Source organism: Mesorhizobium sp. B2-5-3 (assembly GCF_006441005.1).
Taxonomy (GTDB): domain Bacteria; phylum Pseudomonadota; class Alphaproteobacteria; order Rhizobiales; family Rhizobiaceae; genus Mesorhizobium.
The window spans coordinates 169871-224173 of the sequence record NZ_VFUS01000007.1 but is presented as its reverse complement, the minus strand read 5'-3'; the positions used below and the strand labels follow the sequence as shown (position 1 = coordinate 224173).

Here is a 54303-nt window from a genome sequence, read left to right as displayed (position 1 = left end):
CGCTTTAAGTTTTCATTATGATGCATGTCGTTGACCCGACACCGGATCCACTTTGGGGCGACAGCATTTTTGCTGCGCTGCGACATGAAAAAGGCGCGACGAAAATCGCCGCGCCTTCAAAATTCGTTTGCCTCTTCCGAAGTCATTCAAGCTTCGGAGCCTCAGTCGCACGGCCAGGAAGGGCGTGCTGCTGGCCGATGGCTCAGGCGGCGCGGAGGTTGACGGCCTTGGGGCCTTTGCCCATGCGATCCGGCTCGACGTCGAAGGTGACCTTCTGGCCGTCGACGAGCGTGCGCAGGCCCGAGGCCTCGATCGCGGAAATGTGGACGAATACGTCCTTGGCGCCACCGTCGGGCGTGATGAAACCGAAGCCTTTGGTCGCGTTGAAGAATTTAACGGTGCCGGTCTGGGCCATTGGGGAAACTCCTTCACCCGTTCAGTCTTGATGGTCCTGCCCGCCACCTCGCGTCGAGGGCAGTTCCCGGTGGTAGCTTTCGGCAGTCATGCATTGGCGCATGGTCAAACCCCCCGCCGAAAAACGGGGCCGTCAGAGATTCACAGTATCGGGGAAAGGTCGTCCAAAACGTTCCGCTCTCCGGGTCGCAAATGCCCGAACACGGAATTTATCGCACGGAAAAGTGAAGGTTGCAAGATAGCGCCGCGGGCCGCCCCCGATGGGCGCGTCCCGACGCATGAATCGACCAATCCGAGCATCGACGCGCCGCAAATAGGCCTCGTTGCCTGAGGGGTCATCGGCCACAGCCCCGTCACGCATGGGCCAGCGGCGGCGACGGCTGGCGGTGCGAGGCGCCGGGATAATCCAGGCGACGTTCTTTTTAGCAGCCGGCTGCAAACGAGGGTTGCAATCGGCGATGGAATGCGGAGGATCGCAACAGCGCGACTGGTTTGAGCCTTTGCTTCGTGAATATCATTGTCCCGAACAGCTGCGTACTTGGAGCGGCACGCAGCGAGGCGAGGATCGAGGGAGAGACGATCATGAGGTTTCTTGCGGCAATCTTCTCGCGACAGGGTTTTGTCGTCCTGTTCCTGTCGGCTGTTCTTGCCGCCTGTACAGTGGTCGTCGACGACGGCCCGGGACCGCGGCCACGGCCGCCGCGGCCGGGACCGCAATTCTGCACCAAGCAGTACGAGCCCGTCTGCGCCAGGCGCGGTGACGACCGCCAGACCTTCGCCAATGCCTGTCTTGCCGACCGGGCGGGTTATGGCATCGTGCGCGACGGTCCCTGCCGTGACGGCGGCGAGGGTGGCGGCGAGCAGACTTTCTGCACCCGCGAATACGCGCCGGTCTGCGCCCGGCGCGGCGGAGAGTTGCGAACCTTCCCCAACGCCTGCGAGGCACGCGCCGCCGACTACCGCATCGTTGGCGGGGGCCGCTGCTGAAAGGCCGGGTGTTCGTCTTTTCCGCACCTTGGGAAAACGCGGATGCCGTCTAAAACAAATTTCGGGGACGTGTGACGGTCACAACGCGGATGGATAGGCGCCGTCGGCCGGCCCGGCGTAAAGCTCGCTGCCGTGCTCATCGCAGATGCGCACGCGGTCGGGGATTTGCGGCATTGCGAGCGTATGGAAGAGCGCGGTGGCGCCCTGCCAGGCTGCGCGCAGGGTAGGGGCTTCCAGCGACACCTTGTCGAGCGTCGCTTCCTCGGCTTCGCGCGATCGGTAAAACTCGATGACGAAATTCAAGGACGCCTCCATGGTGCGTTGTTCCGCCAGGGAGATTCTCCGGCAGGAGATTCTGCGGCAGGGATGGGCGCGGAAGAAGTCGTCCGCGATCAGCTCTTCGATTTCGGCTTCAGGCCGCTCTCGGCCTGCTTGACCGACGAGCCGAACGGGGAGGCGGGCTTGGCCACCACCTTATCCTTCTTGGGCTTGCGTGTTTCGCGGTTGCTGCGCTGTTGACCCTTGGCCATCTTGTCTGCTCCTCGTGCTGGTGGTCTGGCGTCGCCGGGGTCTCAGACCGCCGGATCGTTGCCAACGATCGGATTGTCGGTACCAATCGGATTGTCGGCTGGTTCGAGATTGTCTTCCGTGGTGACCCGCTCGTGGGTCTCCTGCTCGCTGCGGATGCGGTACTGCGGGGAGCCGTCCTTGACCGGCAGCCTGCTCTTGATCTCGAACAGCTCCGCAGTCTTGTTGAGGAGCCCTGTGCGGCTCTTCATGCGCACGGTCTGGCCGACGGCGAAGAGATGCGAGGGCGTGTCGGTGCGCGGACGCGCATTCTGCTGGAAACGGATCATGCTGCATTCTCCCTGTCGCGCTTCAGCGCTGTTTCGAGGTCCAGGTAATCGATGGCGACGAGTTGACTGGTGGTCGGGTTTTTCACCGCCCTTGCCGGCAAATGGATGAAGGTGGCGACGCGGCGCCAGGCAAGCCGCGACATGCCCTCGATCAGCTCTTCGTCGTGATCGATGTCGTAGTCGCCCGCCGGCAGTTGCCCTTCCAGCCCGCCGAGTACGAAAGGAGCCATGAAATGTGCGACGGAATGGGTCGTGCGGTCCGGCATTGTCCTGCCTTGATGTTTTAAGCCCTGTGGCGACATGCGAGGCGGAGAGCCTCAAAGCAAAAAAGCGGGGACGAGCCCCGCTTTCCTATTTCCGGCAATCGCTGGAAATAAGCCATTTTCGAGAGCTGCCAGTACATCCGTGGTCAGCGGTCATCGAATTCGGCCGGATCAGATCAGTTGCAAATTGGCGGCCGACTCGCGGCCCTTGGCATCACGCTCCAACTCGAATTGCAGCTTCTGGCCTTCGGCGAGGCCAGGAAAGCCCGCGCGTTCCAATGCGCTGACATGGACGAAAACGTCCTTGCCGCCGTCGGTTGGTTGAATGAAGCCAAAACCCTTCTGGCCATTGTAGAATTTCACGGTTCCGGTGTTCATGGGTGTCTTTCGAAGAATGAGAACGGTCGCGGAGCAAATGCGCCGCGCTGCCGATATCGATGATTTGGAGTGAGATTGGCGGGTCGAGAACCTCTGACGCCGCGAAATGCCAATTCTGGCCCAAACGCTCATATATATGTAGCTCGACTTTGCATGGTTTTCAAGAAGATTTGGAAAAATAAGTAAGCCAACGGAAAAAGATTGCTGCGTTCATTTGAAAAACTCTGCTATGGTTTGATGATATTTTCCAAAAATTCTCAAAAAATCATTTTGGGGTCCACTCCCGAAATTTGCGTTTTATTTCTCCAAAAAGGACAAAAACCATGGTTTCTGCGAGAAGCTCAAGAGGTAATACCACAGCGATCAACCCGCCCATCAGGCCGGCCACCGCATATGCCGTCGCCATCGGGCGTACCGGCAAACCTATGATCGTCAAGTCGGCGCGGCTGACCGTCAGGAGCGACGAGGCTGAAAGGCGGACGATCGCCGATACTGACGGAACGGTTCGGCGCGCCAGGCAGACGGCCGAGACCAACCGGCTGATTTGATCTTGTCCGCGCCGATGGCAAGCGCAAGAAACCAAGCAAAGCCTTGAACCCGCCGCGCCAATGGCCTAGATCGCGGCAGGCGGACAAACACGGCAGGTTTCCCATTAACAGAGATCAGAGACGAGCGGCGGGTGCTGGCGCCAACTCCGGCTCGGGCGGACAGCCGCCGTCGAGTCTCGACCAGCATGTGCAGAGGGCGCTGCAACTGCATCAGGCGGGGCGGCGGCAAGAGGCCGAGGCGCTCTATCGGCAAGTGCTGACGCACAAGGTCAACCATGCGGCGGCTGCGCATTTTCTCGGTCTTTTGCTGCACCAGACCGGGCGCAGCGCCGAGGGGCTCGGTCTCCTCGAGCAATCGGTGCGCTTGCGGCCGAAGAATCCGGATTTCCTCAACAACCTCGGCACGGTGATGCGCGATCTCGGCCGTGTCGCGGCGGCCGCCGACTTCTTCCGTGGCGCGGTGGCGCTGCGGCCGGACCAACTCGCGGCGCGCGACAATCTCGGCTCGTCACTGAAACAGCTTGGGCAGTTCGAGGGCGCCGAGGAGATCTATCGCGGCACGGTCGCGCGCAATCCCTTCCATTTCCGCGCCCGCATCGGGCTTGCCGAAACCTTGCAGGAAGCGGGGCGCCTGGACGAGGCGCTGGCCGTCTTCCGCGAGGCGCTGTCGATCCGTCCGAAGGACGCCGAACTGCTGCACGGGCTGGGCGTCGGGTTGATGGAAAAAGGCGAGCTCGACGAGGCGGCCGACCTGTTCCGGCAGGCGCTGGCGGCCGATCCCGGCATGGCGCGCGCCTGGCTGATGCTGACGCAGGTCAAGCGCCAGAAGGAGCGCGATGCCGAATTGACCGGGATGGAGGCCCAGCACGCCAAGGCGCTGCCGGACAGCCTGGCGCGCATGCAGCTTGCCTTCGGCCTCGGCAAGGTCAACGACGATCTGAAGGATTATAACAGAGCCTTCGACTATTTCGCCGAAGGCAATGCCATCCGCCGCAAAGGCATCGACTACGACGCGGAAAAGACACGCGCCGAATTCGAGGCTATGAAAACGGTGTTCGACAGGGATTTCTTCCAGAAGCACAGGCCGAGCGCGATCTCCGACGATACGCCGATCTTCGTCGTCGGCATGCCTCGTTCGGGCACGACCCTGGTCGAGCAGATCATCGCCAGCCATCCGCAGGTCTACGGCGCCGGCGAGCTCGGCATCCTGAAGACGGCGGTCGGCAGGCAGTTCCCGGCGACCATGCCCGGCGGCTTCCCCTGGGGCGTTTCGGATGCGCCCGATACGGATTTTGCCGAGGCGGGACGCGCCTATCTCGACATGCTGCATGCCCGCTATCCGCACATGCGCCACGTCACCGACAAGATGCCGGGCAACTTCCTGCTTGTCGGCTTCATCCACATGATGATGCCAAAGGCCAGGATCATCCATTGCGCCCGCGATGCGGCGGCAACCTGCCTTTCGATCTACAAGGTGCATTTCCGCGGCGACAGCCACCGCTACGGCTATGATCTGGGCGAACTCGCCGATTTCCACAATCTCTACACGGACATCATGGCGCATTGGCACAAGGTGCTGCCTGGCGTCGTGCACGATGTGCGCTACGAGGATTTCGTCGCCGACCAGGAAGGCCAGAGCCGGGCGCTGATCGACTATCTCGGGCTGCCATGGGACGATGCCGTGCTGTCGTTCCACCAGACCGACCGGCCGGTGCGCACGGCTTCCGCCGCGCAGGTGCGCCAGCCGATGTATCAAGGCTCGGTCGACCTGTGGAAGCGCTACGGCGACAGGCTGAAGCCCCTGCTGGACAGACTGGCTTAATGCGGCGCGGCATTTCCGGCGGAGCGCTCCCGCTCCGCCCAAGTGCGTTGCCTACAATTCCATGAACGTCTGGAACCCGCCGAAGATCATGCGCTTGCCGTCGAACGGCATTTTCGACATATCCGGCTGCAATCGTGGATCGGCCATCACCTTGGCCATGACCGCGTCGCGGTCCTGCCTGGATTTGTAGACGACCCAGGAAAAGATGACGACTTCGTCGTCCTTGGCCTGCACGGCGCGTGGAAACGACGTGACCTCGCCATAAGGCACATCGTCGCCGACGCACTCGACATAGGCGAGCGCGCCGTGTTCCTTCCAGACGGCGCCGGCGGTGTTGGCCAGCTTCTTGTAATCGTCGAGTTTTGCCTTTGGCACGGCAAGCACGAAACCGTCGACATAGGACATGGCAATCTCCTTGTTTGCTGCATCCGGCGCCGGGCCGGCAGGGATGCGACCCGGGGCAGGTGGGCGCGCACTTCTCGCCGAGAGTGCTGACGCCCGCTATCGAATTGCGACGGTTATTGCTCCACTGGAGCGTTCATCGCCCATGCGACTCCGAAAGGGTCCTTCACCTGGCCCCAGCGGTCGCCCCAGAACATCACCTGCAGCGGCGTCACGATCTCGCAGCCGGCGTCGACCGCGCGCTGCCACCAGCCGTCGATCTCGTCGCTGCCGAGATGAAGCTGGAGCGTATAGCCCTGCGGCGCCTGGTGCGGGTGGCCGTGCTCGGGATAGGCGTCGCCCAACATCAGCGTCGAGCCGTTGATGTGGAGGTGGACATGCATCGTGCGGCCTTTTTCGTCCGCGGGGTAGGCAAAGACCTGTTCGGCGCCGAACGCCTTCTGGTAGAATTCGGCAGCCTTGAAGGCGCCGTCCACCTGCAGATAGGGGGTCAATCCGCCGAGCACTTTCGCCTTGGGCTGCACAGGGGTCTGGTCGGTCATTGCGTGTTCCTCTTCACGTTTGATTTGGCCTTGCGGACCATAGGACGCGCGAGGTGACGGCGGTCCTACATGGGCTTGAAATTTTTCTCGAGGGCCGGGCCCGGACTGGCCGGGCGACCGGAGAACTCAAGCGATAGACGCATGGCTCGGCCGCTCATATGACCTTGGCCGAGACGGCGGCTGAGCGGCGGCTGTTCTGCGCGTCGAAGAGTTCTGGAAAGCCAACGTCCTTGCGCAGTTCGGCGGGGAGCGAAAGCAGGATGCGCTCGCTACGATGGCGGGCACGCGCCGCCGCATATCGGGTTGCGATGCGGCCGATGGAGGAAAGGACGGACATGATGCATTCTCCCTGGGTTGGCGCCGGCATCATCGTGTCGGCATCCCAAGGACGAGGCAGGTTCAGGCGATCCGACAGGTCGTCGTTTTTTTCTCGCAGCGTTTAATTTCTCATTCGAGCGCCACGGCCTACGCGACCTTGAGCGTCGGAATAGCCGAAACATCCACCTCACGTTCGGCATGCCAGGCATCGAAAGCTGCCTGCATGCGAAGCCAGATCGCGGCTCCATCGCCGAACAGCTTCCCAAGGCGGGCGGCCACAGCCGGTGAAACCGGCTTCTTTTCGCGGATGATGTCATAGAGCTGCTGCCGGGAGATGCCGAGCAGCTTTGCAATTTCCACCTTGGTCTTTCCAGTTGCCGGGATAATGTCCTCAAGCAGCGCTCCCGGGTGGGAGGGACAGCGCTCGATAGGACGCGTCGGCTCGTGCACGCTCATAGATCGAACTTCTCCAATCTGGCCGCCTCAGCGGTATTGCTCGAAGTCGACGCGGGCGTCCTTGCCGTCGAATTCAAACGTGATGCACCACGGGCCGTTGACGTGGACCGTGTAACGGATGGGATCGAAGCCTCTCAGCGCATGGAAGGCAAAGCCAGGAAGGTTCATCTCCTCGGGCTTTTCTGAAGCTTCCAGGCGGTCAAGCCGGACAAGAACGCGCTTGTGCATCTTGGCGTCGATCTTGCCGGTTTTCCCGGTTTGAAAGAGCTCTGACAGGGCCTTGTTCCTGAAAGACTTGATCATGAGGTATGTAAACAGATCGCTTACAAGATTCAAGGACCTGTAAGCGGATAATTTACAATCCGATCTATCCCGCCCCTTCAGCCACTGAGCGGAAGAACTCCTCGGGATCGTCGACTTCGGTCAGCCGCCGCCTCTCGATCAGCCAGAAGCGGTTGCCGATGGCACGGATGAAGGAGCGATCGTGCGAGGCGAGCACGCAGCTTGCCTGGTGCTTGAGCAATTCCTCCTCCAGCGCTTCCTGGCCGTCGATGTCGAGATGGTTGGTCGGCTCGTCGAGCAGATAAAAATTCGGATTGGCGAGCCTCAGCGCCAGCATCATCAGCCGCGCCTTCTGGCCGCCGGACAGCACACTGATCCTGCGCTCCTGCATCTCGATGCCGACGCCGGCGCCGGCAAGCAGAGAGCGGGCGCGCTGTTCGCCGACATCGTAACGGCGCGACACCATCGCCAGTGGCGTATCGTCGCCGCCGATGCCGGACAGGGCCTGGTCGCTGTAGCCGAGCACCGTCGACGGCGTCACCTTCACGTTCTGAACCGTGTCGGGTTCGATAATGGCGTTGCGGATCAGCGTGACGAAGCGCGACTTGCCAACGCCGTTGCGGCCAAGCAGCACGATGCGGTCGCCCTGGCAGATGTGGCGCTTGCCGGTCCTGAACAAGAGCGTGCCGTCGGGCGTTTCCACCGCCGCGTCGTCGAGCGTGATCAGCACCTTGGCGTGCGTGCCGCGATTGGCCAGCCGGATCGCCCCCGCCGATTTCTCGTGATGCGCCGGGGCCGCCGCGTCCTCAAGTCGCTCCGCGCGCTGCTTGAGCTGCTTGGTCTTGACCGTGAGAAGGTCGCTGCCCGAATTGATGCCGATATTGTTGAGCTTGGCAGCCTGGCGTCGCAATTGCTGCGCCACCTTCATGTCGCGCTGGAATTTTCGCTCGGTCGAGGCATCGACCTCATCGAGGGCCTGCCGGGCGCGGGAGTAGGGAAGGGAAAACACCGGCGACTGGTCCGGGCGCAGGAACAACGTGCGGTTGGTGGCGGCGTCGAGAAAGGCGCGGTCGTGGCTGGCGATCACCACCGGCACCTCTCGCGGTAGCGCGTTCAGCCAAGTTTCGAGCTGGCTGATGCGGGCAAGGTCGAGATGGTTAGTCGGTTCGTCGAGCAGCAGCATGTCGGGATCGGTGACCCAGACACGCGCGATCAGTGCCAGCCTCTGCCAGCCGCCGCTCAGCGCCTGCATCTCTCGCTCGCGCATCGCCTCAGGAACGTCGAGCGAATCCAGCACCACATTGACACGCCATAGTTCGCTTTCGGCTTGCTCGGGCGGCAAAGCGTCAGCCACCACCTGATGAAAGCTGCGGCCAAGCAGGGCAGCAGGAACGGACTGCTCGACATGGCCGACGCGCAAGCCGCGCGTGCGGGTAATGTCGCCGGAGGTCGGCTCCATCTCGCCGGCCAGGCATTTGAGCAAGGTCGACTTGCCGCGACCATTGGCGGCAACGATGCCGAGCCGGTCGCCGCTGCCGATGGTGAGGTCGAGATTGGAAAAGAGCGGCGCACTCATCGTGACGCCGAGGGATTTGAGGCTGATCAGGGCCATGTCGATTTCTCTGGTCTATCCGGAAAGTCCGGCTCAATGCACTTTGTCAGTGCGCAAGCGGCCATCAGGCTCGGCAATGCGCACCACGAAGGGCAGACCAAAAAATCGAAGCGGGAAAAACCCGGACCGTCCCTGGTCAGCCCTGCAAGCAAGCTCGCAGGGCGGAAATCGGGCCACGCTGACGATGGTGATCGATAAACACGCAGCCCTCCTTTCAAGACGTTTGGGTGTGGGGACTGAGTACACCAAAGGTCATGCGCTGGGCAAGAGGAGGGTAGCGTCGAGCGGGGCGCTGAAGCTGCCAATCTCCCCACTCGCGGGGGAGATGTCCGGTCCACCCTCCGCAGCTGCAGCGCAGCTGCTGTGGAGGACGGGCAGGACAGAGGGGGCGCCGTCCCGCCGGCCTTTCGAACGAACTACTTTCCGGGCCGTCCTGTCTTCGCGGGCCGGCGCTTTTCGCGGCGGGCGTCGCCGGGGTCTTCATAAGAACCAATGCCGGCGCGTTGGCGCACGACGGGTTTGTCCTCGCGTTCCTTCGCGCCCCCGTCTGTCCTGCCGGCCCCAACAACGGGAGAGATCGGCTGAGGCTTCGCCGGCACTTTTCCCTCGACCGGTTTCTCGGTGCGGCGCACGGTCATCTCGTCGAGAGAGTTTTTCTTGAACAGCGGTTTGGTCGGCTCGCCGGGAATGCCGAAATCCGAGCCGTGTGCTTCGGACGCCGATTGTTTCTTGAACAGCGAGCGCGACACGGCACCGGCCGGCGTCGGCATGTCGGTGCCTGGGCCCATGTCGTCGATCGACGGTTTGGCGAACAGGGGCTTCTTCACCGGCACCGCGCCATCGGCGCCCATCTCGTCGAGATCGGGCTTGCGGAAGAGATTGGGCCGGGCAGCCTTGGCTGCCTCTTCGGCGGCGCGTGCTTCGTCGAGCTTGCGGAACCGCTCCTGTTCCTCCGATGTACGATGCCTGGCCACGCCCTTGTTGTGCTTGCCTTTTTCGCGGCCCGAGACCGGGCTTTCCATATCGGCGTATTTGGCCAGCGGATCATCGGAGATCGACATCTCCATCTCACGCAGCCGCTTGATCTCGTCGCGAATGCGGGCCGCCTTCTCGAAATCGAGGTTGGCGGCGGCGTCGCGCATCTGCTTCTCCAGCGCGTCCAGATGGGCCTTGAGGTTGTTGCCCATCATGGCGCCGGCGCTGTCGGTGAACTGCGAGATATCGGCGCGGACATGGTCCTTCTCGTAGACCGAATCCAGAATGTCCGAGATGCGCGACTTGACCGATTCCGGCGTGATGCCGTTGGCGGCGTTCCACTCCATCTGCTTTTCGCGACGGCGATTGGTCTCGGCCATGGCGCGTTCCATCGAGCCGGTGACCTGGTCGGCATAGAGGATGACCTTGCCGTCGACATTGCGGGCGGCGCGGCCGATGGTCTGGATCAGCGACGTCTCCGAGCGCAAAAAACCTTCCTTGTCGGCGTCGAGTATGGCGACGAAGCCGCATTCGGGGATGTCGAGGCCTTCGCGCAAAAGGTTGATGCCGACCAGCACGTCGAAGGCGCCGAGGCGCAAATCGCGCAGGATTTCGATACGCTCCAGCGTGTCGATGTCGGAGTGCATGTAGCGCACGCGCACGCCTTGCTCGTGCAGATATTCGGTGAGGTCCTCGGCCATGCGCTTGGTCAGCACGGTGACCAGCGTGCGGTAGCCGGCCTTGGTCGTCTCGCGGATCTCCCCGACGACGTCGTCGACCTGGGTCTTGGCCGGGCGCACCTCGACCGGCGGGTCGATCAGGCCGGTCGGTCGGATGACCTGCTCGGCGAACACGCCGCCGGACTGCTCCATCTCCCAGCCGCCGGGGGTTGCCGAGACAGCGACCGAGAGCGGGCGCATGGCGTCCCATTCCTCGAAGCGCAGCGGCCGGTTGTCCATGCAGGAAGGCAGGCGGAAGCCGTATTCGGCAAGCGTCGCCTTGCGCCTGAAGTCGCCGCGATACATGCCGCCGATCTGCGGCACGGTGACGTGGCTTTCGTCGATGAAGACCAGCGCGTTGTCGGGAATATATTCGAACAGGGTCGGCGGCGGATCGCCCGGCTGGCGGCCGGTGAGATAGCGCGAATAGTTCTCGATACCGGCGCAGGAGCCGGTGGCTTCCAGCATTTCCAGGTCGAAGCGGGTGCGCTGTTCCAGACGCTGCGCCTCCAGCAGGCGGCCGGCGCGCTCGAGCTCGACCAGACGGTGCTTGAGCTCTTCCTTGATCGACTTGATGGCCTGGTTCAGCGTCGGGCGCGGCGTCACATAATGCGAATTGGCGTAGATCTTGACGCTTTTCAGCTCGCCCGTCTTCTGGCCGGTCAGCGGGTCGAATTCGGTGATCGCCTCGATCTCGTCGCCGAACATGGAGATGCGCCAGGCGCGATCCTCAAGGTGGGCTGGGAAGATTTCGATCGTGTCGCCGCGCACGCGGAACGAGCCGCGCACGAAATTGATGTCCTGGCGCTTGTATTGCTGGGCGACGAGGTCGGCGAGCAGAGCGCGCTGGTCGAGCCGGTCGCCGATCTGCATCTGGAAGGTCATAGCCGTATAGGTTTCGACCGAGCCGATACCGTAGATGCAGGAGACCGAAGCGACGATGATGACGTCGTCGCGTTCGAGCAGCGAGCGCGTCGCCGAGTGGCGCATGCGGTCGATCTGCTCGTTGATGGAGGATTCCTTCTCGATGAAGGTGTCGGTGCGCGGAACGTAGGCTTCCGGCTGGTAATAGTCGTAGTAGGAGACGAAATACTCCACCGCATTGTCGGGGAAGAATTTCTTGAACTCGGAATAAAGCTGCGCCGCCAGCGTCTTGTTCGGCGCCAGGATCAAGGCGGGACGCTGCGTCTCCTCGATCACCTTGGCCATGGTGAAGGTCTTGCCCGAGCCGGTGACGCCGAGCAGCACCTGCGTGCGATCGTTGTTTTGGACGCCCTCGACCAAGTCCTTGATGGCGGTTGGCTGGTCGCCGGCCGGCTCGAAATCCGACACCATCTTGATGGTGATCCCGCCCTCGGACTTTTCCGGCCGGGCCGGGCGGTGCGGCGTCCACAGCACGCCGTCCTTGTGCAGCGGATTGCCGGATTCAATCAATGCCGAGAGAGCCGCCACCGTCGCGGTGACGCCGCTCGATGTCATCGTCTCGGCTTCCTCGAGCGAGACGTCGAGGCCGGCGACGGGATTGAGGCCGGCCGCAGCGCGCTCGCGGGCTGTCGCCGCGCCGCCCATCGAGGTGCCACGCGCCGTGCGCCCGGGCGCCGCGGAGCGCTCGGGGATCTTCTTCGATGGCTTCGGCGACTTGCCGCCGTCCTTGCCGGCCTGGCGCCCTTCGCGTTCGGCTTCCTGCTCGATCTGCTCGGCCCAGTCCGCGACCGAACCGGTGAGCGGCGTGCCGGACAGTTCGGGCTGGGGCATCTCGGCGAAGCCGCCTTCGTGCAGCGGCTCCGAGGCGTCGAGGAAATCGGTCAGCGGGCTGCGCCGCTTGGGCGCGGCGCGGTCGTCATTCGCCGTCGACGGCGTTCTCTTTTCGGTGGATTTGGCCATGGCCGGAATATGGGAGGTCTTGGCGAAAATGGAAAGAGCGCGATCAGCCGAGGCGCATCACCAGATGCAGCTCCTGACAGAAGGCTGTCAGGAGGAGGCAAGTGCCGGTGATGCCTGCCTATTGCGGTCAGGCGCCGCGTGCGTTGTCCGCCACGCGTGTCGGCGATCCGTTCAGGCGCGGCACCACGACGAGGCGCTTGATTTTGCCCTTCTTGAAGGCGGCGAGGAAGCGCGCATAGTCCTTGAAGGCGACGCATCCACTGGACTGTGCGTAGCGGCCCCGAAGCAGGTAGGTGTGGGCCAGCAGCCCGTCGCGGTTGTATTTATTGCGGCCATCGACGGGTGTCAGACGCAAAGCCTCGACACCATGAAAGCGCGACTCGCGCAAGGACAGATTGTAGGTGTTGGGCGGTGTCGGTCCGCGGTTCTTCTGATCGGCATAGCGCGGCTGGTCCGCCATGGCGCCGATGCCCGAATGCGCTTCGAGCCTCGAACCGTCGGGCATGTAGACGGTCTTGGCGCTGATGTCATAGATGGCGACACCGCTGCCGGCTCCGCTCCTGGAGCCGCCCGGCGCGTTGAACAGGTTCCTGAACGCCTGGCCGAGGCCGCCCGAAGGCGTGTCTGGCTTTGCATAGGCCAACGCGTCGCCGCCATCCGCCGGCCGGCCCTGCCGGGCCGGCTTTGCCGGCTGGGCTTGCTGGATCGGCCTTGCCGGCTGGGCTTGCTGGACCGGCTTTGTCTGAGGTGCCGGCTTCTGCTGCACGACCTTGGGCTGTTGAGTCGGCTTTTCCTGCTCCACGGACTTCAACGGCTCCGGCGCGTCGAATTGCGGCCGACGGGTCGGCAGCGGCACGTCATCGGTGAGCGCGTCGGGCAAGGCCGCGGCATCGCCCGGCTGTTCCTGCTGGGTTTCGACAGGCGAAACCGCGACATCGGCCGAAGAGTCCGTCATCGGCAATGGCGAGGCGAATGCCTCGTCCTCGACAGGCAGCGAGCGGGCAAGCGCGAGGGCCAGTTGCGAATTGTCCGGCGTGCCGGCATCCGGCTGGGCAAAATGCATCGGCTGCGGCGCTGTCTGGACAACCACCGAGCCGGTGTCGATCCGGGCGAAGCGCTCCGCCGCGGGTGCCGGCAAGTCTTCAGACAGGCTGGCGACGAGCTTGGCGCCCGGCACCAGCGATGCCTCGGCGACCTGTGGAGCGGAGGTCGAGATGATAGGACGGGCGGGTGCGCCGGCCGTGGCCACGGGCTTGGCCGCGTTGGCGAAGGCGGCGGCGAGCTTGCTTGGCGAGAGAGATGCTTCCATGCGCTCGAAGCGCTCCTGCGAGGTCGTCTTGGCGACCGGGACCGGGTGTGCCGTGGACGCGGCCACGAGGCGCGCCGACTTTTCCGCTCGAGGAGCGAGCGCGGCCAGCCTGAAGCATCCGGAGCCGCATTGCACGGCGTGGTTCTGCAGCGCCTGCGTGCCGCCATCGGCGTTGGCCAGTGCGAATGGCGCAGCGGGCATCAGGAAATGCTGTTTCAGCGGATCGGCAAGAGCGAGCGAGCCCGGCATGGCCAGCCTCTGCGGCAGGACGCTCGACGTCGACGACAGCGAAGCGCCGACGGAGCTCAGACCAGCCATTGTCCCGACCAGCCACAGGCCAACGGCAGCGCTGACGCCGGGCACCGCGACCCAGCGGACGATCCGCTTAGAGTTGAAGGATGAGGCACGTGACGCGTTGTCGGCAGCTTCGCCGTCCCAACGCCTGTCCCCGACAATTTTCTTACTCAAGAACGCCATTCAACCAATCTTGCTCCAATCGGCTCCCACGTCCGCGGCTGTGATAGCCGCGACGACCATTCTGTGAGTGATCCCAGGTGGTCCCCGACGCGTTTGCCGCGCCTGTCTTTGGTTGCCGATTGCTTCAAAATATGGACAAAGTTGGTTAACCAATCCCTCTCAAAACCAACCGAGAGACGTGGACTTTGTGCCAAAAAAGGCTCGTCCACGACCATGAACGCGGTATTGCAGCCCTTCCAAGAGTATTTTGCTGCCTGCTTTTAACGGCCGAGTCAAGCAAAACAGCTCTTGCTAATTGAAGCGAATGGCCGTTTCAGCGGGGCCGCGACGGTGGCGCGTGTCATTCCGTACTCCCGAGAAGGCCCAGTGCGTCGCCCCAAAACTGCTATCCGCCCGCAGCAGATAACCGGCCCGTACCGCGGTTTCGCGGCGACCATTGATCGGCCACCGTGTTGGCGCGGCGGTTCGCGCCGGAGGAGGCGGAAGCGGTGCTGTACCAAGGCGCGATTTTCTAGGGTTTGCAATGGAGCTTCTACCTCCCCCTTGTGGGGAGGTTGGACCGCAGGTCCGGGTGGGGGGCTGGCGCTGACCGCCCAGGAACGCAGCCCTCTTGGGCCCTCAGTTGAACCACAGCGCAAACGTCAGGAAGCCACCGCCGCCGAACTCGCTCTGGATCTGGTCGAAATCGTCGCTGGTCAGGATCCTGCCGCTTTCGAGATAGGGCGCGATGGCCGGGCCGGTGATCGACAGCACCAGGTCGAAGGGTTTCGGCTCGTCGAAGAAGCGCTTCATGTTGATGCCCTTGCCGGTGATGCGGAAATGCGGCAGCAGCACGCGGCCTTCGAGCAGGTCCTCGGCCATGGTCAAGGTGGCGAGCCAGGCCGCGACCTGCTGCTCTCCGACTTCGAGGCCGGTGAGCGGGTTTTCGCCCTTCTGTTGCGGTCCCGGCAGCCATTCGCGGTCATTGTCGGTCTCGGCGCGGATCGCCTTCCAGTCCTCGCGCGACAGCCGGATCATCTCCAGCAGGTGACGGCGCGCCGCCTGCCGCCGCTCGGGCTCGACCACCGGCCAGTTGACAAGATGCACCAGCGAGATGAAATCGGCGATGCGCCATTCCGAGGAGAAGATGCTGCTGCCCATGTCGCCAGCCGGCGGAACGAGGATGTCCTGCAACGGCAGTTTTGCGCGCGGGAAGAGCATGTGGAAGGAACCGTCGAACGTGCTCCTGAAATCATGCGCCAGCCAGAAATCGGCCTGCGCCATCAGGAACTCGGCATAGCCCTGCAGCCAATAACCGTCGGCGCGGTCGAAGCGGAAGGTGAGCGCAGGCGCGGCATCGTCGGGCGCCACGCCGCGCGACAGCGAGGCCATTATGGCGGCAATGCTTTCGTCCGGCGCGATCGTGCCGTCCTCGTTAAGGTCGATGCCGACTTGGGTGAGGTCAATGACAATGCCGATATCGGCATCGGCAGGCACCGAGCCCAGCGTGGCTGCGGATTTCTCGAGCCGGTTGCGGAAGGCGACCAATATGGCGCGGAACTGTTCGTAGGTCAGCGGTTCGGGGTTCGGGTTTTCCGGCACAGGCAGCCGCATCAGCGGCAGCATGAAGGATCGCGGGCTCTCGAAGCCGTGGCGGTGCAGGCCGCTGGCCAGCAATTCCAGCGCGGTGAAGAATTCGCCGGCGCCGGCGGCATAGGCGGATGCCGGGTCGGTGGATGCGGCTGCCTCCAGCGTCGAGAGCGCCGTGTCGCGCGCGACCACGGTTTTGGCCTCGAACAGAGCGGCCGCGGTTTCGGGCATGGCGGCCTGCGCCGAAGACATCGGCAGAACCAGAGCAAGTGCCAATGCCAGCAGACTTGCCAGTGGTGTCATTTTCCCCCTCCCATGCGCGTCGTGCCGGCAATCATACACGCATTTGCAATGCCGCGTCTGCCGGGCGCTGATGCATGATTGCCATTGGCTGGCTTCAACGCGCCCGGCAGACGGTCTACACAGGGCAAACGATTGGACGTCGCGTGTCGAACTATCCGCTCTCCTACAAACTGTCGTGGCTGCCGCGATTCCTGAAACCGTCGCTGTCCGGTGGTGTGCAAGGCTTCGCGCCCGTGGCCGGAACGATGGTGGATCGGGCGCCGAAACGGACGGTGCGGCTCGCCTTCGTCGGCGACATTTCGGCGGTGGCCAACCGCAGCGCGCCCGACTGTGATCCGGTGATCAAAACGCTGCTTGGCGCGGCCGACCTGGTGATCGGCAATTGCGAAAGCCCGATCGTGGACAAGCCAAGCGCCGTGCTCGGCACCAGGCTCGGCACCCATCACGCGATGAGCGAGCGCTTTCTCGGCGACGCGTTGGCGGCAGTCGGCATCTCGCGTGAAAGACTGGTGCTGTCGCTGGCCAACAACCATGTGCTCGACCAGGGCGTCGCCGGTTTCGATGAGACCGTGGCGGCGCTGAAGCGGCTCGGTATCGGCACTATTGGCCTCGCCGGCAACAGCCCGGTGCAGCCTGTCGAAGTCGGGCCGCTGACTGTCGGGTTCGCCGCCTTCACGCTGTGGCGCAATGCGGGCGAGGACCTGTTCGCCGGCCGCGTTTCGATGGCCGGCGATATTGCCCACCTGCGAGGTGACGGGTTCGATCTCCTCTGCGCCGTGCCGCATTGGGATTGGGAGTTCCGCCACTTTCCGCGCGCCGAAACGCGGAGACTGGCGAGGCGCCTGGCAGGGCAGGGCGTCGGGCTGATCGCCGGCCACCACGCCCATGTCGTGCAGCCGGTGGAGTGGATCGGCGATACGATTGTCGCCTATGGACTTGGCGATTTCCTCGGAACCGCCCTTATCCGCCAGCCTTGGCCGGGACGCATTGGCGGGATTCTTGTCGCCGACGTCAGCGCCGATGCGGGAACGCGGGGGTCAGTCATTTCCTACCGGATGCATCCCTTTGTGCGGCTGCGCGCCGGGGATCATGAGCGGCTGGCGCCGGTGGAAGGATTGGAGGGCCGCATGCGTGACAAGGTGGAGAGGCGGTTGAGCGCGGTCTTTCCGTAACTACAGGTGGTGGACATTGGCCAAGATCGCCATGTCGGCGCTTTTCCAAGCGCTGATGATTGGCGAATGAAGAGGCGGCGCAAGCATCTGTTGAAGAGGCGCTACAGTCGATACTTCAGACAAAACCGGCTATCATGAACCGGTCCAGGCAAGCGGGGGTGGCGGTGGAAACAGCGGATTTCATACCTGGCGACGCCGTGGTTGCCGGCATCCGGAAAAACATCGAGGCTTATGAAGCGGCGCGGGCCTCCGTGGTGCGGCAGGTACGCTGGCGGGTGCCGCTGTTCGTCGGTTTGGTGCTGGCGACGGTGGTGCTGATCGCCTGGCTGTTCAACAAGGTCGCCGATCCCAACGAGCAATGGTTCTCGACGCCGCATGTGTTCCTCTATGTCGTCGGTTTCGCGGTTTCGATCCTGCTTTATTTCCAGGCGATGAAGCCGGCGACGCGGCTGCAGCAATCATTTCGCCAAACACTGCTGCCCATCATCTTCGGCTTCATCCGCGACGTGCGCTACGCGCATGGCGGGCGGCCAAATTCCTTCGACCGGCTGCCGCGCGAGGCGGTCGGGCCGTTCAACCGGCAGTCGTTCGACGATGTCGTTTCCGGCCGCTACGAAGAGTTTCCGTTCGAGCTCTACGAAGCGGAACTGCGGGAAGGGACAGGCAAGGGCTCATCGACGGCCTTCAAAGGCGTGATCGTCGCCTTCGAAGCCATCGAACCGTTTCCGGGAATATTGGTGGCGACGCGGCGGACCAATGCCGTCGTCGGCTTCTTCCGTGGCATGTTCGCCAGCAAGATGCAGGAACTGTCATCCGGCGTGCCGGAACTGGATGCCGCCTATGAGTTCCGCACCGACAATGCCGAGGCGGCGCAGCCATTGGTGACCGGCCGGTTGGCGCAAGCGCTGAAATGGCTGGGCGAAACCTGGCCGGAGGAACCCGCGCGCGTGGCCCTCAACGGCAGCGACGGTTTTCTGCTCCTGCCGCAGGCGAAGAATTTCTTCGAATTGCCCGCCATTTCGGTGCCACTGGACTACCAGACCCATGTCGCGCCGATGATATCGGATATGGGCGCGATGCTGGCGACGGCAGCGCTGGTGCGCAAGATCGGCGCCAGGGACGAAGCGGCTTGATCAGCCGGCGTTCCCGTCAGCAATCGAAGCCGTACTTTTCGCGCATGTTGTCCGCCTCTTCTTTCGACATTCGCTTGAACATCACGCAGATCGTGAAGCTGCCGACCTGATGGCCGTCCCGCGTATATCCCCAGTCGGAAATGTCGTCCCTGGTGAATTCTATGTTCTGACCGAGCACGACGTTGTGCACCGCCTCCGGCTCATTGGCTAATATGCCCACAAACCCTGTCCCGGCACGGCGGAACGGTATGACCCAGAAGTGCTCGGTGACTTGCCCATCCCGCACCCTGACCTTCAACTTGAACCTGCCTGTGCCGGAGGGAGGCATTTCGGACAGTGCCAGGAATTCATCGAGGCCGGCGAGCGCCTGCGCGGTCGCCGCCGCCATGTCGGGATCGCCCGGAGCGAAGATGATCCCCTTGTCGTCACCTGGATCCACGCCTTGCGCGCCGACCGATCCCGGAGCAAGCGCCAGCATCAAGGCTGCCGCAGTTCGAACCGCTGGTTTCATGGAAGGCCCCCCTTCATAGTTGCGGTCGACACAATGCTGCATCCCCATCCGATTTGCAACCTTTGCGCGAGTTTGCCTCTTCAGGTCCAAGGTGGCGGCGACCGTTGATGACAGACCGGGATGGTGACGCCGGTGAAGAAAGTTTCGTCCCTACAGCTTGCTCGGCACCAGGCCAGCCAGCCAGTTGGCTGACCGCTTGGCCATGTCGGCGGTCGCCGATACAGCGCGGCCAAGATCGGTCTTGACGACGGCATAGCCGTTTTTCGTACGATAGAGCACGCCGGTGCCGCCATCGACCACCTGTTCATAGGCGACCGGCCGCGCGGCGGCCGCTTCCATCGCCGTCGTCGGCGAGCCGACCGGGACCGTCGGCCTGTGGCTCAGCTCGGGCGGCAGCGTCGGTTCAACGGCGCGGCTGGCGGGCCTCAGCTCCGGGCGCGAAGCGGTCGCGGCCAGTTGCGAGGAGGACGCGGAACCTTTCGCGCGGCAGATGCCAGAGACGAGCGGATAGTTGAAATTGCGCTCGTGCAGCATCTGGCTCTTCATCGCCGCTTCGCACTCGGCGATGGTCGACCACTTGGCCGGCGTCTCGCCGATATATTCGCAAAGCTTGGCGTCGCAGTCGCAGCCGACGATGGTCATGGCGACAAGGGCGGTCTTGATCACGGTCTCGTCCCCTCGATGTGCCCCTCGGCAGCCCATTCAGGTGCATGTCGCTGTCCAAACCGGTCCCTGAGCGGAGCCCGCGGGCACGCTTTGGGCGACATGCGACAGTCCATCGCGCGCGAACAAGGCGGGATTTGGCCGCGATTGTGAAATGAGCGTGGCGTGGCGCTCGACACGGCCGTTCTCCGCGCAGCGTGGCCGAAAGGCCTCAGTAGTCGTAGACGTGCTCCAGCCTGGCGCCTGACTTGATCAGCGCCGGCAATACCAGATGCAGCCTGGGTACGGCTACGACCATGCCGGTGCGGCGTGTCGATGGATCGGCCGGCAGCGGATAGCTGAACAGGATGCGCATGCCTTCGGGGACGGCGATCGAATCCGTGGAGAGCACGGTGATCATGATCTCGTCGTTGCCGCCGATCTCGACGAATGAGACGCCCTTGTCGATCAGGCGCGGAATCATGTCGGTGAACATCTGGTAGCGCTTGGTGACGAAAACGGTGCCGTCGGGGCCGTAGTCGCGTTCGAGCAAGGTGTCGGCTTCGTTGCGCGTCGCTTCGCCGACCGGTCCCTTGGCCCAGACGTGGATGTCGAGCAAGGCCGGATCGGACGTTGCCGCGAGTGCCTGCCTGATCAGGCTGGCATAGAACTGCTTGATCGTGTCGGCGAGGCCGAAGGCAAGCTTTCGTTCGCTGGAGCGCACGGCGCTGTCGCCCGGCGCCGGCTGGACCGCGAAAAGCCCGGCGCGCTTCTCGGCATAGGGAAACTGGTACCACGGCCCCTGGTCGAGGAAGGCGGCGTATTCGGCCGCCACCTTGCCCTGGTAGATGTCAGTCGCCGTGCGCCTGCCCGCAATCGCCTCGGTGATGCGGCCGACCGTGTTTTCATAAGCCCATTGCACGGCATGCTCGATCGTGTGGCTGGTGCCGATGACGACCGGCATCTGGTGGTTGGCGTAGTTGAACTTGTAGGCGGAGCTGGCGCGGATCACCATGGCGTAGTCCTGCCAGAAGCGGCCGACATAGGCGAAATAGGGAAAGCCGCTCGGCTGGTCCTTGGCGACGAAGCCGGCATATTCGCGCGCGGCATAGACGATGGCCCATTCCGGGTAGGTGAGGAAGGTCGATTCCTCAGGTCGCTGGTAGCCGGGGATTTCGGCGCGCACCCTGGCGGCGAGCGCCGGCTGCGGTGCACCTTCGGCGATACCCGGCAACGGTGTCTTGTCCAGCGACGGCGTCGTCAGGAAACCGTAGGCCAGCCCGGCGATCGGGATCAGGACAATGATGACGATCAGCCAGAGGATCGTCCTGATGATACGCTTCATGAAGCGAAACAGGACCATGGCCGGTCAGGCCGTGGCGGCGGCAAGCTTCTGGATCAATGTCATGAAGTATCCCCCTTCAGCGAATCCGCCAGCAAACGCAAACGGACTCTGACAGGGCAATACTAACCGATTTTGGCGCGCGGTGAAGCGGCGCCCGCAACTTCGCCGGGAAGGCGCTTGAGCGGCAGGGAAAAAGACAGTCGGCGCCGGGATTTCTCCCAGCGCCTCCCTGTCAGACCAGGACACGGTCACGGCAGCAACTCCCCTAAAGTCGTCGCACCAAGCCGGCCTTGATTTTGACGGTCCTGCCAGTCGCCGCCCGAAGGCCGCGCCCGTTCCAGACCACGCCGGTCTCCACCCTTGCGGGCTTTGCCCTGCGGCCATCGAAGGTTTTTGCCGTCCTTCATGGCAGCATCGGTCCGCCGTCGGCGTTGGCACGCTTTCCGCGGCCCCGTAGGTCTCGGCTTCCGTCCCTCGAAGCAGGCGAGCCTGCTCTCGCTTCGGGCCGTACGGGCCTCAGGAAATCCGCCTTTCACTTTCGCCTTTCGGCTGGGCGATTGGTAGCCGCCTGAGATGGGTTGAACTTACGCCGGCCAAGGGTGTTGGGGAATGCCCGCGGGCCTGTGGATAGCGGGATTATCGGGGACCATTGCCAGAAGCCTCGGAATTTCAGGCACCAAGGCCTTAGACAGCCTGCCCTGCTTTTTCGGCACGCGAACCGAGAGCGCCTATTGCTCCGCCCACGGGCGCGGGCTTCAATGCCGGCAAAGGATCGGGCAGTGCGTGCCCGGCGCCTTGCGGGGAGGGATGCGCATTGAAGGTCGGGGTGGTGCTCAATCCGATTGCCGGCGGCGGCTGGCTGAAACGGCACTGGTCCGAGGTCGCCGCCTCGTTGAAAAATCACTTCGGCGATTTCGAACTGCGCGAAACGCAGGCCGAAGGCGATGCCGAAAGGCTGGCGCTCGACCTCGCGGCAAACGGGTTCGACCTGGTGATCGCGGCCGGTGGCGACGGCACGGCCAGCGAGGTGGCCGACGGCCTGTTGCAGGCGTCCAAGGAAAACGGCCGCGCGTCCGAACTCGGTCTGCTGCCGTGCGGCACGGGTATCGATTTCGCGCGCGGGCTCGGCCTGCCGAAGGAGGTGGACGCGACGCTGAAGCGGATCGCCGAGGCGAAGGGCAGGGCGGTCGATGCAGGGCGCATCTGCTATATCGACGACCATGGCGCGCTGGCCAGCCGGCACTTCGTCAACATTGCGAGCCTGGGGCTCTCGGGCGCTACCGATCGCGCCGTCAACGCCGACAAGCGCAAGGGCAACGTTGCGGCCAAGACGCTGTTCCTGTGCCGCACCGTGGTCGAATTCGCCCGCTACCGGTTCCAGGATGTAACGATTTCAGTCGATGACGGCGCGCCGGTCGAGGCGCGCATGGCGCTGGTCGCGGTGGCCAATGGCAAATTCTTCGGCGGCGGCATGATGATCGCGCCGGACGCCGAACTGACCGACGGCCAATTCGACATCGTCATCCTGCGGGCTGCCAGCAAGCTGAAGCTGATCTGGGATATCCGCCTGCTCTATGGCGGCAGGCATCGCAACCATCCGGCCATCACCATCCTGCGCGGCAAGAAAGTGGTTGTCGAACCGCTCGGCGACGTGGAAAGGAACGGCGCGCTGGTCGACATCGACGGCGAGTCGCCCGGGCGCATACCAGCGACCTTCGAGATCCTGCCCGGCGCTCTGACGCTCAGATATTGAATCAAGACGTTGCGGCTTTGATTCAGGTCGCTCCGGTCCTGATTCCAGATGAGCGCTCAACCTTTTGAAACCGCTTCAAGTTTCCCGGATTCAGATTTCCAGTTTGGACGGAAAACCGGGCGCGCGCAGGTCGGCGCCGACAGCGTCCTCGAGCAATTTGACGATCTGGGTCGACCAGGCGCCGCCGCCGTAAGCCGCCTTGCCCTGCTCGAAAATCGCATTGACGCGCGATGCCAGTTCCACCGGCACACCGAAATCCCGACCCATGCCCAGCGCGAAGCCGAGGTCCTTCAGCGCCAGGTCCATGGTGAAGCCGATGTCGTAGGAGCCGTTCAGGATGAGTTGGCTTTCGGTTTCGTGGACGAAGCTGTTGCCGGAGGAGGCAACGATGGCGTGATAGGCTTGGGCGAGGTCGAGCCCGCCTTGCCTGGCCAGCATCAGCGCCTCACCGGCGGCGACGAGATGGATGAAGGCCAGCATGTTGGTGATGACCTTGATCACCGCCGCCGAGCCGATCGGGCCCATCAGGAACGACTTCGCGCACATCGCATCGATGGCAGGGCGATGACGCCCGTAAAGATCGGCATCGCCACCGACCAGCGCGGTGATTTTCCCGGCCGCCGCCAGATGCACGCCACCGGTGACCGGGCATTCCAAGGTCTCGATTCCCCTGGCCGAGGCAAGGCCCGCGAGGCGCACGATCTCGTCGCGGCCATTGGTCGACATCTCAATCCAGGTGCCGCCGGCGGGGAGGCCGTTGAGCAGTCCATCAGGACCGGCGAGTACCGCCTCACTGACCCTCGGCGATGGCAGGCAGGTGAGGGCATTGCCCGCCCGCTCAGCCGCCTCGGCGGGGCTGCCGGCAGCGATAGCGCCGAGCGCCACGAGGCGCTCGATAGCGGCCGGGTCGCGGTCGAACACGGTGACAGCAAAACCATTTCGGACCAGGCTGGCGGCTAGCTTGCCGCCGAGATGACCAAGGCCGATGAAGGCGTAGCCTTCGCTCACGGCATCAACGGCGTTTGCATCATCTGCAAATGCAGGTCCTTGCCGGTGTACGGATGGGCGTCGCAGACGTCTTCGTTGAGTTCGACGCCGAGGCCAGGTTCCTTCGACGGGATGACGTTGCCGTCCTGCCACTCGATCTTCTTCTTGAGCAACGTGGCGTGGAAACCGTCCCACTGCTTCAGCGATTCCAGGATCAGGAAGTTGGGCAGCGTCACCGCCAGCTGGATGTTGGCGGCGCCGACGATCGGTCCGCAATAGCAATGCGGCGCGATCTGGATGTGGTAGGCCTCGGCCATGGCGGCAATCTTCTTGGTTTCCAGAATCCCGCCGGAGCGGCCAAGATCCGGCTGCAATATGGTCGCGGCACGGTTCTCGATGACGCGGGCGAATTCGAACTTGGTCGTCAGGCGCTCGCCGGTGGCGATCGGGATCGAGGTCGCGCGGGCAACTTGTGCCATCACTTCGGGCATGTCGGGTGGCACCGGCTCCTCGAACCACAAGGGGTCATAGGGCTCGATGGCGCGCGCCAGGCGCAGGGCGCCGGAGGCGGTGAACTGACCGTGCGTGCCGAACAATATGTCGGCACGCGTGCCGACCGCCTCGCGGATCGCCTTGATCATGCGGGTCGAGACGTCGATGTCGAGCAGGCGCGGCTGGTGGCCGTCAAAGGCGGTGTAGGGACCGGCCGGGTCGAGCTTGACGGCATTGAAACCCTGCTCGACATATTCGAGCGCGCAGGCCGCCGCCATTTCGGGGTCGTTGTAGACATTCCTGCCGTCCGGGGCGTCCTCGGAATGGACGCTGCCGGTATGCGGATAGAGGTAAGTGTAGGAGCGCAGCGTCTCGTGCACCTGGCCGCCGAGCAGCTTGTAGACGGGTTTGTCCGCTTCCTTGCCAATAATGTCCCAGCAGGCCATTTCCAGCGCCGAGAAGCAGCCCATGCCGGACACGTCTGGCCGCTGCGTGAAGCCGGAGGAATAGGCGCGGCGAAAGAAATTCTCGATGTCGTGCGGATCGCGGCCGACGAGATAGCGCTCGGCCATGTCCTCGACCATCCTGGCCGTGACATGGGCGGAGAAGGTGGCGTTGTAGGCCTCGCCGTAACCCACCACACCGCCATCGGTGGTAAGCTTGACGAAGATGAAATACTTGCCGCCGATGCCGGGCGGCGGATTGCCGACAACCCAGGTCTTGACGTCGGTGATCTTCATTCTTGGTCCTCCAGAACCAGTTCGGCGCCTTTCCATCCGGTCAGGATCGAGGCGGCGTTGGTGTTGCCGGTTATGTTGTCGGGAAAGATCGAGGCGTCGATCACGCGCAAGCCTTCTAGCCCATGTACCTTGAGCCGCGGATCGACCACGGCGCGCGCGGGATCGGGTCCCATGCGGCAGGTCGAAACCGGATGATAGACGGTGCCGGAGCGTTTCCTGAAATCCGTGATCAGGTCGGCGTCCGAAGTGATTGATGGGCCTGGCAAAACCTCCTCCGCGATGATCTCGGCCATAGCCGGCATCGAGGCGATCTTGCGCACGAATTTCACCGCCGCCAGCATCTCCTCGACATCGGCATTGGTCGAATAGGCGTTGGCGACGATCTTGGGATGGTCCAACGGATTGCTGGAGCGGATCATGATCTCGCCGCGGCTCGACGGGCGGCAGTTGGACAAGCCGATGGAGAAGCCAGGCCAAGGGTCCGGCGTCAGGATCGGGCGCTCGCCACTCTTCGGGATGACGGTCGAAAACGCCTGGAAATAGAGCTGCATGTTGGGGCGCGAAAAGGCCGGGTCGGTGCGGAAGAAGCCACCGCCGTGGTTCATCGACAGCGACAGCGGGCCGGAACGCGTCAGGATGTACTGCATGCCGACCATGAGCTTGCCCCACCAGGGACGCAGGATCTGGTTCAGCGTCGGCAATTTGCCCTTGAAGGTGTAGTTGATGCCGACATGGTCCTGCAGATTGGCGCCGACATTCTCGTTGGCGTGAATGACCGGGATGCCGAATCCCTTGAGCAGCGCCGCCGGGCCAATGCCGGAGAGATGCAGAAGCTGCGGCGAGTTGATCGAGCCGGCCGACAGGATAATTTCGCGGCCGGCGCGGGCCGTCTTCGTCTGGCCCTTCTGCAGATATTCGATGCCGACCGCACGCTTGCCTTCGAAAAGGATGCGGCTTGCCAGCGCGTTCGTCTCGACACGGACGTTTGCGCGCTTCATCGCCGGGCGCAGGAAGGCGCGCGCGGCCGACATGCGGCGGCCGTTGCGGGTCGAGATCTGGTAGACGCCGACGCCTTCCTGGGCAGCGCCATTGAAATCGGAGTTGAACGGCAGTCCGGCCTGCTGGCCGGCGGCGAGGTAGCGCTTCGTCAGCGGGTGGACGGCATCAGACGTATCGCTGATGTGCAGCGGGCCACCTCTGCCACGCCATCTATCGGCCCCGGCTTCATTGTCCTCCAGCGCCTTGAAGGCCGGCAGTAGGTCGTCATAGCCCCAGCCGGGATTGCCCGCGTCGCGCCAGTCGTCGAAATCCTCGCGCGCGCCGCGGATCCACACCATGGCGTTGATCGAGCTGGACCCGCCAAGCAGCTTGCCGCGCGGCCAGTGGTCGACATTGCCGCCAAGGCCGGGATCCGGCTCGGTCTTGTAGTTCCAGTTGACCGTGGGGTCGAAGAAGGTCTTGCCGTAGCCGAGGGGCATCTGCACGTAGAAGCGGCGGTCGCTGCCGCCGGCCTCGAGCACCAGCACCGAAAAGCGGCCCGAGGCCGACAATTTATCGGCGAGCACCGAACCGGCCGAGCCGGAGCCGACGATGATGAAGTCGTAGGTCTGCATGATGGGTATGGCCGGCTCCGGAAATCCGGCCGCAGCCTAGACGGGGCGGGCTTGCCGCGTCGCTGGGCCTTCCGGCATGCGTTGTGAAAAAAGCGACCGCGATGCCGGATCCAGTTGCGGGGAACCCTTAACAATCCCGCTTGATACGCATGGGGTCGACAGCTTATGCGAGGACATCGGCCAATCTGCGCAAGGCAGGAGATCCCATGCGTGTCCTGTCGGATGCTTTCATTCCCGAACTGCCGGGTCACTACAAGGGCAAGGTCCGCGAGAATTACGACCTCCCGGACGGGAGGCGCATCATCATCGCCACAGACCGCCTCAGCGCCTTCGACACCATCCTGACCTCGATCCCGTTCAAGGGCGAGGTCCTGACGCAGACGGCGCGCTACTGGTTCGAGGAAACCGCCGATATCTGCCCGAACCATGTTCTCGAATATCCCGACCCGAATGTCGTCGTCGGCACCAGGCTCGACATCCTGCCGGTCGAGATCGTCGTGCGCGGCTATCTGGCGGGCACCACCAGCACCTCGATCCTGACCCGCTATCGTCGCGGCGAACGGGACATGTATGGCATGCGGCTGCCGGACGGCCTGCGCGACAATGAGAAGCTGGCCGAACCGATCATCACGCCGACCAGCAAGGCCGCGCATGGCGGCCATGACGAGCCGCTGTCCAGGACCGAGATCATCGAACAGGGCCTGCTCACCCAGGCGCAGTGGGACACCGTCTCGGATTACGCCTTGAACCTGTTCGCCCGCGGCCAGGCGCGTGCCGCCGAACGCGGCCTGATCCTCGCCGACACGAAATACGAATTCGGCATCGACCAAAACAGGACGATCATCCTGGCCGACGAAATCCACACGCCCGACAGCAGCCGGTACTGGATCGCCGGGAGTTACGAACAGGCCCTGGCGAACGGCACTCGGCCGGAAAGTTTCGACAAGGATTTCATCCGATCGTGGGTGACGGCGCGCTGCGATCCCTACAGGGAGCCTATTCCGGAAATCCCGGATGAGATCGTCGAACAGGCCTCCAAAGTCTATGCGCAGGCTTACGAGGCCATCACCGGCAAGACGTTCGTCCCCGACGTTTCCGGGCATACTGTTCTGGATCGCATTCGAGCGAACCTCGAGCGCTATTTCTAGAAGGCCGCGAGCCCTTGCGGGGGGACTCGAAATGAAGGTCCGAGCCGTGGATCGCGATCGTCTCGCGTTGACGCGTTGGCGCCTTGACGATACGGGATCAGGGCAGTCAATCTCTGGGGATAACTCGCATGGTGCATTACGCGGACGGGCGGCCGATCGGCGATCTGACGCTGCGCACGCTGGCCATGCCTTCGGACGCCAATGCCGCCGGCGACATTTTCGGCGGCTGGGTGATGGCGCAGATGGACCTGGCCTGCGGCATCCGCGCCGCCGAGCGCGCCAAGGGCCGCGTGGTGACGGCGGCGGTCAAGGAGATGTCCTTCGCCAAGCCGATGAAGATCGGCGATACGCTGTGCATCTACACCCATGTCGAGCGCGTCGGCCGCACCTCGATGACGCTCAAGGTCGAGGCCTGGGCGCAGCGCTATCTCTCCGACCTGATGGAAAAGGTCACGCACGCCGATTTCGTCATGGTGGCGCTGGACGGCGAGGGCAAGCCGAAGGCCGTTCCGGCCGAAAGCTAAAGCCTGGGACCGCTGTGAAACTGTCTTTCAGCCCTGCGGCGGCGGTGCGGACACGAAGACAATCAGTCAATGATTGCTGAACGACTGTAGAATTTCAGCCATGCAGGCCATCGAATTTCGCACGTGCGGCCCGCACGCGCGTGGTGTTCCTGCGCGCCCATTCGCCGAGCGCGCTGACGGGGACCAGCAGTTCATGGCCGAGTTCGGTCAGCTCGTAGTCGACGCGCGGCGGAATGGTCGGGAACACGGTGCGGGTGACGAAACCGTCGCGTTCCAGCCCTCGCAAGGTGGTGGTCAGCATCTTCTGCGAGATGCCGCCGACAGCCGCGCGCAGCTCATTGAAGCGCAGCGGTCCGTCGCCGAGCTTGCCGACGACGAGCACGGTCCACTTGTCGCCGACGCGCTGCAGGATTTCCGAAACGGCACGGCAGTCTTCGGTGTTGTGCGGGTTCCTCAGTAACAAAAAGGTGCCTCCTTGCGCATGAAGTTGACAGGAACTCATATAGCCCCGGTATCCAAACGATACCAGTCTTACCTGCCCAGGAATTGCTTACCAGGAGAGCCCCTATGTCCAAACCCAAGATCGCCATCATCGTCGGTTCGACACGCGCCGCGCGCTTCGCCGACGTGCCCACCCAATGGATCGCCAAGATCGCCAAATCGCATGCCGATATCGAGGTCGATGTCGTTGACCTGCGCGATTTCCCGATGCCCTTCTTCGATGAGGTCGCATCCTCCGCCTGGGTGCCATCGACCAACGAGGTGGCGCAGCGCTGGCAGAAGAAGGTCGCCGAATATGACGGCTTCATCTTCACCGCCGCCGAGTACAATCACGGCCCGACGGCCGTGCTGAAGAACGCCATCGACTACGCCGCCAATGAATGGAACAAGAAGCCGGCCGGCTTCGTCGGCTATGGCAGCGTCGGCGGTGCCCGCGCTGTCGAGCAGCTGCGCCTCCACGCGGTCGAATTGCAGATGGCGCCGGTCAAGTCGGCCGTCCATATCGCCTGGGGCGATTTCCTCGCGGTGCGCCAGGGCGAGAAGAAGCTCGAGGAGATCGAGCACCTGAACCAGGCCGCGACCGCGCTCGTCAACGACGTCGCCTGGTGGGCCAAGGCGCTCAAGACCGCGCGCCAGGCCGACGCCATAGACGAGGAAATCAAGGCGGCCTGACCGCCTCGAAATCATCCTCCCAAGGATGTGGGGCGGCGCTTGCGCCGCCCTTTTTAATTGCGAAAGGCTGCTTGCTCGTCCCGCCCTGGTCGTGGCCGGATGACGCAGTCGGCGAGGCGATGCTTTTCGTTCAGTTCGTCGGCGTGGTGCTGGCCCCATTGGCACAGCGCCAGCAGGATGGGCTCGAGGCTGAGGCCGAGCGGCGTGGCGGAATATTCGACGCGCGACGGCACTTCGGCGAAGATTTCGCGGCTGACGAGACCGTGCTCCTCCATTTCGCGGAGCTGCTGGATCAGCACTTTCTGGGTGATGCCCGGCATCAGCGCCTTGAGTGCGGTCAGCCGCCTTGGGCCGTCGAAGAGATGGTAGAGGATGACCGCCTTCCAGCGCCCTGCGATCACTTTCAGGGCACGCTCCGCCGGCAGCAACGGCAGTCTCTTGGTTATTCCGGCCATGGTCACCACCTGGTCAGCAGGGGACAAATGAGTGTGTAGTCGAGGCCCCGCAGATAGTGGCAAACCGCGGCCGATGCCATAGCGATCGGAGTTTGCCATGAAAGCCGTACAATTCAGCCGTTTCGGCGGCCCCCAGGTGCTGGAGATTGTCGACCTGCCGACACCGGAGCCGCAGGCCGGCGAGGTGCTGATCCGCGTTCATGCCGCCGGCATCAACTTCTTCGAGGTGCTGATGCGCGCGGATCGTTATGCGGTCACGCCACAATTGCCGATGGTTCCCGGCGTCGAGGCGGCGGGGGTCGTGGAGGCCGTCGGGCAAGGGGCGGACGATACGCTGATCGGGACCCGGATCGCGGCGCCTTTGTTTGCCTCGACACGCTCTTTTGGCGGCTATGTCGAGCATGTGACGATCGACGCACGCTTGGCCGTTCCCTTGCCGGATCCGCTTTCGTTCGAGGAGGCGACGGCGTTGATGGTGCAGGGGCTGACCGCCTTTCATCTGTTGCGGCAAAGTCCGCCGGCGAACAGGACGGTTTTGGTTCCCGCCGCCGCGGGCGGGGTCGGTTCGCTGCTCGTCCAGTTGGCGAAGCGCCAAGGCGCGCGCCGGGTCATTGGGCTCGCCGGCGGCAAGGCCAAGCTCGACGTCGCCATGTCGCACGGTGCCGACATCGCCATCGATCGTCATTCCGGAGACTGGGTGGCCGAAACCAGAGACGCCGCGCAGGGTGGTCTCGATACGATCTATGACACCGTCGGCGGAGCGATGACCGGGGACTTCCTCGATATCCTGGCGCCCGGTGGCGAGCTCGTGTTTGCAGCACTTGGCCGCTATGCGCTTGGCGTTGCCCGGCTTGAGGCGATGATCGGCAGGAATCAGTCGTTGAAGGGCTTCGCGCTGCTCCCGCTGCTGTCCCCTGGAGTGCTGAGAGCGAGCCTTTCGGAGCTTTTCGATCTGGCTGCCAGCGGCGACATTGTCGTCACGACTGGCGGGCGCTTTCCGCTCGACCAAGCCGGCGAGGCGCATCGCCTGCTCGAAGAGCACCGCTCGATCGGCAAGGTCGTGCTGATACCCTAGCGTCGGGCTGCCGCGCAATCCGCTGGGGATGGAAATAGCCTTCGGCCCAAAATCGTGCGTGTCAAACGCCCGCGATCGCGAACAGCCAGGCGAGGATATCGAACAACAAAAGAACCAGCGCGATCTGCAATGCTACCCGAAGCCGCTGGATGATGCGCCAGTTGCTGGCCATGTCCGCCTTGATGCGAAGGGCAAGCGCGCGCTGCATGGCCGATATCTTCAGCGGCCTGTCGCCATCGACATAGTGATGGAGCAGCTCTTCCGGATCGAAGCGGAACGTGTATTTGTGATAGGGCCAAAGCAGGAAGACGATCAGTCCGCCGATGCCGAACAGCAGGGCCACTGCGATCCAATCCCAAGCCCGAGCCCGTCGGAAAGCGCCCTTGCGCCAAGCAACGAGTTTACAAACGCGGTGGCGAAGATGAGGCTGCCCGCGCGCGTGTTCATGTTCTCGACGAGATTCTGCTGATGATTGAGGCCTCGCACCGCCTCCTGATAGATAAATGCCAGGCGAGGATCGTCGTCGGCAGGATCGCTTGCGACTGCCGTGTTGCTGTCTCCGGCGCCGGTACGTTCAGTCATGAGAATGCTCTATGCCGTATCGGTGATGCGTCACCTTAGCTCAAAATCCCTTGGCGCTAAAACGTGCTGGAGCATCAGTGGCGAGGTGAAACCACTTGGCGTCGCAGAAAAGCCGAACCGGGCGGGAAACGCCATACACGTTTCCTGGAGTTGTTCTAGCCACCCCATGAAAGCGCGAAGCGCCGATCATTGTAGTCTTTGAGATATCGGGAGTGGATCGGCGCGGCGAGATGCCGGGATTTCATGTAGACGTATGCCGAGACAGGCGGCCCGCCATCGACAGGCTCTGCTTCGATCAGCACGCGCAAATTTCCGGGCTTGCCAACGGATTCGATCCTGTCGAGGTTTGCCAAGGCGCGATCGTCCACGGCGTAGAGTTCGCCGCCGACCTGGAAGCCGACGCCTGGTTCATTGAACATCATCGGAGCGAAGCGAGGTCCAGCGATCAGCATCGGGAAGCGCTCTCGCGTCCTGTAGGCGCCCAGAAATGCGGCTTCGGACAAACCCTCGCCGTGAAGGGGAAAGCCTTTCTTCAAGGTACCAAACACGAAGAGTTTCCGCATCATGCGCGGGGAACGCCGGCCAAGCTTGGAAGTTCATCTGTTTTCATCGGCGTTCGGGCAGCGGAAGTGAGCAAGACAGCGGATTCAGCATCGTATCCGGGCTGAGGCGTGGAGCTGTGAAGGTTGCTTTCGCGCGATGCCGGACTGATACGGGTTGGCCCTCCATATGGGCGGAGCTGCCATCTGGCTCGGCCGTTCTGCCCTGATATATCCGGCCGCGATCCATCACATGAGCAAAGCCCGTGAAGTCATCCAGCCTGGCAGGCGTCGTTTCCCCCATGATCCCGGTGCTGGTGTGCGCGCTCGGCATCTTCCTTCTGTCGGGGATGGATGCGGCGATGAAGGTTCTGGTCATTGCCGTGGGCGTCTACAACACGGTGCTATGGCGCAGCATGCTGGCGACCGTGGTCGCGGGCGCCGGCTGGTCGGCAGGGTCGCGTTCATTTCCCGCCCTTTCCGTGTTGAGGCTGCATGCGCTGCGTGCCGTTGTTGTCGGCATTGTCTTGCTGTCGTTCTTCTGGGGGCTTGCCAGGCTGCCGCTGGCGGAGGCGATCGGCCTCAGTTTCGTGGCGCCGCTGTTTGCGCTCCTGCTGGCCGCACTGTTGCTGGGCGAACGGATACAGCGACAGGCGATCTGGGCATCGCTGGCCGGCATTGCCGGCGTCGCAATCATAATAGCCGGACAGTTCGGGCATGCGACCTATGCCGAGGATGCCCTGCTCGGCACGGCCGCCGTGCTGGTATCGACGGTGTTCTACGCCTACAATCTGATCCTCGCGCGGCAACAGGCGCTGCTGGCCAAGCCGATCGAAATCATGCTGTTCCAGAACCTTTGCGTTGCCGTCATCCTCGGTCTCGCGGCACCCTGGCTTGCCATTGCGCTGCCAAGCGAGCTCTGGCTTCCTCTCGCCGGGGTGACGGCGCTTTCGCTCGCCGGCCAATTCCTGATGAGCTGGGCCTACGCGCGCGCCGAAGCGCAATATCTGATCCCGACCGAATACTCCGCCTTCATCTGGGCGATTGCGCTTGGGTGGTTCTTCTTCGACGAGGCGGTGACCTGGACCACGCTGGCGGGAGCGGGCCTCATCGTGGCCAGTTGCCTGATCGCCTCGCGCTCGAACCCGAAGTTTTCCGAACCGATCGAAGCCGCGGTTTGACGGTGTTCCCCTGCGACAAATAGCAGGCACTGCGCCGCCGGCCCGAGGCCTGTTCCCTCGCTCGATGCGCCAGCCCTCGAATTCGCCCCTCGCTCCAGAGCGGCAATGTTACGGCCCGCCAGAAAGCCGGAATCGCTTTTTTGTGACCTACGCCAGGCGTGGCAGCAAGTATATCGCCGTTTTCTCGGTATAAGCGAAAATTTTATTAAAAGTTTTACTGACTTCATTACGATTTATAGACCATTTCTTGGCCTCTAGTGCTTTCATTTCGAAAAATGTCACCCAACAGTCGATGTAATGCTGAACTGTGTGGCAAGCTCCTGGAACGACATCGTGCATGGCAACGTTGCTCCGTAAGCGGTTGCCGTTTCGAATGACCTGAACAGGCGCGAGGAAAGGATTTCCTGATGAGCACCGTCGTGAATGCCAAAGGCATCCCTCTCCCCTACACGGGCACGTCCACCCATTGGTTCTCGGCGACCGGATCCGGGCCGGAATTGCACGGCACCTCCGGCAACGACTCCTTCTGGGGGGACGCCAGCGTCAACGTCACCATCTATGGCGGCGCGGGCGACGACTACTATCACCTCTATTCCACCAACAACAAGGTGGTTGAGGATCCCGGGGCTGGCATCGACACGATCGACACATGGATGAGCTACAAGCTCCCCGACAATTTCGAGAATCTCGTCGTCACCGGCAACAATCGCTATGCGTTCGGAAATGCGTTGGACAACATCATCAAGGGTGGCTCGGGCCATCAGACGCTGGATGGCGGTCAGGGCAACGACGTGCTGATCGGCGGCAGCGGCGCCGACACTTTCATCATCACCAAGGGCAATGGAAGCGACCTGATCACCGATTTCGGCGCGGACGACACGGTCCGCCTCAATGGCTACGACTCCATGTCTTTCGACGACGTCAAGGCACATATGACCCAGGCAGGATCGAACCTTCTGCTGAACCTCGGATCCGACGAGGTGCTGGTCTTCAACAACACGACGGTGGACAAGCTGGCGCCCAGCCAGTTCGAACTGCCGATCGACAAGTCCGGAATGACGCTGTCCTTTTCCGACGACTTCAACACGCTCAGCCTTTGGAACGGCCATGATGGCACCTGGAATTCCAACTTCTGGTGGGGAGCGCCGAACGGAAGCACGTTGAGCAGCAATGGGGAGCTGCAATGGTACATCGACGCCAATTACGGCCCGACCAGCTCAGTCCACCCGTTCAGCGTGGAAAACGGGGTGCTTACCATCACTGCGGCGCAAGCGCCCGAAGACATCAAGCCACTGATCAACAATTACGAATACACCTCGGGCATCCTGACGACCCACGAAAGCTTCTCGCAGACCTACGGCTATTTCGAAATGCGGGCGGACCTGCCCGAAACGGCCGGAGCCTGGCCGGCCTTCTGGCTGCTGCCGGAAGACGGCTCGTGGCCGCCGGAACTGGACGTCCTGGAAGCGCGCGGGCAGGATCCGAACACGCTCATCATGACGGCGCACACGAACGAGACGGGACAGCACACCAAGGTCTCTTCCTCGGTGAATGTTTCGGACACCGACGGCTTCCATACCTATGGCCTGCTGTGGACACCGGATACGCTCGTCTGGACCTATGACGGCGTAAAGGTCGCCGAAGCCGCGACGCCGTCCGACATGCACACGCCCATGTACATGCTGGCCGATCTAGCCGTCGGCGGTTTTGCCGGCGCGCCTCCCGACCATCTCGCCACGCCGGCGGAGATGAAGATCGACTATATCCGCGCCTATACGCTGGATGACCTGCAGCACCACCCCCTGGACGTTGCGGGCGACCACTCGGTCTGAGCGCCGATGTCTCGGGACATGAGCCGCCAAGGGAGCGCGGGAACGATGGGACAGTCAGGTCTGCGGGCGGTCTTGTGGCGCGCCATCGCCGATGTCGGCGTTTTCTCGTTGCTGATCAACGTCCTGCTGCTGGTGATCCCGCTCTATCTGTTGCAGGTGTATGATCGGGTCCTGCCTTCCTCCAATGTCGAGACGCTTGTCTACCTGTCGGTCATCGCGGTTCTCGCGCTGGTCTTTCTGGGCTTTCTGGACGCGGTGCGCTCCATTTACACGCAGCGCGTCGCGGCCAGCATCGACAGCAAGCTCGGGGCGGAGACGTTCGCCGCTTCGCTTGGCGCCGACCACGCCTCCGCAGGCCTGTCGCCATTGCGTGATCTCGCCTCGGTATGCGCCTTCATCAGGTCGCGCGGCGTGGCGGTCCTGTTCGACCTGCCGTTTGCTCCGTTCTTCCTCGGACTGCTCTACCTGATCCATCCCGTCCTGTTCTGGCTCACCCTGGCTGGCGTGGCGATGCTGCTTGCACTGGTCCTGGCAACCCAGCTTGCCATCGGCAGGAACGACGCTTTGTTTTCACGACGTTCGGCGGTCGCCAGCCAGTCGGAGCAGGCCTTTGCCCGCGACGCCGAGACGCTGCGCGCCATGGGCATGGTCCAGAACGCCGCGCGGGCTTGGGGAAAGCACGTCGCCGAAGCGCTGATCGTTCACGACCGCGCGTCGACGGCTAATGCGATCTTCAGCGGAACGTCGCGGGCCGTGCGCATGATGCTGCAGCTGGCGATACTGGGCGTGGGTGCGTGGCTGGTCCTGCAAGGCAAGATGACGGCCGGGATGATATTCGCGTCTTCCCTGGTATCGTCGCGCGCGCTGCAGCCGCTCGACCAACTGATCGGCTCGTGGCGGCAGATCGTCGACGCCAGGCGATCGTGGAAACGGCTGGAGGCAACCCTTTCGGCACGTCCGTCCGCGGTGCAAAAACTGGCCTTGCCTGATCCGTCAGGCGCGATTTCGGCGCAGGATCTGATCTACGTCGCGCCGAATAGGCCCGGCGGTCCGCCCATCGTCAAGAGGCTGAATTTCCACATCGGGGCCGGCGAGGCGGTGGCGATCGTCGGCCCGAGCGGAGCCGGCAAATCGACGCTCGCCAGATTGCTTGTCGGTGCGCTCCAACCGGTCAGCGGCTCGGTCAGGATCGACGGTGCCGATCTCAGGACCTGGGACGAAAAGCAGCTTGGAAGGCATATCGGCTATCTCGCGCAGGAGGTGGAACTGTTCCCGGGATCGATCGCGGAGAACGTCGGCCGCTTCGACCCCGACGCGGATGACGCCTCGATCGTCGAGGCGGCAAAGCGTGCCCAGGCCCATGAACTGATTTTGACGCAGCGCGACGGCTACCAGACGATGATCGGTCTCTCTGACAGGGCGCTGTCGGGCGGCGAGCGCCAAAGGATCGGGCTGGCGCGCGCCCTGTACGGCAACCCCAGAATTCTCGTCCTGGACGAGCCCAACGCTCATCTCGACGGCGCCGGCGAAGCGGCGCTCGAAGCGGTGCTCTCGGATGCGCGGTCGGCGGGGATTACCTTGATCGTGATCACGCACCGCCCTTCGATCGCAGCGGCCTGCGACCGCGTGATGCTGCTGCGCGACGGCGCGATCGAAGCCTTCGGCCCGAGCGGCGATTTGCTGCGGCAGCCGCTCGCCGGCAATTCTTCCCGGCAGAATACGGTGGTGACGGGGTCGTTCGCCACGACCCTCCGCAGCGCCCCGCAAAAAACCCGCTTTGGATCGTAGATGATGGCAGTGCACAGCCTCGCCGGGGAACGCAATCCACGCACCGACACAGGGCGCGTGGCATTCGGCGGCTATGCGGCGATAGCGATATTTGCAGGTTGCTTCGGCTATTGGGCGGCCTATGCCCCCTTGTCCGGCGCGGTGATCACGCAAGGCACGATCTCGGCGATGGGCGGGAACATCCTCATCCAGCACCCCGAGGGCGGCATCGTCCAAGAGTTGCTGGTCCACGAAGGCGATCGCGTGCAGCAGGCGCAGGATCTGATAGTGCTGGATCCAACCGCCGCGCAGGCCGAGCTCAACCGGCTGACGAGGCAGTCGATCGCGCTCAGGGCAAGCGCGGCGCGGCTGGAGGCGGAGCGGGACGGGCTGGACAGGCTGGCGCCGATCACAACAGCGGCGCCGGCGCCGCTTCAGCACGATTTCGAAATGCTGGTTCGGGAACAGCAGAAGGAGTTCGACGCCAGGCTCGCCCGGTTCCGGTCGGAACGATCGATCCTCCAGCAGCGGGTCGTCATGCATCGGCAGTCCGTCGTGGGATTGGACGCCCAGAAACAAGCCATCCAGCAGCAGGTCGAGGTGGTGAAGAAGGAGCTCGGCATCAAGACCAGCCTTTTGGACAAAGGCCTGACCAACCGCACCGAATACTCCCAGCTTCTGCGCAGCGAAGCCGACCTCGTCGGCCAGGCGGGAGCGCTGGAGGCCAGTCTTGCATCGGCCAGCACCCAGATCGTCGAGGCGCAGGAGCAGACCGAGCGCTTGACCACGCAACGGGTGGAGGAGGCGCTGACGAAGCTGGACGAGGTTCGCTCCAACCTGGCCGACGTCGAGGAACAGATCAGGGCGGCCGCGGCGGTGCTGCGGCGCACGACAATCAAGGCGCCGGCAGCGGGCATCGTGGTGTCGTCGACCTACAATTCCAAGGGCAGCGTAATTGCCCCGGGCGAAAAGATCATGGAAATCCTGCCGACGGCATCGGGGTTGGTCGTGGACACGAAGCTGCGGCCGAAGGACATCGATCAGGTACGCGTCGGCCAGCCGGCGAAACTGCGATTGTCCGCCTTGAACGCGCGGCTCACGCCCGAGGTTCCAGCCACCGTGACACAGGTTTCCGCGGATCGGCTGATCGACGAGGCTACGCGTGAACCCTATTTCCGGGCGAAGCTGAAGATCGACGCCCTGCCATCCCGCGTGAAGCCCGAGCAGCTCTATCCCGGGACGCCGGTCGAGGCGTTCATCAGCACCGGCGACCGGACTTTCCTGGAATATCTCGCGCGGCCGATGCTCGATTCGTTCGCCCGCGCCTTCACGGAGCAGTAGGCGCGGACGGACGGCCAATGACCGCTTGACTCGAGGCAACGTTCGAACAGTCAGCGCACCACTTCGCGGTGGCCGCTGGGCAGGCGCGTGGCGATCAGCTTGTCGATGCGGCGGCCGTCGAGATCGACCACCTCGAAACGCCAGCCTTGCGCGTCGACGCATTCGCCGGTCGCCGGCAGATGGTGCATGTGCGACAGCACATAGCCGGCGACGGTCTCGTAGTCGCGGTTTTCCGGCAAGTCGATGCCCAGCACCTCGGCCATCTCGTCGGCCTGCATATAGCCGGCAAGCAGCCATGAGCCGTCGTCACGCTTGACGGCATTCTCTTCCTCGCCGGCTTCGAGGTCCGAACGGAAGACGCCGGTGATGGCCTCCAGAATGTCGGCGGGTGTGACGATGCCTTCGAAATGGCCGTATTCGTCATGCACCAGCGCCATCGGCACGTCGGATTCCTTCAGCGTCTGCAGCACGTCGAGCGCGTCGGCCTGATCGTGCACGATGGGCGCGGTGCGCACGTGCCGACGCGGGTCGAGCGCGCGGCCGCCCAGCAATGCCGCGAGCACGTCGCGCGTCTGGACGACGCCGATCATGGCGTCGACGCCGCCGTCGCCGGCGGGCAGGCGCGAATGCTGCGTGTCCATCAGGAGCTTGCGGATGGTCGCATCGTCGGACTGGAGGTTGATCCAGTCGACCTCGGTGCGCGGCGTCATGACGGCGCGCACGGCGCGGTCGCCAAGCCGCATGACGCCGGCGATCATGCGGCGCTCGTCGGATTCGATGGTGCCGTGATGCTCGGCCTCGGCGACCAGCATCTTGATCTCCTCGTCGGTAACCTTCTCCTCGCTCTCGCTGCGCTGGCCGAGCAGCCAAAGCACGGCGCGGCCCGAAATATCGAGCAGGAAGACCAGCGGCGCCGAGACGGTGGCGAGGACGGTCATGGCCGGGGCGGCGCGCACGGCGACCCGCTCGGGGTCGCGCAGCGCGATCTGCTTGGGCACGAGCTCACCGATGATCAGCGAGGCATAGGTGATGATGGCCACGACGATGCCGACGCCGAGCGGATCGGCGATGTTTTCGCGGATGCCGTTCGAGGCCAGGAACTGCGCCAGCCTTTCGCCGAGCGTGGCGCCGGAAAAGGCGCCGGACAGCACGCCGACCAGGGTGATGCCGATCTGTACCGAGGACAGGAACTTGCCGGGGTTGGAGCCAAGCGCAAGCGCCCGGCCGGCGCCCTTAACCTCGCGATCGATCATTGCCTTGAGGCGGGCCGGCCGCGACGAGACGATGGCAAGCTCGGACATTGCCAGAAGGCCGTTCACGCAGATGAGGACGACCACGGTGGCGATTTCAACATATAGCATCAGGGGTCAATAGCATTGCCGTGCTGGATTGGAAAATAGTCAGCAGCCGTTTTCAGGAAGATGACAGCGCATGCGGCCCCGTCAGGCGGCATCCCAGGGCGGCGCCGAAAAATGCTCGACCAGCGCATCGACTACGACGCGGACCTTCGGCGTCACTGCTCGCGTCACCGGCCAAACGGCGTGGACGGCAATGTTTTCGACGAGGCGGTCCGACAGCACCATTTCGAGCGCACCGCTCCTGAGGCTGTCCGCCGCCAACCATGTCGGCAGGAAGGTGATGCCGCAGCCGGCAAGGGCGGCGTCGAGCATCGGCTCGCCATTGTCGAGGACCAGCCTTGCCCGCGGTGTGAACTTTCCGATTTGGCCGTCGGCGTGCCTTATGGTCCAGGGATGGGCGACGCCGTTACGGGTGTAGCCGATCAGCTTATGAGCGGCGAGCTCCTCGATCGTTCGCGGCCTGCCGTGCTCCTCGAGGTAGGCGGGGGCGGCCAATACGCACGAGCGTTGGACATAGAGCCGCCGCGCCGCGAGCGACAGGCTGTCGTCGAGCTCGCCCATGCGAACTGCCAGGTCGATGCTTTCTTCGATGAGATCGACGCGACGGTCGTTGAAGGAGATCTCCATCGCCAGATCGGGGAAGCGCTTGGAAATGTCGAACAAAACTGGGGCAACGCAGCGCTGGCCGAAGGCCGACGGCAAATCGACCCGAAGCCGGCCCGAGGGCACTTGCCGGTGCGAGGCAAGCAGCGACTGGGCGGCTTCGATTTCGGACAGCGCCCTGACGCAGGCTTCGTAATAGCTGAGGCCTTCGCTTGTCGGGCTCAGGCTGCGGGTGGTGCGATTGAGCAGACGCACGCCAAGCCGATGCTCCAGCTGTGCGATCGATTTGCCGACCGCCGATTTCGTCACGCGCAGCCGTTCTCCCGCACTGGTGAAGCTGCCGGCTTCGATCGTTTGAACGAAGGCGACAATGCCCTGCAGATCGGCGGATTCCATGGCTGTGCCCCTATTGTAGAATAATGATCTTCAATTCGTTTCCAATTATGCCGCATAGAAGCACTTTTTTCCATAGTGGAATGACGTAAAGATCTCGCCAGCAACTCAATCCGGAGCAGACGAGATGAACAGAGACATCAACAGATCCTGGCAAATGACCGGTTTTGGCCTGTCCAAGCTGCAACCGGCGCGGGGAAAGGTACCCGCACCCGGGCCTCGTGAGCTGCTGGTGCGGATCAAGACTATATCGCTGAATTACAAGGATCGAATGATCCTAGACGGGGTGCTGATCCCGGACCTCGTCTTCCCCTTCGTGCCGACATCGGATGCGGTGGGCGAGGTCGTGGCGGTCGGCGGTGGCGTCAGCCGCTTCCAGGCCGGGCAACGCGTGCTGGGCCAAGTGATCGCCGACTGGCCTGACGGCGATGCGCCGCCGGTGCTTCACCAGCACACGCTGGGATTGTCACTGCCCGGCACCTTGTCCGACTACGTGCTGCTTCACGAGGATGCCGTCGTGCTGGCGCCGCCTTCGCTCAGCGACGCCGAGGCATCGACGCTGCCGATCGCGGCGCTGACGGCGTGGTTTGCCTTGGCGGAGGCGACGAAGCCGGTGCCCGGCCAGACCATTCTTATCCAGGGTACCGGCGGCGTGTCGCTGTTTGCACTGCAATTCGCGGCCGCTTTCGGCCTGCGTGCCATCGTCACCTCGAGCAGCGACGACAAGCTCGAGCGGGCCAGGAAACTCGGCGTCTGGCAAGTGGTCAACTACCGCACCCAGCCGGCATGGGACGAAGCCGCGCGTGACCTGACGGGTGGAACCGGCGTCAACCATATCCTGGAGATGGTCGGCGGCGACAATGCGCGGCGATCGCTCGATGCCCTGGCCGCCGACGGCCGCCTGTCGGTCATCGGCCTGCTGGGCTCGATGGAACTCAGCTTTCCGATCGTGCCGTTCCTGCGCAATCGCATCGTCGTGCAGGGCATATCGATCGGCCATCGCCGCGCCTTCGAGCGGATGAACCAGGCGATCGAGGTGCTCGGCATCCGGCCGGTGGTCGACAAGGTCTTCGGTTTCGAGGAGGTGGCGCAGGCCTTCCAGCATCTGGAGAAGGGACCGTTCGGCAAGGTCGTGATCGCCACGAGCTGACTTCAGGCATCATGGCAGTTGCTTCAACACGCCGAGCACGGCCTTGCCGTCGGTGAAATAGGGGTCGCCGCCGCCATTGCGCCCGTGCGTGGTGGCGCCGATGCCTTCCAGGTCGCTGGTTGAGATCAGCATTCCGGCGGCAGTCAAATCCTGGATAAGAAAGTCGCGTTCGGCATCGATGTCGGGGCCGATATGATGGGTGATGGCGCCGGTGTCGTGGCTCAGGCCCACGCCACGGTCGAAACTGGCCGAGCCCAGCCATAGCGGACGGCCATCGTCGCCCGTGGCATCGGTCTGCCAGAAGCGCACATGATGACGGCGGTCGGCGCTGCCGCCGACCGGCTTCTCGAAAGCAAGATCCTGGGCGCGACCTTCGAACAGCAGCCGGCTCACCGGCGCGTCCGGATAGGGGCGCGAAAACAAGACGCTTTCGCCGATGTCGATCGCTGTCCTCAATGTGATGGCGTCGGCCGTGTCCCAGCCAGTGACGGCGAAGGCATGGACAACCTCCTTTTGCGTGCCGATCAGGCCGACATTGATCGGGTCGCCCGGAATGCCTTGCGGGGTGTGCGTCACCATCTCGAAGCTTTGGCTGCGAAAGCCGCGATCGCGAAACGTCCAGAATTCCGGCGCGGCGACATAGGCCAGCACCAGATAGGTCGCCGGGAGCAACACCAGCCAGGTCGCAGCGCGTCGTCGGAAGCTTCGTTGGCTCATCGATGCCGCTCGAGTTCTACGACGTCACTGTACGCGGCGAAGCCGCCGCCAGGCAAAGGGATCAGCGGCAGGCGCGATAGCCGCTCTTGCGGTTCTTGATGTCGAAGTGGAAATGGTTGCGGTGGTCGTAATTGTAGCCGGGGCCGAGCACGGTGGTGAAATACTGGCAGCCGTCGGCGCGCACATTGTTGAGGAAGCCGCGGGTGCGGAAGGCGAACAGGCCGGGCTTGCGCACGTCGATGTCGTCGCCATTGTTGAGTTCGATGCTCATCACGTCGAGCGCGTTGCCCTTGCCGTGTTCCGACAGCACGCCTTCGCCGGCGATGTTGCGGCAGGAATAGCTGGAACCCTGGTGGATGGTCCTGACGCCGGAGAAGTAGCGCCAGCGGGCGGAAGGAACGAGCTCGTTCTTCGTCCACGCGGCGAAGCTGGCGGCCATGTCGCAGGTCAGCGTCGCGGCGGGCTTCATCTCGACGCTGCCGATGGCCGAAACCTTCACCGGATAGTCGATGCCGCACTGGCCTTCATGGATCGGCGCCAGGTCGGTGAAGGTGACGCCGAGGCGCCTCAGCTGCTGACGGCAGTCGGTCTCGCTGGCCGGCATCTGCTCGACCGGCGACATCGGCTCGTCCATGCGTGGATAGGCGGCCTGCGTCATGTAGGGATTGGAAGGAACCAGCCGCTGCATGCCTGAATATTGCGGCACGGCCGCGGTCTGCGCGCCGACATCGACGGCTGGCTCCAGTGCCAGCACGTTGCCGGTGTTGCAGGCCGACACCGCGGCCAGCGCAAGCAGGGCGGCCAGCCCGCCGGCAGCGGCACGCGCGCGTTTCGATTGCCGCGCAAGCGCCAGCGCGGCACGAAATATCCCGTCCATCGGCAGTCCCTTTCCCGATAGGCGGGATTTTAACGATCAACGGTAAAGGAAAAATCAGCGCCGGCGTTCATGCCTGCGGCCGAATTGCGGCATCGCTTCTGAGCCGGCCCTACTGGCAGAAGGTACCGCCGTGGCGGCGCGGCTCGAGGTCGAGGTGCAAATGCAGCGAATGATCGGCATCGCTGCCCGGGCCCAGCACGGTCTTGAACGGCCCGCAGGCGGCCTTGCGCACCGCGTCGAGGAATTTGGCGTCCTTGTCCGGTGGCGCCGGGCCGACCTCGATCGTCCTGCCGTCCGCAAGTGTGAAGCTGGCAATATCGAGCGCATTGCCGAAGGCATGTTCGGACAGTTTGCGCGTGCCGTTGCGTGGCCGGCACACAAAGGCCGATGCCTGGCCGATCGATTTCAGGTCGGTGCCGAATTCGGCTTTCGCCGCCGGCTGGATGACGTTGCCGGCAAAGCGTGCCGCCGCCTCGGCCATTGCGCAATTGAGCTCGGCGCCCGGGGCAATGGCGATCGACTTGCCAAGGCTCTTCAGCACCAGGGGATAGGGGATCGAACAGCCGATATCGCGATCGCTTTCAGCCTTGTGCTCCTCGAATTCGACACCGAGACCCCTCAGCCGCTCGCGGCAGGCGACTTCCTCGGCAGGCATTTTCGCGTCTGGCAGGTCAGCCGAACGCGGATCGGGAAGCATCTCCTTTTTGTCCGCGTCCGCCGGCTTTGGCGGCGGTGGCGGGGCGAGGGCCGGCGGCTCAACCTCCGGTTCCGCAGTCTCAGGCCTTTGTGTCGGCGTCGGCGCCACGGCTGGCGGCTCCGGTTCGCCTTTCGCATCGGCTGGCGGCTCGGGCCGGGCTTGTTGCTTCCGAGGGGATCCTTCCTCCTGAAACCGGTCGGATGTTGCGGCTGGATTTTGCGTGTTCGGTTCTGTCGCCTCTGGCGCGTCAGCGGGGCGCGGTTCAGGCACTGGGACATCCGCACGTACCGGCTTCGGATTTTGCGTCCTCTGCCGTGCCGGCTTCGGCTTGCGATGCCTTTCGCCGCGCGGCTTCAGCGGCCGGTCAACCCGCGGCGTCAGTGGCTGTTCCACCCGTGGTGAAAGCGGCTCGTGATGCCTGTGACGATGCCTGGCATCGGCCGGCGTCACCAGCAGTGCTGTCACGACCATGACCAATGCAATCCTGTATTTTCGGGAAAAGCTCAGTGTTGCCATCGCCTCGAAACGGTGCCGGGATGCTCGAAGTTGCCTGGAAGGCGCTTAGGCCCGATCACAATCGATTACCGGCGCGTTACGCACCGATCGCTTCCAGCCCTTCCTCCAGCCAATCGGCGAGCAACGGCAAGCCGAGCAGGTATTTGGCCGTGTGCTTGTTGGCGCGCTCGCGCGCGGCGGCGACGGCGTCGGCCCATTCCGAGGCATCGTAGTCGCCACGGCCGACCCAAGCGAGCGCGACGAGCTCGGCCGCCTCGTCGACATTGAGGTCGTTGATCAGCTCGCGCAGTTCCTCTTCGGTCAGGTTTTCCGAGCTTTCCTCGGCGAGTCCGTCATGATGATGATTGTCACGGGTGTTTCCATCGAACTCGATTTCGTGTTCGGCGCCGTCGGCATAGTCTTCATTGATCGCGGCGCTCAACGCCTTGCATTTGAGGATGAACAGCCGCACGGTGTCGGGCCCGATCGTCAAATCCCAGTTCTTTTCAAGCCGTCGCTGCACTGGCGGTCTCCGCTGGCTCAGCTTTCATCGCCGCCGATGATAGCGGATTTCGAGCATCCGTCACCTCATGTTAGCCCCTTGCTTTTTTCCGGGATGAAACCGCCGACACGCTGCGTTAGTGTTGCATTCTCACCCCTCCAGGAGGCTCCGATGCATAAAAGAGTGCTGATCCAGGCGGCGAGCGCGCTTCTCGCTCTGCAGTTCCTTGCCGTTCCGGTGTTTGCCGCAGGCAGCGGTGACGACACCAGTACGACCACCAAATGCAAGAAAGGCATGGTCTGGGACAAGAAGAAGAACAAGTGCGTCGCACCCCAGGAAGGCATGCTGGACGACGACAGCATCTATGATGCCGGGCATGACCTGGCGATGGCCGGCCGCTATGACGAGGCGATCGCCGTGCTCAGCCTCGCCGCCAACAAGCAGGACCCGCGCATCCTCAACTATCTCGGCTATTCGCACCGCCATTCCGGCCGCGTCGCCGTTGGCCTCGGCTATTACGAGGAAGCGCTGCGCATCGATCCCAACTACACGCTGGTGCGCGAATATCTCGGCGAAGCCCATCTCCAGATCGGCGACCTGGCCGGCGCCCAGCAACAGCTGATGGAGATCGAAAAGCGAACCGGCAAGGGTTCACGCGAATACGGCATGCTGGCCGAACAGATCGACCATTTCATGAGGAGCTGACCCCCTCAATGCCTTTTCGAACCGGCCGCGAGCAATCACGGCCGGTTTTTTGTTGCCATGCCGGCTCCTGCGACGGCGCGCGCGAAAACGGTGATGATTTCTTCAGAAACCGATTTTTGGGCGTGAAAAGCCCGCAAAGATTGCTATATTCAGGGAAATTGCGGTGAACGGTTCCGTTAGCCCGAGGCTGCCGGACCGTTTTCTTTTTGCACCATCGATAAGGCTTTCCCCGAAATGCGGGGGTGGCGGCAGGAAAGGTCAGGTATCATGAACAAGGTCCCGATGACAGGCGAGGGGTTCGCGTCATTGAAGGAAGAACTGCGCTGGCGCCAGCAGGAGGAGCGGCCGCGCATCATCGAGGCGATCTCCGAAGCGCGCTCGCACGGCGACCTATCCGAAAATGCCGAATACCATGCCGCCAAAGAGGCGCAGAGCCTCAATGAGGGCCGTGTCAACGAGCTCGAGGATCTCATCGCCCGGGCCGAAGTCATCGATGTCACCAAGCTCAGCGGCGAGAAGGTCAAGTTCGGCGCCACCGTGGTGCTGGTCGACGAGGACACCGAGGAGAAGAAGACCTACCAGATCGTCGGCGATCAGGAGGCGGACGTGAAGTCCGGCCGCATCTCGATCTCCTCGCCGATCGCGCGGGCGCTCATCGGCAAGGAAGTCGGCGACGCCATCGAGGTCAACGCGCCGGGTGGTGCAAGGGGATACGAGATCGTCCAGGTGCAGTTTATCTAAGGGGTTCGAGGGGCGCTGATCTGCGCGTTTTTAGCCAAGGTTGGCGCCGCCCCTCATCCGCCTGCCGGCACCTTCTCCCCGTATAGTGACGGGGAGAAGACGGCTGAACGCGAAGTCGGCGTCTATTCTGCAAACGCTTAAAATTGGCGCAGTCATCGGTGAAGGTGTCCTTCTCCCCGGCAGGGCGATGAGGGGCAGCGCCAGCTTTCCGATTGAATAGATCAGTTCTTGCCAGCGCCGGCCTGACCATGCGTCTGGTGCTCCAGCAGCCTCTCAGCCTCAGCCACCACCCTCGCGGGCGACACTCGCTCACCGGGCGCGGCCTGCAGCGTCGATGCATAGGGGCCGCGCGGACCGGTCAAACCCGGCTCCGTGGCCAAAAACACCGCGACCGTCGGCAGGCCGAAGGCGCTGGCGAGATGCGTGAGCCCCGTATCGGCGCCGATTACCAGCCTCGAGCTGCCCAGGATCGCCGCGATGTCGGCCAATGGTGATTTTGGCACGATGCTCGTCGATGGAACTGCCCGGGCGATCGCTTCAGCCACCGCCTGTTCGCGCTCGTCCGACCAGGTCGTGACCGGCGTCATGCCGCGCTCAACCAGCAGGCGGCCGGTTTCGATCCAGTCTTCAACAGGCCACTTCTTGTCCTCGCGGCTGGTGCCGTGCAGCAGGAAGGCCGTGTTGCCGGCTATGCCGGTCAGATTGCCGGGCGGCGGCACAATGCCCGAATCCAGTATCGAAAGATCGGGCCGGTAACCCAACGCCTGCCCGAAAAGCCGTCGCGTCCGCTCGATGGCGTGCAGGTTGCGGGGGACGGCGTGGCCGACGTCGTAAAGCAGCGTTGCCGAAGGCTCGCGCGCGCTTGAGCGGTCGAAGCCGGCGATCGGCGCCTTCGCCTGCCTGGCCACCAGCGCCGATTTCAACAGGCCTTGCGCATCGATGACCAGATCATAGCGGCACGCACGCAAGGCGTGTCGCAAGGCGGTCGCCTCGCGCCAGGTGGCCTTGTCGAAGAGATGTTTTCGCCAACGCCGGATGGCGACCGTGTGGATGGTTCCGACTGCGGGGTGCAGCGCGACGATGCCGGCGAAAGCCTCCTCGACGCACCAGTCGAAAGCAATATCGGGCCGTGCGCGGCGCGCATCCTGGAGCGCCGGAAATGTGTGGATGACGTCGCCCATCGACGATGTCTTGACGATCAGCACCTTCATGCGGCGGCCGGGATGTCCAGCAGGCGGTCCGCCGCCGCCATGACCCGTGCGACCTCGAGCGTCTTCAGGCAATTGAGGTGGCCGAGCGGACAGATCTTGCGGTGGCAAGGCGAGCAGGACAGGCCGAGCCAGACCAGTTCGCGCCGTTCGGCCAGCGGCGGCGTATTCTGTGGCGAGGTCGAACCATAGACGGCGACAACCGGCGTGCCGACCGCCGCCGCAACATGCATCAGCCCGCTGTCGTTGGAGACCGCCAGCCCGGCGGCCGCGATCAGGTCGATGGCGTCCTCCAGCCGCGTCTGGCCGGCCAGGTCGACCACGCCAGGAGCGAGGGCTGCGATCTCCGCGGTCACGTCGCGGTCGTTCTTCGACCCGAACAGCGCGACCTTGAACCTTCTGGCCATGAACTCCCGGGCAAGCCCGGCATAGTGTTCGCTCGGCCAGCGCTTGGCCGGGCCGAACTCGGCACCTGGCATCAGCGCCACGAATTTCTGCGGCCCCAGGCCGAAACGGTCGAGCAGGGTGGCCTGGTTATTGGCGTCCACCGTCAGATGAGGTGCCCGAAAATCGCCACCCTGTGCAAGGCCGAAATAGGCCTGCGCCGTGCGCCGTTTCACGGCCTCCGGCAGCGGAACGATGTCGGTCAACAGGCCGTAGCGCATTTCCCTGAGATGGCCGAAACGCCGCGGAATGCGGGCAAAGAACGGGATCAGCGCCGACTTCCAACTGCCCGGCAAGATATAGGCGCTGTCGTAACGGCCGCGCAGCAGACGGCCGAAGCGGCGCCGATGTGCGAATTCGAGCGCGCCGGGTTTCAGCGGGAAATCGATCTGCTGGCGGACCTCAGGCATACGCTTGACCAAAGGGGCCGCCCAGGCCGGCGCCAGCACGTCGATGGCTGCATTTGGATGAAGCTCCTTCAGCGCCGAGAACAGGCACTGCGCCATCACCATATCGCCCACCCAGCGTGGGCCGATCACGAGGATCGCTGGGCTTTCAGCCATTCGACATAGTCTCTGACGCCGGTTTCGACGCTGCGGAATTGCCCATTGTAACCGGCGGCGCGCAGACGCGACATATCAGCTTGCGTGAAGCTCTGGTAGCTGCCCTTGAGGTGGTCGGGAAAGGGGATGTACTCGATCTCGCCCTTGCCCAGCGCGTCGATGACGGTTTCGGCAATGGCGCGGAAGGGTTGCGCCCGGCCGGTGCCGCAGTTGAAGATGCCGCTCGCGCCGCGCTTCCACAGCCACAGATTGACATCGGCGACGTCGCCGACATGGATGAAGTCGCGGCTCTGCTCGCCGGGGCCAAAGCCGTCATGGGCGCCGAACAGCTTTGGATTCTCGCCACGCCCGACCTGGTTGAACAGATGAAAGGCGACCGAGGCCATGGCGTCCTTGTGCGCCTCGCGCGGCCCATAGACGTTGAAGTAGCGCAGGCCCGCGACCTGCGAATGATCGGTATCGAAGACATTGCGCCTGACATAGTCATCGAACAGCTTTTTTGAATAGGCGTAGACGTTGAGCGGCCGCTCAAGCTCCGCGTCCTCGCGGAACTCGGAGCCGCCGCCATAGACCGATGCCGAGGAGGCGTAGAGGAAGGGCACGCGCAGCGCCAGGCAGGCATGCAGCAGCCGCTTCGAATAGGCGTAGTTCACCTCCATCATGAACTTGCCGTTCCATTCGGTGGTGGTCGAGCAGGCGCCCTGATGGAAGACGGCCTCGATGCGGCCGAGCCCGCCGTCCTCGAGGCGGGCCAGGAAATCGTCCTTGTCGAGATAGTCGGCGATCCGCAAGTCAGCAAGGTTGGCGATCTTGTGGCCATCGCTCAGGTCGTCGACGACCAAAATGTCGTCGTGGCCCTCCGAATTGAGCGCGGCGACGATGTTGGAGCCGATCATGCCGGCGCCGCCCGTGACGATGATCATGAACGCCTCTGGTTGCTCGCGATTCCGGTCCTTATAAGGGAGGCTTGCGAAGCTGTCGACAAAGCAGCGTTGCCGGGCGGCACTGGGATCCGCAAGAACAATCGAGGGGTGGACCCGTCCGCGATTGCCCTGCGCGGGGCAGCGCGCCACAGTGGCGCCGCAAAGCTGCCGCTTCAGTCGGCTCGCGCCGCCGGGCGCGATCATGAGGGACCAGGAATGCCGTCGACAGAGCTGCTCGTCGCGTTTTTCGCCACCACGGCGATCTTCGCCTATATTCCAGGCCCGGCCATGCTCTATGCCGCCGCGCAGACGATGGCGCGCGGCCGCTGGTCCGGCCTGACTGCGGCGCTCGGCATTCATCTGGGCGGCTATGTTCACGTCTTTGCCGCTGCCGCCGGCCTGTCCGTGCTTTTCCACGCCGTGCCGCCGCTCTACATGGCGGTCAAGCTCGTCGGCGCGCTCTACCTAATCTGGCTCGGTGTGGCGCTGTTCCGCAAACGCGCGGAAGGCGACATGGCACTGCCGGCGATCGAGCGGAAATCGGCTTGCCGCGCCTTTTTCGAGAGCATCGCCGTCGAGGTGCTCAATCCGAAGACCGCGATCTTCTTCATGGCCTTCCTGCCCCAGTTCATCGATGCCTCTGCCGCATTCCCGGTCTGGCTGCAATTCGTCGTGCTGGGCACGACAGTCAACCTGATGTTCTCCTCGGCCGATATCGTCTGCGTGTTCCTGGCTGGTGCCGTGATCGGCAGGCTGCGCCGCTCCAGCAGCGCCCAGCGCATGATGCAGCGAGCCGGCGGCGCGGTGCTGGTCGGGCTTGGCGTCCATGTCGCCTTGCAGAAGAGTTGACGAGGCCAGCCGGCGTTGCGCTGGCTCGAATTGCGGTATATCGGCATCGCCATGAACGACCGATCCCGGCCAATTTGTCCTCCATGCATCTTCAAAACCGGTTTTTGCGCGTTGCCAGTGACATGACCAAGCACGACCCACTTTCCCCCGAGCCCTTGCACCGCGCCATCGCGCACTTCGGCCAGGCCACCGTGCTGGTGGTCGGCGATCTCATCCTTGACCGGTTCGTCAACGGCATCATCGAGCGGATTTCGCCTGAAGCGCCGATCCCGGTGCTCCATGGGCGCGGCGAGAGCCTGGCGATGGGCGGCGCCGGCAATGTCGTGGCCAACATCATCTCGCTCGGCGCCGCCGCCATTCCGGTCTCGGTGATCGGCTCTGATACGGCAGGCGACAGCCTGGTGCGCATGCTCGGCGAGCTTGGCGCCGACACGACAGGCCTGGCGCGGGAGCGCGGCCGCATGACGTCGTCCAAGAGCCGCTTCAGCGCGCTCAACCAGCAGGTGCTGCGCTTCGACGAGGAAGAGATCAAGCCGCTCGGCGCGGCGGAGCGCGCGGCGCTGGTCCGGCATTTCCGCGCCGCGCTGGCGCACGCCGACATCGTCATCCTGTCGGATTACGGCAAGGGCATCCTGCTCGACGGCGTCGCCGGCGAATTGATCGCGATCTGCCGCGAGGCGGGAAAGCCGGTGCTGGTCGATCCGAAGGGCCGGGATTATGCACGCTATGCCGGCGCGACCGCCATCACGCCCAACCGCAAGGAACTCGGCGAAGCGGTCGAACGGCCGGTGTTCAGCGATGACGAGATCGTGGCCGCGGCGCGCGAGCTGCTTGCGGCGCATGGCTTCGACTTCGTCGTCGCCACGCGCAGCGAAAAGGGCATGAGCGTCGTCGGTCCGACGGAGGCGCGCCACATCGCCACGCAGGCGCGCGAAGTGTTCGATGTGTCGGGCGCCGGCGATACGGTGATCGCGACCTTCGCGCTGGCGCTTGCCGCCGGCGCCGATCCGGCCGCGGCCGCCTCGATCGCCAATGCAGCCGGCGGCGTTGTGGTGGGCAAGCGAGGCACGGCGCGGCTGACGGTCGAGGAACTCAACGGCGCGCTGTTTCGATCGCACGGTCCGAGCGTCCACAGGGATGCCATCCTCGACGCCAAATCGGCCGCACGGCTGGTGTCGGCGTGGAAGGAGGAGGGCCTCAGCGTCGGCTTCACCAATGGCTGTTTCGACATCCTGCATGCCGGCCATGTCAGCCTGCTGCACGCGGCGCGCAGCCAGTGCGACCGGCTGGTGCTCGGCCTCAACAGCGACGCTTCGGTGCGCCGGCTGAAGGGGCCGGAACGGCCTGTCAACGACCAGCACGACCGCGCCTGCGTGTTGGCGGCACTCGCGTCTGTCGACGCGGTGGTGGTCTTCGACGAGGACACGCCGCTGGCGCTGATCGAGGCGCTTCTGCCCGACATACTGGTCAAGGGCGCCGACTACACTGTCGACACCGTGGTCGGCTCGGACGTGGTGCAGAAAGCCGGCGGGCGCGTGGTCCTGGTCGATCTCGTCGCCGGCAAGAGCACGACCGGCACCATCGGCAGGTTGCGCTCGGCCGGTAATAAGAATTGAGGGTTTCATGTCCGAACTGAACGATTACCTGGTCCGCTCGGCGGCCGCGATCACGGCGCTGGTCGAGCGCGATCTCACAGGCGCGATGGAACGTGCGGCGAGCGCGATCGTCGCCGCCCTTTCGTCGGGCAAGGCGCTGCTGATCTGCGGCAATGGCGGTTCGGCCAGCGATGCCATTCACATCGCCGGCGAACTGGTCGGCCGCTTTCTCAAGGAGCGCAAGGGCTACAATGTCATCGCGCTGCCGGCCAATGCCGCGGTGCTGACCGCCTGGGGCAATGATTACGGCTTCGACACCGTTTTTTCGCGCCAGGTCGAGGCGCATGGCGCGGCCGGCGGCGTGCTTCTGGCGATCTCGACCAGCGGCAATTCGCCGAGCATCCTGGCGGCCGCCGAACAGGCGCGGGCCATGAGCATGACGGTGATCAGCCTGACGGGCGACACAGGCGGCAAGCTTGCGCCGCTCACCGACATCCTGCTCAACGTGCCCTCGACCTCGACGCCGATCATCCAGCAGGGGCATCTGTGCCTCTACCATCACCTGTGCGAGGTGGTGGAAGCGCGCCTCAGCAATGGCTGACAAGGCGCCGCACCCGCTGGCCGAGCCGGGCCTGTGGGTGGAGCGGATCGGCGGCAGGGTTTTTCCCGCCGGCCAGCCGGCGCTGTTCCTCGATCGCGACGGCACCATCAATGTCGATACCGACTACCCCAGCGATCCGGCCGAGATCGAGCTCCGGCCGCAGATGTTGCCGGCGATCGCCGCCGCCAACAATGCCGGCATCCCGGTCGTGGTGGTGACCAACCAGTCCGGCATCGCGCGCGGCTATTTCGGTTGGAGTGCCTTCGCCGATGTGAACCGCCGCGTGCTCGACCTGTTGCGCGATCAGGGCGTTGTCGTGGACATGGTGCTGGCCTGCGCCTACCACGAGGCTGGCGTGGGGCCGCTGGGCATATCGGATCACCCGATGCGCAAACCCAATCCCGGCATGCTCTTCGAGGCGGCGAGACGCCTCGATCTCGATCTCCGGCGGTCCGTGATCGTCGGCGACAAGCTGGCCGACATGGAGGCAGGCCTGAGCGCCGGCCTGCCGCAGGGCTGGCTCGTCGGCGGCGAGGCGCAGCTTCGCTCCGGCTTCGTCATCAGGCCCTTGCGGGACAGCAGCGACCTCGACGGTCTCATCGCCGCCATAGGGCGGCTCGATGGCCGGGATAAGCGGTCTTGATCCGGGCCTGACCGCTCACGCCGGTTCGCTGCCTTGCGAGGCCTCATACAGTTTGGCCTCGGTGGCGAAGGAATAGATCATCACCGACATCGAATAGACGAAGCCGTGCCGGCCGCACAGGAAGTAGCGCTTGGCCAGATAGAATTTCAGGAAGTTGCCGAGCGGCGAAAGCACCAGCCGCACCAGGCCCGGCTTCTTGCCTTTCTCGACCAGGGTGGCCGCCTTGAGGCTGGAATAGGCATTTGCCCGGGCCAGATCCTCCTCGACCGATATTTCGCGGCGATGCAGCAGCACGCCGCTTTCGATCGTGCTGGTCTCGCCGGAAACGCCGAAGGATTCATGGACCCGCGCGGTCACGTCCATGGTCGCACCTTCCCGGCGGAAAAGCCGCAACAGCCTGTTGTGCAGCACCCAGCGATGGGCATAGCCGTAGCCCTTCAGCCAGTCGCGGCGGCGGATGTACCATCCGCTGATGCCGGCATTCGCCGTCTCGACCGCCGCCACGATCGACTGCCGCAGCCGGTCGTCGACGCGTTCGTCCGGGTCGATCGAAAGACACCAGGGCTGCGTGGCGTGGTCGAGCGCGAATTGCCGCTGATGCGGAAAACCCGGCCAGCCATTGTGCAGCAGCTTTATCGGATAGCCCTCAGCGACAAACTGCCGAACGATGTCCAACGTGGCGTCGGTGGAGCCTGAATCGACGATGACGATCTCGGCGCAAAAATCGATGCTTTCGAGGCACGGGCCGATCATATCGGCCTCGTTCATGCAGATGATGAGCGCCGAAATCGGGCTTGCAAACCTGGTCATGGTCCCTTCCACGGCGGATTGTCCTTGGAACTTACGCTGCTTGGGCAAGGAAACCAATCAGGCGCCAAATCGCACAGGACGATCCGGCTGCCTGCGCCTGTCCGTTATCAACGCGGCGGCGATGTGGCGAAATTCCGGAATTCGCTTTGGCCGGGCGCCGCAATCGATCGGCGTCACGGCCGCTCGAACGAGACCAACCCTTCATCCTTGACCCGGCGGATGGTGAGGGCTGTGCGCACCGTGTCGACGTTCGGCGTGGAGGTCAGTTCCTCGATGACAAAGGTCTGGAAGGCGCCGAGGTCGCTTG

Annotated in this window: 58 protein-coding genes (1 of these 58 running past the window's edge); 21 read left to right on the top strand and 37 right to left on the bottom strand. The window is 63.8% G+C overall.

The annotated features are described in order from the left end of the window. Positions 1 to 202 precede the first annotated feature (202 nt). Positions 203 to 415, bottom strand: a complete 213-nt coding sequence (locus FJ867_RS18550) for a cold-shock protein (protein WP_006202520.1) — start codon at positions 413 to 415, stop codon at positions 203 to 205. 581 nt (positions 416 to 996) lie between these two features. Here FJ867_RS18550 and FJ867_RS18545 point away from each other — a divergent pair. Further along, positions 997 to 1401: a Kazal-type serine protease inhibitor gene (locus FJ867_RS18545; RefSeq protein ID WP_140631846.1), complete on the top strand. Its 405-nt coding sequence runs from the start codon at positions 997 to 999 to the stop codon at positions 1399 to 1401. 78 nt (positions 1402 to 1479) lie between these two features. Here FJ867_RS18545 and FJ867_RS18540 read toward each other — a convergent pair whose 3' ends face one another. From FJ867_RS18540 to FJ867_RS18525, 5 genes are all read right to left on the bottom strand, one after another. Continuing rightward, positions 1480 to 1704: a hypothetical protein gene (locus FJ867_RS18540; RefSeq protein ID WP_140567053.1), complete on the bottom strand. Its 225-nt coding sequence runs from the start codon at positions 1702 to 1704 to the stop codon at positions 1480 to 1482. Positions 1705 to 1793: 89 nt separating this feature from the next. Continuing rightward, positions 1794 to 1931, bottom strand: coding sequence for a hypothetical protein (locus tag FJ867_RS28795; RefSeq protein WP_181165218.1), 138 nt, complete (start codon positions 1929 to 1931; stop codon positions 1794 to 1796). Between the two features lie 42 nt (positions 1932 to 1973). Then, positions 1974 to 2258 (bottom strand): hypothetical protein, encoded by a 285-nt coding sequence (locus tag FJ867_RS18535; RefSeq protein WP_140560619.1) that lies wholly within the window; start codon positions 2256 to 2258, stop codon positions 1974 to 1976. Beyond that, on the bottom strand, positions 2255 to 2524 hold the full coding sequence (locus FJ867_RS18530; protein WP_140516870.1) for a hypothetical protein: 270 nt from the start codon (positions 2522 to 2524) through the stop codon (positions 2255 to 2257). Before FJ867_RS18530 ends, FJ867_RS18535 begins: the two co-directional genes overlap by 4 nt. A gap of 168 nt (positions 2525 to 2692) precedes the next feature. After that, complete coding sequence (locus FJ867_RS18525) at positions 2693 to 2899, bottom strand: cold-shock protein (RefSeq protein ID WP_140495998.1); 207 nt, start codon at positions 2897 to 2899, stop codon at positions 2693 to 2695. Positions 2900 to 3324: 425 nt separating this feature from the next. On the opposite strand from FJ867_RS18525, the gene FJ867_RS29325 reads away from it, so the two are divergent. Both FJ867_RS29325 and FJ867_RS18515 read left to right on the top strand, forming a co-directional pair. Continuing rightward, entirely contained in the window at positions 3325 to 3447 is a 123-nt protein-coding gene (locus tag FJ867_RS29325) for a hypothetical protein (RefSeq protein WP_263487657.1), read from the top strand. Positions 3448 to 3634: 187 nt separating this feature from the next. After that, on the top strand, positions 3635 to 5269 hold the full coding sequence (locus FJ867_RS18515; protein ID WP_140818186.1) for a tetratricopeptide repeat-containing sulfotransferase family protein: 1635 nt from the start codon (positions 3635 to 3637) through the stop codon (positions 5267 to 5269). Positions 5270 to 5320: 51 nt separating this feature from the next. Here FJ867_RS18515 and FJ867_RS18510 read toward each other — a convergent pair whose 3' ends face one another. The 9 genes from FJ867_RS18510 to FJ867_RS18470 form a co-directional block, all read right to left on the bottom strand. Further along, entirely contained in the window at positions 5321 to 5674 is a 354-nt protein-coding gene (locus tag FJ867_RS18510; RefSeq protein WP_140560622.1) for a DUF1428 family protein, read from the bottom strand. Between the two features lie 113 nt (positions 5675 to 5787). Further along, positions 5788 to 6213, bottom strand: coding sequence for a glyoxalase/bleomycin resistance/extradiol dioxygenase family protein (locus FJ867_RS18505; RefSeq protein WP_140495994.1), 426 nt, complete (start codon positions 6211 to 6213; stop codon positions 5788 to 5790). Between the two features lie 154 nt (positions 6214 to 6367). Then, positions 6368 to 6550, bottom strand: coding sequence for a hypothetical protein (locus FJ867_RS18500; RefSeq protein ID WP_140556066.1), 183 nt, complete (start codon positions 6548 to 6550; stop codon positions 6368 to 6370). 128 nt (positions 6551 to 6678) lie between these two features. Then, on the bottom strand, positions 6679 to 6987 hold the full coding sequence (locus tag FJ867_RS18495) for a HigA family addiction module antitoxin (RefSeq protein WP_140516860.1): 309 nt from the start codon (positions 6985 to 6987) through the stop codon (positions 6679 to 6681). 27 nt (positions 6988 to 7014) lie between these two features. After that, positions 7015 to 7290 (bottom strand): type II toxin-antitoxin system RelE/ParE family toxin, encoded by a 276-nt coding sequence (locus FJ867_RS18490; protein ID WP_140560712.1) that lies wholly within the window; start codon positions 7288 to 7290, stop codon positions 7015 to 7017. Between the two features lie 64 nt (positions 7291 to 7354). Then, complete coding sequence (locus FJ867_RS18485; RefSeq protein ID WP_140560623.1) at positions 7355 to 8881, bottom strand: ABC-F family ATP-binding cassette domain-containing protein; 1527 nt, start codon at positions 8879 to 8881, stop codon at positions 7355 to 7357. 416 nt (positions 8882 to 9297) lie between these two features. Beyond that, the gene (gene uvrB / locus FJ867_RS18480; RefSeq protein WP_140495990.1) at positions 9298 to 12459 is read right to left on the bottom strand and encodes an excinuclease ABC subunit UvrB; all 3162 of its coding nucleotides are present in this window, start codon (positions 12457 to 12459) and stop codon (positions 9298 to 9300) included. A gap of 127 nt (positions 12460 to 12586) precedes the next feature. After that, positions 12587 to 14245 (bottom strand): DUF2778 domain-containing protein, encoded by a 1659-nt coding sequence (locus tag FJ867_RS18475; RefSeq protein WP_140818184.1) that lies wholly within the window; start codon positions 14243 to 14245, stop codon positions 12587 to 12589. 618 nt (positions 14246 to 14863) lie between these two features. After that, entirely contained in the window at positions 14864 to 16117 is a 1254-nt protein-coding gene (locus FJ867_RS18470) for a hypothetical protein (protein ID WP_140495988.1), read from the bottom strand. Between the two features lie 143 nt (positions 16118 to 16260). Here FJ867_RS18470 and FJ867_RS18465 point away from each other — a divergent pair, with 143 nt between their 5' ends. Together FJ867_RS18465 and FJ867_RS18460 are read left to right on the top strand one after the other, a co-directional pair. Then, positions 16261 to 17289, top strand: coding sequence for a CapA family protein (locus FJ867_RS18465; protein WP_140495987.1), 1029 nt, complete (start codon positions 16261 to 16263; stop codon positions 17287 to 17289). A 164-nt stretch (positions 17290 to 17453) separates the two neighbouring features. Beyond that, positions 17454 to 18422 carry a DUF3137 domain-containing protein gene (locus FJ867_RS18460; RefSeq protein WP_140671365.1) on the top strand — a complete coding sequence of 323 codons (969 nt, stop codon included), beginning with the start codon at positions 17454 to 17456 and terminating at the stop codon, positions 18420 to 18422. 16 nt (positions 18423 to 18438) lie between these two features. Here FJ867_RS18460 and FJ867_RS18455 read toward each other — a convergent pair whose 3' ends face one another. The 3 genes from FJ867_RS18455 to FJ867_RS18445 all read right to left on the bottom strand — a co-directional run bounded on the left by FJ867_RS18455 (position 18439) and on the right by FJ867_RS18445 (position 20938). Continuing rightward, positions 18439 to 18933, bottom strand: a complete 495-nt coding sequence (locus FJ867_RS18455; protein WP_140671197.1) for a DUF2314 domain-containing protein — start codon at positions 18931 to 18933, stop codon at positions 18439 to 18441. 150 nt (positions 18934 to 19083) lie between these two features. Then, positions 19084 to 19599, bottom strand: a complete 516-nt coding sequence (locus FJ867_RS18450; RefSeq protein WP_140495985.1) for a hypothetical protein — start codon at positions 19597 to 19599, stop codon at positions 19084 to 19086. A gap of 208 nt (positions 19600 to 19807) precedes the next feature. Beyond that, the gene (locus tag FJ867_RS18445) at positions 19808 to 20938 is read right to left on the bottom strand and encodes a hypothetical protein (protein WP_140582113.1); all 1131 of its coding nucleotides are present in this window, start codon (positions 20936 to 20938) and stop codon (positions 19808 to 19810) included. 796 nt (positions 20939 to 21734) lie between these two features. Between FJ867_RS18445 and FJ867_RS18440 the strand changes: the two genes are divergently transcribed. Further along, positions 21735 to 22673, top strand: a complete 939-nt coding sequence (locus tag FJ867_RS18440) for a diacylglycerol kinase family protein (protein ID WP_140818182.1) — start codon at positions 21735 to 21737, stop codon at positions 22671 to 22673. Positions 22674 to 22763: 90 nt separating this feature from the next. Here the strand turns inward: FJ867_RS18440 and FJ867_RS18435 are convergent, their stop codons facing one another. Genes FJ867_RS18435 through FJ867_RS18425 form a run of 3 tightly spaced genes read right to left on the bottom strand, consistent with a single transcriptional unit; the run spans position 22764 to position 26505 of the window. Then, positions 22764 to 23681 (bottom strand): NAD(P)-dependent oxidoreductase, encoded by a 918-nt coding sequence (locus tag FJ867_RS18435; protein WP_140818180.1) that lies wholly within the window; start codon positions 23679 to 23681, stop codon positions 22764 to 22766. Next, entirely contained in the window at positions 23678 to 24892 is a 1215-nt protein-coding gene (locus tag FJ867_RS18430; protein ID WP_140495981.1) for a mandelate racemase/muconate lactonizing enzyme family protein, read from the bottom strand. Before FJ867_RS18430 ends, FJ867_RS18435 begins: the two co-directional genes overlap by 4 nt. Next, positions 24889 to 26505 (bottom strand): GMC family oxidoreductase N-terminal domain-containing protein, encoded by a 1617-nt coding sequence (locus FJ867_RS18425; protein ID WP_140686100.1) that lies wholly within the window; start codon positions 26503 to 26505, stop codon positions 24889 to 24891. Before FJ867_RS18425 ends, FJ867_RS18430 begins: the two co-directional genes overlap by 4 nt. Before the next feature lie 206 nt (positions 26506 to 26711). On the opposite strand from FJ867_RS18425, the gene FJ867_RS18420 reads away from it, so the two are divergent. Both FJ867_RS18420 and FJ867_RS18415 read left to right on the top strand, forming a co-directional pair. Then, entirely contained in the window at positions 26712 to 27653 is a 942-nt protein-coding gene (locus FJ867_RS18420) for a phosphoribosylaminoimidazolesuccinocarboxamide synthase (protein ID WP_140556048.1), read from the top strand. Positions 27654 to 27781: 128 nt separating this feature from the next. Then, positions 27782 to 28177, top strand: a complete 396-nt coding sequence (locus tag FJ867_RS18415) for an acyl-CoA thioesterase (protein ID WP_091579483.1) — start codon at positions 27782 to 27784, stop codon at positions 28175 to 28177. Positions 28178 to 28271: 94 nt separating this feature from the next. Here FJ867_RS18415 and FJ867_RS18410 read toward each other — a convergent pair whose 3' ends face one another. Then, complete coding sequence (locus tag FJ867_RS18410) at positions 28272 to 28640, bottom strand: helix-turn-helix domain-containing protein (RefSeq protein ID WP_181165214.1); 369 nt, start codon at positions 28638 to 28640, stop codon at positions 28272 to 28274. A 104-nt stretch (positions 28641 to 28744) separates the two neighbouring features. On the opposite strand from FJ867_RS18410, the gene FJ867_RS18405 reads away from it, so the two are divergent. Continuing rightward, complete coding sequence (locus FJ867_RS18405; protein WP_140495977.1) at positions 28745 to 29350, top strand: NADPH-dependent FMN reductase; 606 nt, start codon at positions 28745 to 28747, stop codon at positions 29348 to 29350. A 53-nt stretch (positions 29351 to 29403) separates the two neighbouring features. Here the strand turns inward: FJ867_RS18405 and FJ867_RS18400 are convergent, their stop codons facing one another. Further along, entirely contained in the window at positions 29404 to 29805 is a 402-nt protein-coding gene (locus FJ867_RS18400; RefSeq protein WP_140560633.1) for a helix-turn-helix domain-containing protein, read from the bottom strand. A gap of 97 nt (positions 29806 to 29902) precedes the next feature. On the opposite strand from FJ867_RS18400, the gene FJ867_RS18395 reads away from it, so the two are divergent. Then, positions 29903 to 30880 (top strand): zinc-binding dehydrogenase, encoded by a 978-nt coding sequence (locus FJ867_RS18395; protein WP_140818178.1) that lies wholly within the window; start codon positions 29903 to 29905, stop codon positions 30878 to 30880. 61 nt (positions 30881 to 30941) lie between these two features. On the opposite strand, the gene FJ867_RS29070 is transcribed toward FJ867_RS18395, so the two are convergent. The 3 genes from FJ867_RS29070 to FJ867_RS18385 form a co-directional block, all read right to left on the bottom strand. Then, a complete protein-coding gene (locus FJ867_RS29070; protein ID WP_246675080.1) occupies positions 30942 to 31223 on the bottom strand; it encodes a hypothetical protein in 282 nt (93 codons plus the stop codon). Beyond that, positions 31193 to 31462, bottom strand: a complete 270-nt coding sequence (locus FJ867_RS29065; protein ID WP_246675079.1) for a hypothetical protein — start codon at positions 31460 to 31462, stop codon at positions 31193 to 31195. The genes FJ867_RS29070 and FJ867_RS29065 overlap by 31 nt, the downstream gene beginning before the upstream one ends. Before the next feature lie 155 nt (positions 31463 to 31617). Then, positions 31618 to 32010 carry a gamma-glutamylcyclotransferase family protein gene (locus FJ867_RS18385; protein WP_246674162.1) on the bottom strand — a complete coding sequence of 131 codons (393 nt, stop codon included), beginning with the start codon at positions 32008 to 32010 and terminating at the stop codon, positions 31618 to 31620. 293 nt (positions 32011 to 32303) lie between these two features. On the opposite strand from FJ867_RS18385, the gene FJ867_RS18380 reads away from it, so the two are divergent. From FJ867_RS18380 to FJ867_RS18365, 4 genes are all read left to right on the top strand, one after another. Continuing rightward, positions 32304 to 33182 carry a DMT family transporter gene (locus FJ867_RS18380; RefSeq protein WP_140818261.1) on the top strand — a complete coding sequence of 293 codons (879 nt, stop codon included), beginning with the start codon at positions 32304 to 32306 and terminating at the stop codon, positions 33180 to 33182. 407 nt (positions 33183 to 33589) lie between these two features. After that, on the top strand, positions 33590 to 35014 hold the full coding sequence (locus FJ867_RS18375; protein ID WP_140818176.1) for a family 16 glycosylhydrolase: 1425 nt from the start codon (positions 33590 to 33592) through the stop codon (positions 35012 to 35014). 45 nt (positions 35015 to 35059) lie between these two features. Next, the gene (locus FJ867_RS18370) at positions 35060 to 36802 is read left to right on the top strand and encodes a type I secretion system permease/ATPase (RefSeq protein WP_140686103.1); all 1743 of its coding nucleotides are present in this window, start codon (positions 35060 to 35062) and stop codon (positions 36800 to 36802) included. Between the two features lie 3 nt (positions 36803 to 36805). Continuing rightward, positions 36806 to 38122: an HlyD family type I secretion periplasmic adaptor subunit gene (locus FJ867_RS18365; protein ID WP_140516830.1), complete on the top strand. Its 1317-nt coding sequence runs from the start codon at positions 36806 to 36808 to the stop codon at positions 38120 to 38122. A gap of 50 nt (positions 38123 to 38172) precedes the next feature. Here the strand turns inward: FJ867_RS18365 and FJ867_RS18360 are convergent, their stop codons facing one another. Together FJ867_RS18360 and FJ867_RS18355 are read right to left on the bottom strand one after the other, a co-directional pair. Beyond that, positions 38173 to 39483: a hemolysin family protein gene (locus FJ867_RS18360; RefSeq protein ID WP_140818174.1), complete on the bottom strand. Its 1311-nt coding sequence runs from the start codon at positions 39481 to 39483 to the stop codon at positions 38173 to 38175. Positions 39484 to 39564: 81 nt separating this feature from the next. Then, the gene (locus FJ867_RS18355; protein ID WP_140524884.1) at positions 39565 to 40479 is read right to left on the bottom strand and encodes a LysR family transcriptional regulator; all 915 of its coding nucleotides are present in this window, start codon (positions 40477 to 40479) and stop codon (positions 39565 to 39567) included. A 124-nt stretch (positions 40480 to 40603) separates the two neighbouring features. Between FJ867_RS18355 and FJ867_RS18350 the strand changes: the two genes are divergently transcribed. Beyond that, positions 40604 to 41626: an NAD(P)-dependent alcohol dehydrogenase gene (locus FJ867_RS18350; RefSeq protein ID WP_140818172.1), complete on the top strand. Its 1023-nt coding sequence runs from the start codon at positions 40604 to 40606 to the stop codon at positions 41624 to 41626. 9 nt (positions 41627 to 41635) lie between these two features. Here FJ867_RS18350 and FJ867_RS18345 read toward each other — a convergent pair whose 3' ends face one another. The 4 genes from FJ867_RS18345 to FJ867_RS18330 all read right to left on the bottom strand — a co-directional run bounded on the left by FJ867_RS18345 (position 41636) and on the right by FJ867_RS18330 (position 44935). Beyond that, positions 41636 to 42343 (bottom strand): LssY C-terminal domain-containing protein, encoded by a 708-nt coding sequence (locus tag FJ867_RS18345; protein WP_140818170.1) that lies wholly within the window; start codon positions 42341 to 42343, stop codon positions 41636 to 41638. 61 nt (positions 42344 to 42404) lie between these two features. Next, the gene (locus tag FJ867_RS18340) at positions 42405 to 43220 is read right to left on the bottom strand and encodes an extensin family protein (RefSeq protein ID WP_140495967.1); all 816 of its coding nucleotides are present in this window, start codon (positions 43218 to 43220) and stop codon (positions 42405 to 42407) included. Between the two features lie 109 nt (positions 43221 to 43329). Then, positions 43330 to 44310, bottom strand: coding sequence for an extensin family protein (locus FJ867_RS18335; protein WP_224646967.1), 981 nt, complete (start codon positions 44308 to 44310; stop codon positions 43330 to 43332). A gap of 199 nt (positions 44311 to 44509) precedes the next feature. Further along, positions 44510 to 44935 carry a DUF3775 domain-containing protein gene (locus FJ867_RS18330; protein WP_140524880.1) on the bottom strand — a complete coding sequence of 142 codons (426 nt, stop codon included), beginning with the start codon at positions 44933 to 44935 and terminating at the stop codon, positions 44510 to 44512. A gap of 150 nt (positions 44936 to 45085) precedes the next feature. Between FJ867_RS18330 and FJ867_RS18325 the strand changes: the two genes are divergently transcribed. Next, on the top strand, positions 45086 to 45619 hold the full coding sequence (locus FJ867_RS18325) for a tetratricopeptide repeat protein (RefSeq protein WP_140495965.1): 534 nt from the start codon (positions 45086 to 45088) through the stop codon (positions 45617 to 45619). A 267-nt stretch (positions 45620 to 45886) separates the two neighbouring features. Then, positions 45887 to 46360: a transcription elongation factor GreA gene (gene greA / locus FJ867_RS18320; RefSeq protein WP_140818168.1), complete on the top strand. Its 474-nt coding sequence runs from the start codon at positions 45887 to 45889 to the stop codon at positions 46358 to 46360. Positions 46361 to 46581: 221 nt separating this feature from the next. Here the strand turns inward: greA and waaC are convergent, their stop codons facing one another. The 3 genes from waaC to rfaD are packed head-to-tail and all read right to left on the bottom strand — an operon-like array spanning position 46582 to position 49498. Then, a complete protein-coding gene (gene waaC, locus FJ867_RS18315) occupies positions 46582 to 47571 on the bottom strand; it encodes a lipopolysaccharide heptosyltransferase I (RefSeq protein ID WP_140666123.1) in 990 nt (329 codons plus the stop codon). After that, on the bottom strand, positions 47568 to 48575 hold the full coding sequence (waaF, locus tag FJ867_RS18310; RefSeq protein ID WP_140666125.1) for a lipopolysaccharide heptosyltransferase II: 1008 nt from the start codon (positions 48573 to 48575) through the stop codon (positions 47568 to 47570). The genes waaC and waaF overlap by 4 nt, the downstream gene beginning before the upstream one ends. Further along, positions 48548 to 49498: an ADP-glyceromanno-heptose 6-epimerase gene (gene rfaD / locus FJ867_RS18305; RefSeq protein WP_140524877.1), complete on the bottom strand. Its 951-nt coding sequence runs from the start codon at positions 49496 to 49498 to the stop codon at positions 48548 to 48550. The genes waaF and rfaD overlap by 28 nt, the downstream gene beginning before the upstream one ends. Positions 49499 to 49714: 216 nt before the next feature. Between rfaD and FJ867_RS18300 the strand changes: the two genes are divergently transcribed. The 4 genes from FJ867_RS18300 to FJ867_RS18285 all read left to right on the top strand — a co-directional run bounded on the left by FJ867_RS18300 (position 49715) and on the right by FJ867_RS18285 (position 53186). Beyond that, complete coding sequence (locus FJ867_RS18300) at positions 49715 to 50347, top strand: LysE family translocator (RefSeq protein ID WP_140524876.1); 633 nt, start codon at positions 49715 to 49717, stop codon at positions 50345 to 50347. Between the two features lie 122 nt (positions 50348 to 50469). After that, entirely contained in the window at positions 50470 to 51963 is a 1494-nt protein-coding gene (gene rfaE1, locus FJ867_RS18295; protein WP_140818166.1) for a D-glycero-beta-D-manno-heptose-7-phosphate kinase, read from the top strand. A 7-nt stretch (positions 51964 to 51970) separates the two neighbouring features. Further along, positions 51971 to 52543, top strand: coding sequence for an SIS domain-containing protein (locus FJ867_RS18290; RefSeq protein WP_140818164.1), 573 nt, complete (start codon positions 51971 to 51973; stop codon positions 52541 to 52543). Beyond that, on the top strand, positions 52536 to 53186 hold the full coding sequence (locus FJ867_RS18285; RefSeq protein ID WP_140818162.1) for an HAD family hydrolase: 651 nt from the start codon (positions 52536 to 52538) through the stop codon (positions 53184 to 53186). Before FJ867_RS18290 ends, FJ867_RS18285 begins: the two co-directional genes overlap by 8 nt. Positions 53187 to 53201: 15 nt before the next feature. Here FJ867_RS18285 and FJ867_RS18280 read toward each other — a convergent pair whose 3' ends face one another. Together FJ867_RS18280 and FJ867_RS18275 are read right to left on the bottom strand one after the other, a co-directional pair. After that, on the bottom strand, positions 53202 to 53996 hold the full coding sequence (locus FJ867_RS18280; protein WP_140556025.1) for a glycosyltransferase family 2 protein: 795 nt from the start codon (positions 53994 to 53996) through the stop codon (positions 53202 to 53204). Between the two features lie 173 nt (positions 53997 to 54169). Further along, positions 54170 to 54303, bottom strand: the 3' portion of a protein-coding gene (locus FJ867_RS18275; RefSeq protein ID WP_140495956.1) for an Lrp/AsnC family transcriptional regulator. It continues 346 nt past the right edge of the window; the window shows 134 of its 480 coding nt (coding positions 347–480); its start codon lies off the right edge, out of view; its stop codon occupies positions 54170 to 54172.

What these genes read in the sequence shown, in the direction of transcription:
- FJ867_RS18550 (WP_006202520.1), bottom strand. Translation starts at nt 415, where the DNA reads ATGGCCCAGACCGGCACCGTTAAATTCTTCAACGCGACCAAAGGCTTC.
- FJ867_RS18545 (WP_140631846.1), top strand. Translation starts at nt 997, where the DNA reads ATGAGGTTTCTTGCGGCAATCTTCTCGCGACAGGGTTTTGTCGTCCTG.
- FJ867_RS28795 (WP_181165218.1), bottom strand. Translation starts at nt 1,931, where the DNA reads ATGGCCAAGGGTCAACAGCGCAGCAACCGCGAAACACGCAAGCCCAAG.
- FJ867_RS18535 (WP_140560619.1), bottom strand. Translation starts at nt 2,258, where the DNA reads ATGATCCGTTTCCAGCAGAATGCGCGTCCGCGCACCGACACGCCCTCG.
- FJ867_RS18530 (WP_140516870.1), bottom strand. Translation starts at nt 2,524, where the DNA reads ATGCCGGACCGCACGACCCATTCCGTCGCACATTTCATGGCTCCTTTC.
- FJ867_RS18525 (WP_140495998.1), bottom strand. Translation starts at nt 2,899, where the DNA reads ATGAACACCGGAACCGTGAAATTCTACAATGGCCAGAAGGGTTTTGGC.
- FJ867_RS29325 (WP_263487657.1), top strand. Translation starts at nt 3,325, where the DNA reads ATGATCGTCAAGTCGGCGCGGCTGACCGTCAGGAGCGACGAGGCTGAA.
- FJ867_RS18510 (WP_140560622.1), bottom strand. Translation starts at nt 5,674, where the DNA reads ATGTCCTATGTCGACGGTTTCGTGCTTGCCGTGCCAAAGGCAAAACTC.
- FJ867_RS18505 (WP_140495994.1), bottom strand. Translation starts at nt 6,213, where the DNA reads ATGACCGACCAGACCCCTGTGCAGCCCAAGGCGAAAGTGCTCGGCGGA.
- FJ867_RS18500 (WP_140556066.1), bottom strand. Translation starts at nt 6,550, where the DNA reads ATGTCCGTCCTTTCCTCCATCGGCCGCATCGCAACCCGATATGCGGCG.
- FJ867_RS18495 (WP_140516860.1), bottom strand. Translation starts at nt 6,987, where the DNA reads ATGAGCGTGCACGAGCCGACGCGTCCTATCGAGCGCTGTCCCTCCCAC.
- FJ867_RS18490 (WP_140560712.1), bottom strand. Translation starts at nt 7,290, where the DNA reads ATGATCAAGTCTTTCAGGAACAAGGCCCTGTCAGAGCTCTTTCAAACC.
- FJ867_RS18485 (WP_140560623.1), bottom strand. Translation starts at nt 8,881, where the DNA reads ATGGCCCTGATCAGCCTCAAATCCCTCGGCGTCACGATGAGTGCGCCG.
- uvrB (WP_140495990.1), bottom strand. Translation starts at nt 12,459, where the DNA reads ATGGCCAAATCCACCGAAAAGAGAACGCCGTCGACGGCGAATGACGAC.
- FJ867_RS18475 (WP_140818184.1), bottom strand. Translation starts at nt 14,245, where the DNA reads ATGGCGTTCTTGAGTAAGAAAATTGTCGGGGACAGGCGTTGGGACGGC.
- FJ867_RS18470 (WP_140495988.1), bottom strand. Translation starts at nt 16,117, where the DNA reads ATGACACCACTGGCAAGTCTGCTGGCATTGGCACTTGCTCTGGTTCTG.
- FJ867_RS18455 (WP_140671197.1), bottom strand. Translation starts at nt 18,933, where the DNA reads ATGAAACCAGCGGTTCGAACTGCGGCAGCCTTGATGCTGGCGCTTGCT.
- FJ867_RS18445 (WP_140582113.1), bottom strand. Translation starts at nt 20,938, where the DNA reads ATGGTCCTGTTTCGCTTCATGAAGCGTATCATCAGGACGATCCTCTGG.
- FJ867_RS18430 (WP_140495981.1), bottom strand. Translation starts at nt 24,892, where the DNA reads ATGAAGATCACCGACGTCAAGACCTGGGTTGTCGGCAATCCGCCGCCC.
- FJ867_RS18425 (WP_140686100.1), bottom strand. Translation starts at nt 26,505, where the DNA reads ATGCAGACCTACGACTTCATCATCGTCGGCTCCGGCTCGGCCGGTTCG.
- FJ867_RS18420 (WP_140556048.1), top strand. Translation starts at nt 26,712, where the DNA reads ATGCGTGTCCTGTCGGATGCTTTCATTCCCGAACTGCCGGGTCACTAC.
- FJ867_RS18415 (WP_091579483.1), top strand. Translation starts at nt 27,782, where the DNA reads ATGGTGCATTACGCGGACGGGCGGCCGATCGGCGATCTGACGCTGCGC.
- FJ867_RS18405 (WP_140495977.1), top strand. Translation starts at nt 28,745, where the DNA reads ATGTCCAAACCCAAGATCGCCATCATCGTCGGTTCGACACGCGCCGCG.
- FJ867_RS18400 (WP_140560633.1), bottom strand. Translation starts at nt 29,805, where the DNA reads ATGGCCGGAATAACCAAGAGACTGCCGTTGCTGCCGGCGGAGCGTGCC.
- FJ867_RS18395 (WP_140818178.1), top strand. Translation starts at nt 29,903, where the DNA reads ATGAAAGCCGTACAATTCAGCCGTTTCGGCGGCCCCCAGGTGCTGGAG.
- FJ867_RS29065 (WP_246675079.1), bottom strand. Translation starts at nt 31,462, where the DNA reads ATGACTGAACGTACCGGCGCCGGAGACAGCAACACGGCAGTCGCAAGC.
- FJ867_RS18380 (WP_140818261.1), top strand. Translation starts at nt 32,304, where the DNA reads ATGATCCCGGTGCTGGTGTGCGCGCTCGGCATCTTCCTTCTGTCGGGG.
- FJ867_RS18375 (WP_140818176.1), top strand. Translation starts at nt 33,590, where the DNA reads ATGAGCACCGTCGTGAATGCCAAAGGCATCCCTCTCCCCTACACGGGC.
- FJ867_RS18370 (WP_140686103.1), top strand. Translation starts at nt 35,060, where the DNA reads ATGGGACAGTCAGGTCTGCGGGCGGTCTTGTGGCGCGCCATCGCCGAT.
- FJ867_RS18365 (WP_140516830.1), top strand. Translation starts at nt 36,806, where the DNA reads ATGGCAGTGCACAGCCTCGCCGGGGAACGCAATCCACGCACCGACACA.
- FJ867_RS18360 (WP_140818174.1), bottom strand. Translation starts at nt 39,483, where the DNA reads ATGCTATATGTTGAAATCGCCACCGTGGTCGTCCTCATCTGCGTGAAC.
- FJ867_RS18355 (WP_140524884.1), bottom strand. Translation starts at nt 40,479, where the DNA reads ATGGAATCCGCCGATCTGCAGGGCATTGTCGCCTTCGTTCAAACGATC.
- FJ867_RS18350 (WP_140818172.1), top strand. Translation starts at nt 40,604, where the DNA reads ATGAACAGAGACATCAACAGATCCTGGCAAATGACCGGTTTTGGCCTG.
- FJ867_RS18345 (WP_140818170.1), bottom strand. Translation starts at nt 42,343, where the DNA reads ATGAGCCAACGAAGCTTCCGACGACGCGCTGCGACCTGGCTGGTGTTG.
- FJ867_RS18340 (WP_140495967.1), bottom strand. Translation starts at nt 43,220, where the DNA reads ATGGACGGGATATTTCGTGCCGCGCTGGCGCTTGCGCGGCAATCGAAA.
- FJ867_RS18325 (WP_140495965.1), top strand. Translation starts at nt 45,086, where the DNA reads ATGCATAAAAGAGTGCTGATCCAGGCGGCGAGCGCGCTTCTCGCTCTG.
- greA (WP_140818168.1), top strand. Translation starts at nt 45,887, where the DNA reads ATGAACAAGGTCCCGATGACAGGCGAGGGGTTCGCGTCATTGAAGGAA.
- waaC (WP_140666123.1), bottom strand. Translation starts at nt 47,571, where the DNA reads ATGAAGGTGCTGATCGTCAAGACATCGTCGATGGGCGACGTCATCCAC.
- waaF (WP_140666125.1), bottom strand. Translation starts at nt 48,575, where the DNA reads ATGGCTGAAAGCCCAGCGATCCTCGTGATCGGCCCACGCTGGGTGGGC.
- rfaD (WP_140524877.1), bottom strand. Translation starts at nt 49,498, where the DNA reads ATGATCATCGTCACGGGCGGCGCCGGCATGATCGGCTCCAACATCGTC.
- FJ867_RS18300 (WP_140524876.1), top strand. Translation starts at nt 49,715, where the DNA reads ATGCCGTCGACAGAGCTGCTCGTCGCGTTTTTCGCCACCACGGCGATC.
- rfaE1 (WP_140818166.1), top strand. Translation starts at nt 50,470, where the DNA reads ATGACCAAGCACGACCCACTTTCCCCCGAGCCCTTGCACCGCGCCATC.
- FJ867_RS18290 (WP_140818164.1), top strand. Translation starts at nt 51,971, where the DNA reads ATGTCCGAACTGAACGATTACCTGGTCCGCTCGGCGGCCGCGATCACG.
- FJ867_RS18285 (WP_140818162.1), top strand. Translation starts at nt 52,536, where the DNA reads ATGGCTGACAAGGCGCCGCACCCGCTGGCCGAGCCGGGCCTGTGGGTG.
- FJ867_RS18280 (WP_140556025.1), bottom strand. Translation starts at nt 53,996, where the DNA reads ATGACCAGGTTTGCAAGCCCGATTTCGGCGCTCATCATCTGCATGAAC.